This window comes from Mesorhizobium sp. CA5 (genome assembly GCF_020165105.1).
GTDB lineage: Bacteria > Pseudomonadota > Alphaproteobacteria > Rhizobiales > Rhizobiaceae > Mesorhizobium.
Map to the genome: position 1 here is coordinate 57,672 of NZ_JAIUHJ010000013.1, position 56,663 is coordinate 114,334.

The following is a 56,663-nucleotide window of genomic DNA, read 5'->3' on the forward strand; positions in this document are numbered from 1 at the left end:
GACCGATGCGGTCAACGGCTCGCAGCTCTTCGCGACCAACCAGCAGGTGACGCAGAACACCACCGATATCGCCGCCAACACCGCCGACATCACCACGCTCGGCAACACGATCAACAATTTTGCCGGCGACACCTCGACTGCATACACGGACGCCAATGGCGACGGCATCCGCTATGTGCGCACCAATGACACCACGCTGCCGGTCACCGACGCCTTCGCGCAAGGGGTTGGCTCCTCGGCGCTCGGCTATCAGGCGACCGCATCCGCCGCCAATTCCCTGGCCCTCGGCCGCGGCACCGCGGTCACCATCGCCGACGGCGTGGCGCTGGGCTCCGGCTCGGTTTCGGATCGCGCGGTCGCGCCCGCGTCGGGATCGATCCTCTCCGGCACCGGCCTCATTCCCTACAACACCGCGGATATGAGCCTGCTCGGCGCCGTCTCGGTGGGTACATCCACCGCTTATCGCCAGATCATCAACGTGGCCGACGGCACGCAGGACCAGGACGCGGTCACGCTTCGCCAGCTGAAGGGCGCGCTGAGCTCCTTCGCTGTGACGGGGACCATGTACTTCCACGCCAATTCGAGCGCCCCGGACTCGCTGGCTGTCGGCGCCGAGTCGGTCGCGATCGGCCCGCGCACCACCGTCAACGGGGACAACGGCATTGGCATGGGCAACGGCGCCATCGTCCAGCAGACGGCACCGGGCGGCATCGCGATCGGCCAGAACGCGACCTCCAATCAGGCCGACAGCATCGCCTTCGGCACCAACTCGACCGCGAACGGCGCCCAGTCCATGGCGCTCGGCGCCGGCGCCACGGCCAATGAGCCGGGCAGCGTCGCGCTCGGCGCCGGCTCGACGACCGCCGCGGCCGTCGCCACCACCGGCACGACAATCAACGGCGTCAATTACACCTTCGCCGGAACCGCTCCGACGAGCACGGTTAGCGTCGGCAGCGTCGGCAACGAGCGCACCGTCACCAACGTGGCGGCGGGGCGGATCAGTGCCTCCTCCACCGACGCCATCAACGGCAGCCAGCTCTACGCGACCAACCAGGCTGTCGAAGCAGTGCAGGGAAGTGTCGGCAATCTGAATGAGTTCGCCGTCCAGTATGACAAGAACCCGGACGGCACCAAGTCCAATTCGCTGACGCTCGTCGGCGGCGACGTGAATGCGCCTGTCGTCATCCACAATGTCGGCGCTGGCACCGCCGATACCGATGCAGTCAACGTGCTGCAGTTCAACAACGGGCTGGCGACAACGTTCGACAACTCCAAGGCCTATACCAACCAGGTGGCGGCAACCACGCTGCAGCAGGCCAATGCCTACACCGACTCCAAGCTCAGCCAACTCAACATGGATATGGGCGAGGCTCGGGGCGAGGCGCGGCAGGCCGCCGCGATCGGCCTTGCGGCCGCCTCGCTGCGCTACGACGACCGTCCGGGCAAGTTGAGCGTGGCGGCCGGCGGCGGCTACTGGCGCGGCGAAGGCGCCGTGGCTTTCGGCGCCGGTTACACCAGCGAGGACGGCCGGGCGAGAGCGAACGTTTCGGGCACGACGGCGGGCGGGCACTGGGGTGTCGGCGCGGGTGTCAGCTTTACCCTGAACTAGAGCGTGATCACGAAAAGTGCGTAGCGGTTCTGCGAATGATCATGCTCAGGCAAGCAGCCCGTCCACGGTCGGGCGAGCCGTCTCTGCCGTGGCACTTTGCATGGTTTGCCTGCTCCTGTCCGGCCCGCGCGCGGCCGGGCAGGAGGCGGCCCAGCCCGCCTATCGGATAAAGCCTTCCGACGTCGCGGTGCCCGCGGGCGTGAAGCTTGGCGACTATCAGCGCACCACTCGTCCGTTCGAGAACTGGACGCTGATTTGCGACGAGAACCTGCAGGCCAGGAAGAAGGTCTGCAACATCGGCCAGTCTTTCATCGATCAAAGCCAGGCGTTGGTCTTCAGCTGGTCGCTCGCGGCCGACGAGAAAGGCAAACCCTTCATGATATTGCGGACTCCAAGCGCGGCAGGTAAGGCCAGCAAGCTTTCGCTGAGACTTGCCGGCCGCAAACAGCCGGTCGACGTTCAACTGCAGGGTTGCGATGCGTCGGTTTGCGTCGGCTATGTGCCCGTCGGCCCGGTGCTTCGCGAGCAGATCGGCAAAGAGACCACGGTCCAGGTTTCCTATTCCCTGCCGTCGGGGGCGACCGTCAACCTTGATGCCCCGTTCAAGGGACTCAAGACCGCGCTGTCGGCCATCAACTAGAAAGACTTCGAGATGACACGCCAATCCATCGAGGACAGAATCCTGACGCACTCCCAGCCGGTCGCGCTGCCGGAGCCGCCGGCAAGTCCACCGCCACAGCGTTCGCCAGGCTGGCGCCTGGCGCGAAACACGGCGCTGCTCGGCGCGTTCGCGGTCTTGGTCGCGGCGGCGGTGGTCCTGTCGTTCCGTCTCTATCCCGCGCTTGGGACATTCGTCGCCGGCACGGCCTCCGCGCAGGCGCAGGCGCCCATGCAGGGCAAGCCGGCCGAAGCCGTGCCCGCGCCGGTCGACGCCTCGGCAAACAAGAATCCATTTCAGGCGCATGTCGCGCAGGCAGGTGTCCGCACCTGCGCCAATCTCTTTGCCGCGATGGGGCAGGCTCTGACTGCCGGGTCGACCTATGCGATCCAGACGCAATGGGACAAAACCTCACCCGACACCCATGCCGTGCAGGCCGTCGCCGGGATGAGCTACAACCTGCCGGACTACAAGACGCAGGCCGCGGGCGTCGTTTTTGCCTCGCCTGTAGGCCAGAGCTGCGAGGGTGGCTTCATGCGCGTGGCGCCATTCCCGCGCTCTTGCCAGGAAGTCGCCGGAACGCTCCCGAAGGGCAGCCTGCTGGCGGACAATCTTTCGAACACGATGCTTTTCAACCTGGCCGACAATGCCGGCCAGGCGCTGCTGGTCCCAACCGGCAACACTTGCATCGTCGTCTCGGTCGCGCGCATGGGCGGCTAGAGCCGGGCATGACAGTCGATTGCTGAATAGCTGCAACTGGAGCACGAAGATGCTGATCAATCCCCGCCTTTCGATCCCGCTGCTTGCGGCGCTCGCCGGGCTTACGATTGCGAGCAACGCGGCTGACCTGATCGCCCCGTCACCGCCGGCGCAGACCGGCGAGGAAAAGGGCATCTGGGGCGCGATCGCCTACTCGCCGGGCGACGGCCGTCACGGCTTTTTCTGGGGCGCCGACAAGCGGCAGGAAGCGGAAGACATTGCGCTCAAGCATTGCGAGAATGCAGATGGCAAGGGCTGCCGGGTGGTCGAAGTGTTCCGCAACCATCGCCATTGGGACGATGATGACGGCACCGGCTTTCCCTATGAGCACTGCGCGGCGCTTTCGGTAGGCAAGAGCCGTGGCGAGGCGACGCCGTTCTGGAGTGCAGCATCAGCCGCGACCCGCCGCGAAGCCGAGGAGAAGGCGACAGCCCAGTGCGGAGGCGAGAGCAAGGAGTGCAAGATCCGCGAGTGGGTCTGCACCTGACTTGCTGCGGAACTCAAGCAGCCGCGGCGGTTGGCCGATATCGCGCCGTTCACACTGGAATGAGCGGCGCGACCTCGCGGTCTGAAGGCCGGTCGCTGGATGAGAGGCCGGACACGATACCGGCGCGATCGGCGGCGTTGCGGTTCTGGCTCATCTTGCGCTTGCCTTCGACCTTTGTAATCGGCATGCGCAGGCCGACAATGCCCTTCAGCTGCGATTGGATGAAATCCGCCGGCGCGTCCGACACCGCCCAGGGCGCGGCGCGCTCGCCTTCATGCAGGTTGGTCAGGCGGGTCACGACCTCGAGCAGCCTGTCGGCATCCTCGAAGAATTCGATCGGCCCATGGGCGTGGACGGCGACATAGTTCCAGGTCGGGACGACCTTCCCGGTCTCCTGCTTGGTCTGGTACCAGGCCGGCGTCACATAGGCATCCGGGCCCATGAATATCGCCAGGCCGTTGCCCAGCGGCGGCACGCGCCACTGCGGGTTTGCCTTTGCGACGTGGCCGTAGATCACGCCGTGCTCACCCTCGTTCTCGTCGAGCAAAAGCGGCAGATGCGTCGCCAGCGGCCCATCGGCCGTGGCGGTCACCAGAATTGCCAGCCGCGCCGCGCGGGTCGTGGCCATCAGGCTCTCTTGATCGTCGTCGCGGAAGGCAGGTGGTGTGTACATGATGAAATTCCTTGCGTTGCACAGCAAGATGCCGGAAAGCTGGCTTGCTTGGAACATCCAGTTTTGAAGGTTTTTGGTGGTCCAGTTGGAGCAGGACGGCGTCGCGCGCCGCATCATCGCGGCCATCAAGACGCGGATCCACAGCGGCGCCTACAGGCCCGGTGATCGCTTGCCGTCGACGCGGGCCTTTGCCGCCGAATGGGGCGCGTCGCGGACCACGGTGACCGCCGCCTACAGCCAGCTCGATGCCGAGGGCTATCTGATCATCCGGCAAGGGGCGCGCGCTATCGTTGCTCCGGGGCTGGAGAAGGCGTCGGGAGAAGCGCCCGTCGCGGCCGCTTCGCCACGGCACCTGTCGGCATTCGCGCGACGGTTGCTGACCCTGCCTCTGACGGCGTTGGCGCAGCCGGCCAAGATTGCGGATTTCCGCTATGGCGACCTGTCCGGAGCGGACTTTCCCGTGCTGGCCTGGCGGCGGGCGTCGAACAAGGCAATCGTCAACCGCGCCGCGCGGCTGCGCTATGGCGACCCGCAGGGCTCTTCCGGTCTGCGTAATGCGCTTCAGGCTTATCTCTGGCGGGCTCGCGGCATCAATTGCACGCCGGACCAGATCGTCATCGTCAACGGCTCGCAGCAGGGGCTCGACCTCTGCGCGCGACTGCTGCTCGACCCCGGTGACCCCTTTGTGATCGAGAACCCGGGCTATCTGCTGGCACGCCACGCCTTCGTGGCGGCGGGAGGCATTGCCGTGCCCGTTCCTGTCGATGCCGATGGGCTACGGACGGAAAAGCTGCCGCCGGCCCGTCTCGCCTGTGTGACGCCCTCGCATCAGTTTCCGCTCGGCGGCGTGCTTTCGGCGACGCGGCGGCGTTCGCTGCTGGCCTGGGCCGCCGGCACGAGGGCCTATATTGTGGAAGACGATTATGACGGCGAATACCGTCACGACATCAGCCCCATTCCGCCGCTGCAGGCGCTGGACGCGGACACGGTCATCTATGTCGGCACGTTGTCCAAGACGCTCTCGCCGACCTTGAGGCTCGGCTATCTCGTCGTCCCCGTCAGCCTGCGCCGGGCGTTCGGCGAGGCCAAGCGTCTGACCGACCGGCATGCTCCGATGCTGGAACAGGACGTGTTGGCCGAGCTGCTGGCGAGCGGAGCCTATGAGCGCCACGTGCGCAGCATCCGCAGGAAGAACGCTGAGCGCAGACAGGTCCTGCTGAAGGCTTTGACTGACCATCTGGGGCCGCGGGTCACTGTCGCCGGAGCGGACACCGGCCTGCATGTCGTCGCCTGGATGAACGGCATCGATGCCGGACGCGAACCGGCGATCATCGCCGCGGCGCGCGCTGCCGGCATCGGCCTCTATCCCGTGTCGCCCCTTTATGATCCGAGCGAACCCAGGCCGGAAACGGCCGGCTTCATCCTGGGCTACGCCGGGCTCGAGGCGGAGGCATTGCGACGCGGCGTCGCGGTGCTGGCCGCCATTTTGGCCGAGCACCGCTGACCGATTGGGGTCTTAGAAAATCTCGTTGGTGAGCCGCTTCACCGGGCCGAGCAGGATCGAGCCCGTCGGCACGCCATTGTCGATCGGGATCGCCTTGCGCTCCGGCATGTCCTCTTCAGGCGCGCCGATATTGGCCGTCACGATGACCGGCGTCTTGGTCGGCACGCGGTCGTAGAGGTCGATGATGTCCTGGTTGATCAGACGCACGCAGCCCGACGACACCGACTTGCCGATCGACCACCATTCGGGCGAGCCGTGCAAGCGGTAGAGCGTGTCCTGATTGCCCTGGAAGAGATAGAGCGCGCGCGCCCCGAGCGGGTTCTTCAGGCCGCCTGGCATGCCGCCATTCTTGGCGCTGAATTGCGTCAGTTCCGGCTGGCGGGCCACCATCTCGTCCGGCGGCGTCCATTTCGGCCATTTCTGCTTCCACTGCACGACCGCGTCGCCCGACCATTCGAAGCCGGCGCGGCCGAGGCCGACGCCGTAGCGGATCGCCTGGCCGCCCTCGCGCACCAGATAGAGGAAGTGGCCGGTGGTATCGACGACGATGGTGCCCGGACGCTGTCCGGTCGGATCGGGGACGATCTGGCGCAAGAATCTGTGATCGATCTTGTTGACCGGGATGGCCGGCAGGTCGAAGCCATTGTCCGACATCGCGCCATACATCGTCTCGTAGTCGCCGAGCGGCGGCTCGACATAGGCGGCCGGCGGCGGCTGGATGGGAGCAGGGGCCGGACCGGTGGTGGTGCAGGCGGACACGGCGGCCGAGGCAGCGCCGAGGGCTGTGAAATTGAGGAAGCCACGGCGGCTGATGCGGAAGGAAGCGTCTGACATGGTTGCCTTTTCTAGGTCTTAATTCGCAAGAAAGCATGAACCCGCGGGCACGTCGCGGCGGCATTCATAACAGTCGGCGGCGATAGGCGGTTCCAATTCTGGCCTGAGGGTGGACAGAAAAAGGCGAAGCTGTGACCGCGCCACAGCTGTTGCCCTGCAGCAACAGCGGCGTCAGATCTCTGCCAGGAGACCTTCGAGCGAAGGCAAGATCAGCCCCGGCGGGAGGTCGCGATACTCGTCCGGCTGGTTGGTCCGGTTGATCCAGACCGTGCGAAAACCGAATCTCGCCGCGCCGGCGATGTCCCAACGGTTCGACGACTGGAACGAAACCGCGCCGGGGTAAAGCCGCCAGCCGGTGACCACCATGTCGTAGACCGAGGGGTCGGTCTTGAAGCGTTTGACCTCGTCGACCGAAAACACGTCGTCGAGGATCTGGTCGAGCGCCGCGGATTTGACCGCCGCGTCGAGCATTTCAGGCGAGCCGTTGGATAAAATAGCGAGCTTCGCGCCCGACGCCTTGAGCGCTTTCAGCACTGCCGGCACTTCCGGATAGCAGTCGAGCCGCCAATAGGCTTCGAGCAGCTTCGTCCGCAGCGCCGGATCGGCCGAGGGCACCTTGCGCAAAGCGAAATCCAGCGCCTGCTCGGTGAGTTGCCAGAAGTCGGCGTATGATCCCATCAGCGTCCGCACCCAGGAATATTCGAGCTGCTTGGCGCGCCAGATTTCGGAGAGAAGCTGGCCGTCCGGGCCGATCTCGCCGGCATGACGGCGCACGGCGGCATGCACGTCGAACAACGTGCCATAGGCGTCGAAGACATAGGCAGCATGATGCATGTCTCAAGTTTTGCGGCGCGCAGGCTTGCCGCGCAAGCATTGATTGCGGCCAAGTGCCTCTGGCCCCAACGATTTTTCCCGATGTCAATTGACGCCAACCGTCAAAGCATCGTCCTATGGCGGACTGAAATCACTCAATTGGACGGCGACCATGACACTGGCGGCGGCGGCGCAAACCGCGACTTGGACCTATGTGGACGGCGACTGGTACGAGGGCAATGTCGCCATTCTCGGGCCGCGCAGCCACGCCATGTGGCTCGGCACCAGCGTCTTCGACGGCGGCCGCTGGTTCGAGGGCGTCGCGCCCGATCTCGAGCTGCACTCCGCTCGCGTCAACGCTTCCGCGATCGCGCTTGGTCTGAAGCCTTCGATGACGACGGAAGAGATCGTCGGCCTGACTTGGGACGGCCTGAAGAAATTCGACGGCAAGACGGCGGTCTATATCAGGCCGATGTATTGGGCCGAGCATGGCGGCTATATGGGCGTGCCGGCCGACCCGGCCTCGACGCGCTTCTGCCTCTGCCTTTATGAATCGCCGATGATCCCGCCATCGGGCTTTTCGATCGGCGTCTCGCCGTTCCGGCGCCCAACAATCGAGACCATGCCCACCAACGCCAAGGCCGGCTGCCTCTATCCCAACAATGGCCGTGCCATTCTGGAGGCCAAGAACCGCGGCTTCGACAACGCTTTGGTGCTCGACATGCTGGGCAATGTCGCCGAGACCGGGACCTCCAACATCTTCCTGGTCAAGGATGGTCATGTGATGACTCCGGCCCCGAACGGCACGTTTCTGTCGGGCATCACCCGCTCGCGCACCATCAGCCTGCTCGGCGATTACGGTTTCAGGACCACCGAGAAGACGCTGTCGGTCCGCGATTTCCTCGAAGCCGACGAGATATTCTCGACCGGCAACCACTCGAAAGTGGTACCCGTCACGCGCATCGAAAACCGCGATCTGCAGCCCGGTCCGGTGGCCAGGAAGGCGCGCGAGCTCTATTGGGAATGGGCGCATTCGACGTCCGCCGCCTGACCCGCTGGAGCGTTTCACCGCTTCAGGGAAACGGCGACACGCTCCATCTTCCTGTTTTGCGCAATTCCGCACGGAAAACCGTTTCGCACTTTTCCTGGAATTGCTCTAAAAAGTCGCTCGGCGCTCCATTCCGGAGTTGCCCCGATCCATTCCAGACCTATCTTAGCCCGGTAGTATCACCGGACTTTTTTCCTCGAGGGAGTACCATCCATGGCTTTTGAGTTGCCCGCCTTGCCCTATGACTACGAGGCCTTGCAGCCTTACATGTCGAAGGAGACGCTGGAGTATCACCACGACAAGCACCACAAGGCCTATGTCGACAACGGCAACAAGCTGGCGGCCGAGGCCGGAATGGGCGACCTGTCGGTCGAAGAGGCCGTGAAGCAGTCCTTCGGCAAGAATGCCGGGCTCTTCAACAACGCCGCCCAGCACTACAACCACATCCATTTCTGGAAATGGATGAAGAAGGGTGGCGGCGGCAACAAGCTGCCGGGCGCGTTGCAGAAGGCCTTCGACAGCGACCTCGGCGGCTACGACAAGTTCAAGGCGGATTTCATCGCCGCCGGCACCACCCAGTTCGGCTCCGGCTGGGCCTGGGTCTCGGTCAAGAACGGCAAGCTGGAAATCTCCAAGACCCCGAACGGCGAGAACCCGCTGGTCCATGGCGGCTCGCCGATCCTCGGCGTCGACGTCTGGGAGCACTCCTATTACATCGACTACCGCAACGCCCGGCCGAAATACCTCGAAGCCTTTGTCGACAGCCTGATCAACTGGGACTACGTCCTGGAGCTCTACGAGAAGGCCAAAGCCTGAGTGATTTTGATGAGAAGCCCCGGTTCGCCGGGGCTTTTCTTTTTCAGGAGAAACCCGGCAAAATCGTCGCGGCGCCGGGGAATAACCCCACCATCACGCTCGTTAACGTCCAGAGCAGTTCCAGGAAACGTGTTGAACGGTTTTCCGTCCGGAATTGCGCCAGCGAACCCTCTTCATCCACGGAGCCAATTGAATGAGAAAGCTTGTCATCGCCATCTCTATGCTTGCCTTTGCCGGCTCGGCCTATGCCGACCCGATCCAGGGTCGCCAGGCCCTGATGAAGGAACGCGGCAAGCTCGCTGGGCAGATCTCGAAGGTGGTCAAGGGCGAGACGCCTTTCGATGCCGCCGCCGTGCTGGACGCGCTGAAGGCACTGCAAGCCAATGCCGAGAAGTTCGATGTCGACGCGCTGTTCCCTGCCGGCTCCGACAAGGGCGACACCACGGCCGCGCCGAAGATCTGGGAAGACATGGCGGGCTTCAAGGCGGCCGAGGACAAGTTCCTGGCCGATACCAAGGCCGCGGTCGCTTCCCCGCCGGCCGATGTCGACGCGCTGAAGGCGCAGCTCAACACGCTGGGCGGCGATTGCGGCACCTGCCATCAGACCTACCGGATCAAGAAGAGCTGATCGCTTGACGATGGCCTGGCTGAAGAAGCTTGTCGGCGCCGTCATCGTGCTTGGCGCCGCCGCGGCCGGCGCCAGCTGGGTTCTGTCGGCGCCGGTCAGGCTGGACGCCGGCACCGTCGCTGACCTTTCCCCTGGCGACGCCGCCAGGGGAAAGCGAATCTTCTACGCCGGGGGCTGCACCTCCTGCCACGCCAGACCTGGCGCCCAGGGCGACGCCCGCCTCGAGCTCGTCGGCGGTCTGGAACTCAAGACGCCGTTCGGCACCTTCGTCCCACCCAACATCTCGCAGGACCGGAAGGACGGCATCGGCGCCTGGAGCGAGGCGGACTTCGCCAATGCCATGCTGAAAGGCGTCTCTCCTTCCGGCGAGCATTTCTATCCGGCCTTTCCCTATGCCTCCTACGCGCGCATGAAGCCGGCCGACATCGCCGATCTCTACGCCTTCATGAAGACGCTGCCGGCGATTGCCGGCAGGGCGCCGGATCACAGGCTTTCCTTCCCCTTCACCATCCGTCGCGGCATTGGCCTCTGGAAGCTTGTCTATCTCAGCCCCGAACCGGTGATCGCGCTGCCAGAGGGCGCGCCGGACAAGGTTCTCGCCGGCCGCTACCTGGTCGAGGGTCCGGGCCATTGCGGCGAATGCCACACGCCGCGCGATTTCGCCGGCGGCGTCAAGAAGGCCGAGTGGCTGGCGGGCGCCGTGGCCGCCGAAGGCTCGGGCGTTGTGCCCAATATCACCCCGCAGGGCGGCACCAAGGACTGGTCCGAGGCCGACATCGCCAATTACCTCGAAACCGGCTTCACACCCGATTTCGATTCGGTCGGCGGCTCCATGGTCGACGTGCAGCGCAACATCGCGCAACTGACCGCCGACGACCGCGCGGCGATTGCCGCCTACCTCAAGGCCGTCCCGCCGCACCCCAACGGCTATCCGGCGCGCAAGCCGGCGAGTTAACCTGCGCACGCGGCGTCAAACCCGCGACCATACATGATGGCGTAAAGCGGTTTGGCATGCCAATCGGTGGCGAATTAGTTGACTTGAATACTCATGTATTATAGGCGCTTCGGGCCAATTCCCCGAGGACCGAAGCTTGCCCACGCCCTCCATCGACCTTGTGTCCGAATTCACCCATGACGAGCAGCGCGTGGCGCTTGTCCTCGCCGGCGGACGCATGCTGTCCTACAGGGAACTCGGCGGTCTCGCGCTAGACTTCGCGTCGCAGTTGGGACGAAGACAAAAGCGGCTCGTGGCGATTGCGGCGGAAGCTTCCGAGCACGCAGTCGCCGCCTATATCGGAGCCCTGCAGGCTGGGCACGCAGCGGCCATGCTGCCGCCGTGCGATAATAGGCTTTGGGACGATTTCCAGGCAGCCTTCCAGCCGGATTTCACCTACAGGCCAATTGACGGCCGCTGGCGTCTCGTTGAGGAAGCTCGATCATCTGGAGATGCGGAGCCGCTGCATCCCGATCTCGCGCTGCTGCTGATGACATCCGGCAGCTCGGGCGCTGCCAAGGCGGTCAGGCTTTCCTACGGCAATCTCGAATCCAATGCGCGCTCGATCGCGGCCTATCTCGAGCTCTCTTCCTTCGACCGGGCCGCTCTCGTGCTGCCTCTCCACTATTCCTATGGGCTGTCGGTCCTCAATTCGCATCTGGTTGCGGGCTCTAGCGTCCTCTTCACCGGCATGTCGGTCATGGACAGCGACTTCGTCAGCACGATAGGCCACGGCGGCTGCACGAATCTGTCTGGTGTCCCGTATTCTTACGAGCTTCTGGAACGGGTGCGTTTCCGCGACGCTGAGCTCAAGGCGTTGCGCATGATGACGGTGGCGGGCGGAGCGCTTGGCCCGGATCTCATCCGCCTTTATCGGAACCACATGGTCGCCAGGGGCGGCCGCTTCTTCGTCATGTATGGCCAGACCGAGGCGACGGCACGCATGGCTTTCGTGCCGCCGGAGAGCCTTTCCGACAAGGAGGATCGGATCGGCGTGGCGATTCCGGGCGGCAGCCTCGGTATCGTCGACGCTGCAGGCGAGCCGATCAGCCAACCAGGCATTCCCGGAGAGCTCGTCTATCGCGGTCCGAACGTAATGATGGGTTACGGCACGCGGCGCCTCGACCTCGCGCGCGGCGCAGAGCTCGAGACCCTGAACACTGGCGACATTGCCGTACGGGACCAACATGGTTTCTTCCGCATCGTCGGGCGCAGAAGCCGCTTCGCCAAGATCGCAGGCCTCAGGATCGGCTTCGATACGATGGAGCAGGCGCTGGAGCGCGCCGGCATTGCCGCCGCGGTGGTTGGCGACGATCGGGGATTGCAGGCCTACGTGATAGGCGCCGACCCGACCGGGAGAGCACGGCGCATTCTTGCCGAGATCAGCCACCTGCCAGCCAATCTGGTTTGGGTTGCGACGCGCGAGGACTTTCCCAGACTTGCCTCTGGCAAGATCGACTATGCCTGCCTCCAGCAGGAGATGTTGGAAGGGCGAACGGAAATCCGCTGTGAGCGGGGCGGTCTGCTCGGTGCCTACGCCCGCGTATTCTATCCCCTGGCCGTCGGCCGCAATGACAGCTTCGTCTCTCTTGGCGGGGACTCCCTTCGATTCCTGCAATTGGCTCTGGAACTCGAGCGTCTCGGCATGAACCTGCCGGACGGATGGGAACGCTTGAGCATTGCCGAGCTGGCAAACCGCGAGGCGGCGGGACTTCCCGAACACCGGCACGCAAGCGAGATGCCGACCGATTTAGTGCTGAGGGTTATCGGGATCCTGCTGGTGGTCGTGCATCACGAAACGCTGTGGCCCATCCCCGGCGGCTCCGGCGTCATGATGCTGCTGGCCGGCTACAGCCTTGCTCGTTTCCAGTCGGCCCATTTCCTTGCCGGTCGAATTGGGCACGCGCTCAAACCTGCGATCGACGTCCTAATCCCGTATTTTCTCATTGTCGCCGCTTACGCTGCAGCCTGGCGGACGATCCCCTGGGCTTCGATGACGCTTACTGGGAATTTCGGCTATGCCGAACCGGAGCGTCACGAGATGATTCCGTACCTTTACTGGTTCATCGAGGCCTATTCGCAGACGCTCCTGCTCTTCGCTCTAATCTTTGCCATTCCTGCAGTCCGCAAGCTTGCCCGGGCTCACCCCTTCGTTTTCTCGCTCGGCCTTTTGGGGGTTGCCGCTGTCGCGCGCTTTTCGTCCCCATCGCTCGTCGACCTAGGCAACCGCCAGATATTCACGATCTATTGGGTTTTCCATTTGGCCGTATTCGGTTGGTGTGCCTGTTTCGCCGACACTCCGGCGAGAAAGCTGACTCTGACCGCGCTTGCCGCCGCTGTGCTGGGTTATTTGGCCTTCTGGGAGTCGGTCTGGTTCGGGACGACGGTCAAATATCTGATGATCTTCGCGGCGCTTTTGGTCCTTCTTTACCTGCCGCGCGTTCGCCTGCCGGCCGGGATAGGGCGGCTGGTTGCGCAGGTCGCCGTCGCAGCGTTTCCGATCTACCTTTTCCACCGTTTCGTCCCGGAAATATTGATGGCGCCCGCCGCGGGCAAGCTGCCGGTCCCGATCTTCCAGCTGCTCGCGATCGTCGGTGGCATTGCCTTAGGCATCGTTTCCGGCAAGGCCTTGGCAGGCATCCGAAACCTGCGTGGCAGATTGATCCTGGGACGCCAGCCGGAATTGCTCTCCGCCTGATCCACGCTCGTGCCGCTCTAAATCAAAGTGATGGAGCATGACGTCGTCCGAAAACCGCTCCACACTTTTCGGCATCATGCTCTACGGGTGGCGGTCGCCCAGGAAGTCGAAGCCGTTCTCGAAAAAGTGGTTGTAGTCGCAGGTCAGTTCCTCGCCGGGCGCGATGTCGCGCAACGCATAGGCCTCTTCCGGAGAGGAGATATCGCAGTTCGGGTCGTCCGCGTGGTTCATATAGCGGGCGTCGTCCGCCTCGAAGACGATGAAGTTGGGATCGCGCCGGTCCGGATAGGAATAGCGGTCGAGATAGGACTTCACCGGGCCGGATTCGCCCTCATAGGTCTCCACGGGAATGCGTCGATCGAACCTTGGATCGAGCTTCCAGATCAATGTGCCCCGCGCAATGCGGTGTTTGGCGAAGACGCCGATGCCCTGGATGGGCGATTTGTCGAGATAGACGTCGACGAGCAGCATAGCGAGCCTTGCGAATGTATCTGGACGCGGCCCCGAAATGGCCACAACCGAAAACGACGGCGCATTGCCTAGCGCGCGAGCCGTGCGATTGCGAGTAGAAAATCAGGCCTTGCCTGTCACTTTCAAGGCAAAGGCGTAAATATAGGCGATCTCCTCTAGCCGCGAGAAGCGACCCGAAGCGCCGGCATGGCCGGAATCCATGTTAATCTTGAACAGGACCGGGTTGCCGCCTGCCTTGCGTTCGCGAAGCCGCGCCACCCATTTCGCCGGCTCCCAATAGGTGACGCGCGGATCGGTCAGGCCCGCCAGCGCCAGGATCGGCGGATAGTCGAGCGCCGCCACATTGTCATAGGGCGAATAGGCCGCGATCGTCTGGTAGTCGGCGGCGGACGCGATCGGATTACCCCATTCCGGCCATTCCGGCGGCGTCAGCGGCAGGCTGGCGTCGAGCATGGTGGTGAGCACATCGACGAACGGCACCTCGGCGACGATGCCGCCGAAGCTTTCCGGGGCCAGGTTGGCGATCGCCCCCATCAGCATGCCGCCGGCGGAGCCCCCCTGCGCCACAATGCGGTCGTGGTCAGTGTAGCGCTCGGCAACGAGATGGCGGGCGCAGGCGATGAAATCGGTGAAGGTGTTCATCTTCCTTGCCCGCTTGCCGTCCTCGTACCAACCGTAGCCCTTGTCCTTGCCGCCGCGCACATGCGCGATGGCATAGACAAAGCCGCGGTCGACCAGCGACAGGCAATTGGTATTGAAGGCGGAAGGAACGGTGATGCCATAGGAGCCGTAGCCGTAAAGCAGGCAGGGCGCCGAGCCGTCGAGGGGCGTGTCGCGATGATATAGCAGCGAGATCGGCACCAGCTCGCCATCGGCGGCGGGCGCCATCAGCCGGCGCGTGACATAGTGCGCAGGATCGTGGCCGGAGGGCACTTCCTGCGTCTTCAAAAGCACGCGTTCGCGGCTGCGCATGTCGTAGTCGAACACCTGCGCCGGCGTCGTCATCGACGAATAGGTGAAGCGCATCACTTCGGTTTCGTATTCGTAGGAGCCGGAGAGACCGAGCGAAAAAGCTTCCTCGTCGAAAGAGATGAAATGCTCCTCGCCGCTGGCGCGCTCGCGCACGACGATGCGCGGCAGGCCTTCCTTGCGCTCGAGCCGGACCATGTGATGCTTGAAGCCGAGCACCGACAGGATCAGCCGGCCGGGCTCGTGCGGCACCAGTTCCTGCCAGTTGGCGCGCCCGGGATTGTCGACCGGCGCGGTCATGATCTTGAAGTCCTTGGCGCCGTCGGCATTGGTGAGGACGAAGAAGACGTCGCCGCCTTCTTCCAGATCGTATTGCAGGCCGGTCTCGCGCACCGCCACAAGCTTCGGCTCTGCGGTTGGATCATTGGCGGGCAGCAGGCGGTATTCCGACGTTTCATGATCGTTGATGCCGATCATGATCCAGTCGTTGGCGCGCGTGCCGCCGACATCCATGAAGAAGCCCGGATCGGTCTCCTCATAGATCAACCGGTCGTTTTCAGACCTGTCGCCCAGCGCGTGGAAGAACACTTTCGACGGACGATGGTTGTCGTCGAGACGAGTATAGAAGAAGCCGCCGTCGCCGGCGTCCCAGACCCCGCCGCCGCCCGTATCCGGGATCTGGTCGGCAAGTTCTTTGCCGCTCGCAAGATCGCGCACGCGCAGCGTGAAGAACTCCGAACCCTTGTCGTCGAAGGCCCACAGCAGCTTTCCGTGGTCGCCCGAATGGTCGACGCCGCCAAGCCGGAAATAGGGCTTGCCCTCGGCTTCCGCGTCGCCGTCGAGCAGGATCTCCTCAGTGCCGCCGTCGCGCGGCGTGCGGAAATAGCGCGGCTGCTCGCCGCCCTGCCGGAACGACGATCCGTAGGCATAGCGGCCGTCCTTCATGGGCACCGTCGAGTCATCCTCCTTGATGCGCCCCTTCATCTCGGCAAACAGCCTGGCGCGCAGGTCCGCGGTGCCGGCCATGAGCGCGGCCTGATAGGCGTTCTCGGCATTGAGATGGGCGCGGATGCGGCCGTCGAGCAGGGAAGGGTCGCGGAACACGGCCTGCCAGTTGTCGGCCCGCATCCAGGCATAGTCGTCGCTGCGGGTGATGCCGTGATGCGTGTCCGAAACCGGGTGTTTCTCAGGGGTCGGCGGGCTGGCGGCCGGGAAGGCGGAAGTCAAGGCGGAAGCTCTGGTCATTACGTCTCGCTGCGGAATTTGCTTGAATGACGAATGAACACGCCGCTCAGCGGCGGTTCAACGGGCGCGGTTCAAGGTGGTACAGAAGCTAAGTCGAAGGGGGAAAGATGAAATCCTGTGTTTCTACCGCAATGTCAGTTGCCGTCGTAGCGGCAGGTCTGGCTTTTTCCAGCCAGTCTCATGCAACCGTCTTTGCCGCCTGGCAAGTGGCGGGCGTGCCGTTCGGTGATACGCTCAATGCTCGAAAATATCCGTCCAATACATCGCAGAAACAGGCCGCCTATCCGAACGGCACCGTGCTGCAGATGACCGGCCGCTGCACCGGAGGTGTAAACCTGCTCGATATCGGCCGGCAGCCACAATGGAAGCAGCGCCAGGCGATCCGCTATCGCTGGTGCGAGATCTGGCACGATCCGGCGCAGAATGGTCATTTCGTCACCGGCTGGGTCTACGGCAAATACATCGCGCCTTACTGATGAATCCCGTCGCGTCGCCTTGTCGGGTCCAGCCGCCAAGGCGGTATCCTTGCGCTTCGCTGTGCCGCAGGATTCGTTGTGCAGGTGAAAGGGCACCCAAGCATTAGTCAAGCATTGAACGTGGTGTCGAGTGGCGATCGGATGTCTAACATGCGGATGACGCAACGTCATGCCATGCTGGTCTGACCAGAAAAATCTCGCGAAGTTACACGGCGCACGAATTTTTGAAGCTGAATCGGCAATAGTTGATGAATATCGACCAATATAAGTCAATATGCGAATTGACTTACTTTCAATGCGGCGTCATTAAGATAACCGACGCGAATCTCAGAGCCTTTCCTGAACGAAATCCGCGCGATGCCCGATCCACAAAAAAGGGCGCAGTTTTAGAAACAACTCTCGTTGGGGCCTTAGCACTATGGAAATCGTCGAAACACCTTCGAAAAACGGTGACGCGCTGATCGAGCTGACCGCCGATGTCGTCGCCGCCTATGTCAGCAACAATCCGGTGCCTGTTGGGGAACTGCCGAACCTTATCGCCGACGTCCATGCCGCGTTGGGCCGCGTCGGGGGCTCGTCGGAGCAGCCGTCGGCTGAGAAGCAGAAGCCGGCCGTCAATCCGAAGCGCTCGGTCCATGACGACTACATCGTCTGTCTCGAGGACGGCAAGAAGTTCAAGTCGCTGAAGCGGCATCTGATGACCCACTACAATCTCACGCCGGAAGAGTATCGTGAGAAGTGGGGCCTGGACGCCAACTATCCGATGGTCGCCCCCAATTACGCTGCCGCCCGCTCGCAGCTCGCCAAGAAGATGGGTCTGGGCCGCAAGCGCAAGGGCCGTTGATAGGTCCCAGCTCGTCAAGCAGTTCGACGGCGCCCTTACGGCGCCGTTTTGCTTTCCTGACGGGAGCGATATCGGCCGGATCAGGCCGTCTGCTTCAGCGCCGCTTCCGCATCGCGCTTGATGCGCTTGACCATCGAACGCAGGCCGTTGGCGCGCTGCGGCGACAGATGCTCGTCAAGGCCGAGCTCCTTCAGGGTCGCTTCGGCGTCCGTGTTCTGGATTTCGCTTGCCCGCCGGCCAGAAAACAGCGCCAGCATGATGGCGACGAGGCCGCGCACGATATGGGCGTCCGAATCGCCCTGGAAGCCGATCACCGGATCGGCGCCCGCTCCCTGCTTGGTGGTGAGCCACACCTGGCTCACACAGCCAGGCACCTTGTTCGCAGCCGTGCGCTCCTCCTCAGGGAAAGGCGGCAGGCTCTCGCCGAGCTCGATTACATAGCGATAACGGTCCTCCCACTCGTCGAGCAGGGAAAAGTCGTCGCGGATGGTCTGAATCGAGGTGGCCATTGCCCGCATATAGTGGCCCGACACGGCCGCGTCACGGAAAAAGAAAGACGCCGCGGGCGTCGAGAGGTCGGACGGGGCCCGCGGCGTTAGAGCAATTCTGGGGAACGTGCGTAGGCGGTTTTGCGCCAGGAATTGCACTAAAATTAAAGTGCCGAGCGAACGGCCGGAAAGAATTCAGTTCTTGGCCGTCAACATCACCGGAATGTTGACCTTGGTCGGCAACACGATGTCCTCGGCGACGCTGCCGGTGGTCGTGACGGAGCCATCCGCGACCTTCGTTTCGGGCGCGCCTGCCGGCCCGGACTGCTTGTCGTCGATCATGGCCGCGGCGATCTTGGCCGTTTCCTTGGCGCGAACGGTGATGGTGTACATGGCCGATTTGCCGGTCTCGCAGACATCGGGCTTGCGCTCGCAGAGCCCTGCAATGTCGCCGACCGCCTCGCGCGCCGCAAACAGCGCCTGGATCGGTCCGACGCTCTGCTGGCCGTTCTCGCCCGGGCCGACGCCGAGCGGCAGCGCCAGCAGCACCAGCGAAAACCAGAAAGCCATCCTGATCAGAAAGCCCATCTTACTTGCCTCTCATCGGGGATGGAATGATGCATCCATCCGTGACGGATCACGCATCCATCGGCATGACCTCTTTTATGGGCACGATAGTGGCACGGTCACGCAAAGGACGGCTTGCATCGAAGCCGCGAATTTTCCTCAAATTTTAGGCAAATTCGAAAGGATCGGTTTTGATATGGGCTTGTGTCGAATCTCATCGACTTCGTTAACTTTATGATAACCATGTATCACATTGTTATTAAACGATTTTACTCCAGGCAGAACTTAGTCGGTTCAAGTTCCGGCCCGTTTTGGCACAGGCCTTGCGGCTAACCCGCCGTTTACCATGGCGCCAACTCGGCATGCTTTGCCGGGCTGGCATCACAATATTTGCCTTGGCGCGGTCGCCGGCTTCGCCAGCCTTATCCATTCCTTAAACGCTGGATGCGAGTTTCAAGCCAATTGATGAGTCACCTGCCAGGCAGGCGTTTTTCACGACCGGGTACGCGTGCGTTGAGTTCTATTTCAGCCAGATACGTTCAATTGCCTGGCGCGGTTTCCGCCGGCTGCGAGCGCATGGTTCACCCGACCGTGACGGGTGAGGCGGAACGCCTGCGCCAGCGCCGCTTCATCGGCGTCATGCTCGCCGCGCCCTTCCTTGCCGCGGGCGCCGCGGTCACGCTGGTCACTTCAAGTCTCGGCGCTGCCGTCACGATAGCCGCGATCTTTGCCGCTTTCGGCCTGTGCTGGTTCGCGGCGCTTCTGGTGGCGGCCACCGGCCATATGGCGCTTGCCGGCCGCATGGCGGTCGCGTTGGGTGGGCTTGCCCTAGCCGGCGCTATCGCTGCGGCGGGCGGATTGGCCTCGCCGGCGGCACTCCTTGCTGTCGCATTGCCGGTCGAAAGCTGGTGGGTCTCAGGGTCGCGGCGCGCCGCACTGACGGGCGCGCTGGCGGCGCTTGCCGCTATCGTGCTGCAGCCCTTTGCCGGGCAGTTGCTGCCGTTCGGCGAGATCGCCGCCTGGCATTGGCTGCTGCCGCTCGCCTGGGCGCTGACGCTGTTGCCGCGGGCCGCCGCCTTCGCCAGCCCGGCCGGCTTAGGGTCGGCGGAGCCTGCCGGCGATCGTCTCGAGGACGTCATCGACGCCGTCGTGCTCCGCCTCGGGCGCCAGGGCGAAGTGGTCGACGCGTCCGCCAAGACGCGTTCGATCCTGAAATTGGCGCCCGAGCTTCTGCTCGGCACCGGCCTGTTCGACCGCATCCATCTTTCCGACCGCGTCGCTTATCTCACCGCTCTGGCCGACATGCGCGAGGGCGCGCCGAAGCGCCAGCTTGATCTGCGCATCCGCTTGCCGCGCGAGGGTTCTGGCGCGGTCGACAATTTCCGCCCGTTCAGCCTCGAGCTGCTGCGCGGCGCAGTCGACCGCGACATCTTCACCCTGGTTCTGCGCGAAAATGACGATGTCGCAGCACTTCGCGAGGAGCTTGCGCAGGCGAGGGAAGCCGCTGCGGCTGCCGAAGTGGCCAAGGGCCGCTTCCTGGCCGTGGTCAGCCACGAGCTGCGCACGCCGCTCAATGCGATCCTCGGCTTTTCCGACATGCTCCTGCATGAGATGTTCGGGCCCTTCAAGGATCCGCGTCAGAAGGAATATGTCGGCCTGGTCAGGGAGTCCGGCCAGCATCTGCTGTCCGTCGTCACCTCGATCCTCGATGTTTCGCGCATCGAGGCGGGCGCCTATGCGACCGAGCTGGAGCCGTTCCGCTTTGTCGAGGCCGTCGACATGTGCCGCTCGATGATGCGACCGCTGGCCGATGCCAAGAGCATAGTTCTTGCCACGCAGATTGCCCCGGATGCGGGCGAGATCAATGCCGACCGCCGGGCGGTCCAGCAGATTCTGATTAATCTCGCCTCGAACGCGGTGAAGTTCACGCCCGATGGCGGCAGCGTGGTGATCGGCGCCAAGCGCGTCGGCTCGCACCTGCATTTCTGGGTGAGCGACACCGGTATCGGCATCGCCGAGGAGGACATGGCCAATCTTGGCAAGCCGTTCATGCAGATCCAGAACGACTACACGCGTCGTTTCGAGGGAACCGGACTCGGCCTGTCGCTGGTCAAGGGCCTGGTGGCGCTGCACGAAGGTACGATGTCGATCGAGAGCGCGCCGGGTGAGGGCACCACGGTGACGATCGGCCTGCCGGTGAACGGGCCGAAGCGGCGATCCGGTGCGCCATCCGGCGTGCTGGCCATGCCGGCGGCCAAGCCGAAGGGGGACGCAAATGGGGAGAGGAATGGCTCGCTCCGCAAAACGGCCTAAGGTGGTCGAACCCGAGCGCGGCGTTCTTGCCGAGGGCGCGGTTGCCGTCGGTCAACTGATCGCCAGCAACCCGGTTCTGGTCGGCGGCTCGACCGCTTTCCTGGTGACGCTGTTCTACGTCTCGGCCAACGCGCTCTGGTATCAGCCCTTTCCGCATACCGGCGCGTTCTTCGCCACCCGAAGCATCGAGAACTTCCCGCATACGGTCTCCGACGAGCCGGAGACCACCATCAACATCGTGCGCCAGGCGCCGGCCCAGCCCGCGGCCAAGCCGGATCCGGTCGTCCAGCAGGTGCAGGGCATTCTGAAGGACCTCAACTTCTACGACGGCACGGTCGACGGCCTCAGCGGACCGGCCACGCGCAAGGCCATCCAGACCTATCAGCTGAAAGTGGGGCTGCCGGGGTCGGGCGAGATTGACGGCGCGCTGCTCGACCAGCTTGGCGCCCGCCAGACGACGGCGGCCATTCCCCACCCGATGCCGCGGCCGGCCGATGGCGCAGTCGCCGCGTCTGCCAAACCGCAGGTGATCCAGGTCTCCGCTCCGGCCGATGGCGCCACGCAGCCGCCCGACGCCCGCATCGTCAAGATCCAGGCCGGCCTCAAGGCGTTCGGCAATGGCGACATGCAGCTCGACGGCAAGGTCGGTGCCCGCACCAAGGCCGCGATCAAGGAATTCCAGGCCTTGTTCGGGCTGCCCGAGACCGGCGAGCCGGACGAGGCCGTTTATGTTAAAATGCGCGAGATCGGCCTGACGAACTGAGCGGCAGCGATCGTTTCGGTTCTTTGATCCTTGCTGTAAGAAACCGCGCATGACATCCGGAACCTTCCCATGCGCGTGACCACCGATCTCTGGGTCTCGGCCCTTATGCGCCGCGTGTTCGGCGCCGGCGGCTTCGCCGCTGTTGTCAAGCGCGGCGCGACCGAGGCCGGCGCCGTCTTCGTGTTGTCGCGCGGGCGTCTGGGGGAGGTGACCTTCTACGGGCCGGCGCCGCAGACCAGCTACGATTCGGCCAAGCCCGATGAGCGCTTTTTCGCCGTGCTCGGCACGAGCGACGACAGCTCGGCCTTCGATGCGCGGCTGGAGCGGGAGAAAAAATTCGATCCCGACATCTGGGTGGTCGAGATCGAGGGCGGGACCGTTCCCGTCGAAGAGCTTCTTTCGGTGAAGGCCAACTAGGGCGTTTTACCGTCTACGGGAATCACCATGAGAGCACGAGCGCCGGCCGCGGGCCAACGAAGCGCAGAAGGTTCATCACGCCGCTTCCCCGTTCTGGACGGGAAACCGGGCGGCGAAGACTTCTTTGGCCGCAAACAACCCGTTGAGCGCCGCGGGAAAGCCGGCATAAACCGTCATCTGGATGATGGTTTCGACGATTTCGTCCTTGGTCAGCCCGACATTGAGCCCCGCCTCGATGTGGACTTTCAGTTGCGGGGTCGCGGTTCCCATCGCTGTCAGCGCCGCGATGGTCGCGATCTCACGGGCGCGCAGATCGAGACCGGGGCGGCTGTAGATGTCGCCAAACGAGAACTCGAACACGTAGTTCGCGAAGTCGGGGGCAATGTCGGCCAGGGCGGCAATGACTTTGTGGCCGGCTTCGCCGTCGATTTCAGCGAGCGCCCGCTTGCCGCGTTCCAGCCGGCTTTCGCCGATGTTCGGGGATTGATGCGTCATAGTCCTTCATCCTCTGTTTCACGCCGGCATATCCGGCGATCTTGGTGTCGAGGACGAGAAGGCAGGCTTGCAGTTTGGCCACATGCGCACGGACACGCTCACGGTGCTGCTTGAGCAGCGCGCCGCGCTCCGCTTCCGTGTCGGCGCCGCGCTCCCGCAAGGCCGCGTAACGCAGCATTTCCCGAATAGGCATCCCGGTCGTTTTGAGCCGGTCGAGAAATTCTATCCAGGTCAGGATTGATGCGTCGTAGTCACGTTGGCCCGATTGGTCCCTGTCGGCATGGGGAAGCAGCCCGATCCGCTCATAGTAACGGATTGTGTAGGCAGACAGTCCCGAACGCTTCGCCAGCTCGCCAATCTTCATCAATGCCATTCTTTCGTCACGACGCCCAGAAAGCTACGAGTTAGAGCGCACTCTAAGTCAAGAGGCGTTGTTACTTTGTCGTGTCGCGGAAATGCCCGGTCTCGCGACGAACATCGGCTCGTTGATTTTAAGATAAAAAACAAACGCTTAAAGCGCGTCGCCACCGGGTTCCTTCAGCGCGAGGCGCTTTAAACCGATCAGGATGCCTTGACGCTGGCACTCGCCGCGTCGCTGTTCGAGGCTGCGCGGCTCTCGATGTCAACCGCATCGGAAGCACTGCCGCGGATCGCCCGCGAAAGCGTCTCGGCCTTCCAGGCACGTACCTTGTCCAGCGCCGTCTCGCGGTGCAGCAGCCGATAGCTGTCGAGGAACAGGCGGATCGCCTGCGGATGCGGGAACTCGCCGGGATAGACCGCGACGGCGATCAGGAAGGCCCTGTCTTCGCTGAGGTCGAGGGCACGCAGCGCCGCAAGCAACGCGACATAGCCCGATTGCCCGGTCACCGAGCGGGCCGTCGCGAAGTCGATCTCCAGCACATCGGCCAGCGCGGTCTGGAAGAATGCCAGGTTCCCCGTCAGCGCCGTCTCGCGCAATTTCACATAGGCCGGCTGGCCAAGGAAGGTGTTGACGTCCGCAGCGTCGCCGGTCGGGCGCATCATCGCCCGTAGGCGGCGCCGCGCGTGCTCCGCGGCTTCGCCTGGCGCGGGACGGTCGGTATCCGCCTTGGCCGCCGGCTCGGGTTTCGGCGCAAGCCTGGTGACCGTCTCGGGCGGCCGTGCCTTGACCAGCGTCGGCCTTTCCAGCACGCGGATCAGGTCGGCGATCGTCGGGTTGAGCTCCTTGCGGCGCGCAATGGCGCGCGCATGCGGTAGGCCGTGCCGGCCGATCAGCGCGATGAGGTCGATATCGCTCAGCGCGTTGGAGCGGGTGAGCAGGGGGGCTGCGATCTCGACCGGCTCTTCAGCCAGCCGCCTGACCAGCGCGGTCGGCGCGTAGTCGCATTCGGAAAGGGCGGCAGCGACGTAGCGGCGCGACTCGACCGAGACTTCGTCGAACAGCGGCAGCGTCAGGTCTTCGAGCTGGGCGATCTCTCGGCGCGAGGGACGCGTCAGCGAGCAGAAGGCCGACACGGCGGCGCGGAACAGCCTTTCGGCCTTTCCCGCTTCGGTCCGGATAGCGATTTGCCTGAAATCGGAAGATGACACGGAGGATACGCCCGATACTCGACACAATCCCGAACCGCGCAATCCGGCCGGGCCGGTTTCGCACCTTCAGGAAAACAAACGTCAAATTAGCCGCGATCCGTTAGCGCTCCGTTAACCCTCTAAGCCCCTTAATCAACTTTGGAGGCGTTGCGTTGTGCTCCGGTCAAACCGAGAGGAATGCGCGAACCATGGGCATGGTCCTGTCTTTTGTGCCGCGAGCGGCACCAGTAAATCGAGCAAGTCACGACACCACGACGGCGGCGGCGGTCATCATTTTCCCCGGCGTCCGTTACGAGTTGCATCCGCAGGCCGGTGAGGCACGGCCCGGCGACAGCAGCTCCGACAGGCCGGGCTCTCCGCCTCCTGCCAAGCCGCATCACTGATCGGGCGCCTTTCTCAGTAGTCCTGCAATTCGCAGGCGCCCTGATCGAGGAAGCGTGACACGATCGGCTTCCAGCTCCCGTCCGGCACAAAGGCGCGGACGACGAAAATGCCTTCCTCGATCGGCGCCTCGACGAAGATCGCGCCCTGCAGATCCTCCGGAAGGTCGCGCCGCACGTCGATCATCTGCGCCGGCGTCAACACCACCGCGTCGAGCTTCTCGCCATTGGCGTTGTGGTCGTTGAAGGAATAGATGTTGTGGCCGTTGCGGTCGTAGACCGAGGCCGACCAGAACGGCACGTCGCCCGGCGCCCTGATCCTGACCAGCCCGTCGGCAAGGTTGAAGCGGCAGGCGGCCGCATAAAACAATGGATCCACCGACTTCACCACCGGCGCGCCGCCGGCCTCAGCGTCTAGCCGCGTCATCTTGTAGAAGTCGGATGCCATCGCCAGGCGCGACCAGGCATCGCGTTCGGAAAATTCCGGCACCAGGAACAGCACAACGATGTGCACGATGCCGGCGCCGAGCAGGCCGAGGATCAGGGCATGCAGCAGTCTACGCATTGCAGCCCGCCTTCAGGATGCGCGGCAGTGTCACGTCCGAGAGGCCGGTGCTCGAGGCGATCGGCGTGTCGTAGAAGGTCAGCACGAAATACATCTTGCCGGAGCCGCCGGTCAGCAGCCAGTTTCCGGGCGCCGGGCGGCTGCCGACGGAGATGACGACGGAATTGTCGGGCTGGCGCAGCACTTCGTAGGATTGCAGCGCCGACTGCCTCGGCTTGCCTGTGTCGATCACGCCAAGCGACTGGTCGGCGGCATAGAGCGTCCAGAAGCGGGCGGTCGGATAACCGCCTTCGATCGTATAGGTGCATTCGCGTTTCAGCGGCTCGCCGGCATCGTCGCGCTCGGCAACGAAGGCAAGTCCCTCGGCCTGGCCGAGCGCCAGCACGCCCTCGCGTGCCACGCGCGCCTTGGAATAAGGGTCGGCGGCCAGTGTCCCGACTTCCGGGAAAGCGGTCCATTGGCCGATGCGGATCGCGCCCACGCCGTCCTGCGCGTTGAGCGCATACCAGACGCTGTAGCCGCCAAGCCCGATGGCTATGGCAAGCGAAAGCAGCGTCAGGATGGCGTTCTTGAGCATGAGAGCCGCAAACAGAGGAGGTTGCCCGGGATATCGCGGCGCGGGGTGCCGTGGCAAGCCGGCTTCACGCGACGGCCGCCCTAAAGCGCCGAAAGCGTCTCCGGCATGGTGGGCGCAACGAGCGCCGGCGCGGCCTGGAACGCCCTGGTCATGTCCCGTAACGTTTGGCTGGTGCGGCTGGAAAGCACCGGCGGGCGCTCGGCCTCGGCTTGCGCCGCCGCTGCGTCGGCTTCCTTCTTGGCCGCTTCCTCGGCCTTGGCCGCGACCTCCGGATCGACCCAAGGATTGTCGAGACCGGGGATCGGCTTCAGATCGATGTTCTGATGCGCGTAGACCATCAGCCGCTGCCAGACCATCGCCGGCAGCGAGCCGCCTGTCATCTTGTTGGTCGCCGTGAAGTCGTCATTGCCGAGCCAGACGGCGGCTGTGTAATTGCCGGTGAAGCCGACGAACCAGGCGTCGCGGTAGGATTGCGTCGTCCCGGTTTTGCCGGCAACGACGATGTTCGGAAGCTGGGCGCGTCTCGCGGTGCCGATAACCGGCACCGCCGCCAGCATGGTGTTCATGTATTTCAGCGCCTTTTCCGACAGCACGCGGTGCGGTGGCGGCGCGTCCTTGGCCCAGTCATAGACCACGTCGCCGGTGCGGGTGACGAGCTGGGTGATGCCGTGGCGCGAGCCGACGAAACCGTTCTGCGCAAAGACGCTGTAGCCCGTCGCCTGGTCCATCACCGTCATGCCGGATGTGCCGAGCACCATGGTCTTGTGCGCTTCCAGTGGCGATTCCACGCCCATCGATTCGGCCATCGCCTTGATCGGGCCGATGCCGAGGTAATCCTTGGCGAGCCGCACCGGCACCGTGTTGATCGACTTGGCGATCGCCGTGAGCAGCGTCACGTTGCCGGCCGATCCGCCGCTGTAATTGTGCGGCGACCAGCTGCCCCAGCTGATCGCGCCGCCGGAAACCACCGAGTCCGGCGTGAACCCGTGCTCCATCGCTGTGGCGTAGACATAAGGTTTGAAGGATGAACCGGTCTGGCGCAGAGCCTTGGTGGCGCGGTTGAACTGGCTGGTGCCATAATCCCGTCCGCCGACGATGGCGCGCACCGCGCCGTTGGTCTCGATCACCACCACCGCGCCTTCGGTGACATTGTATTCCTTGCCGAACTGGCGAAGATGGAACTCGACCGACTCCTCGGCCGCCTTCTGGATGTTGGCGTCGAAAGTGGTGTGGGCGACCAGCGAGTGCTGGCCGGGCTTGGCGATCTTCTTGACCTCGTCGAAGGCCCAGTCGAGGAAATAATCCGGGCTCTTCTGCTCGCCGCGATCGACGACGTCGGCCGGATGCAGGCGCGCCTGCAGCACCTGGCCCTCGGTCATGAAACCGGCATCGACCAGGTTTGACAGCACCACATTGGCGCGGGCACGGGCCGCCGGCAGGTTGATGTGCGGGGCGTATTTGGTCGGCGCCTTGAACAGGCCGGCCAGCATCGCCGCTTCGGCGAGGCTCAGATCCTTGACGCTCTTGCCGAAATAGAAATCCGCCGCCGCCTCGATGCCGAACGTGCCGCCGCCCATATAGGCGCGGTCGAGATAGAGCTGCAGGATCTCTTTCTTGGACAGGTTTGCTTCCAGCCATAGCGACAGGAAGGCTTCCTTGATCTTGCGCTCCAATGTGCGCTCGTTGGAGAGAAACAGGTTCTTGGCGAGCTGCTGCGTGATGCTGGAGCCGCCCTGGACCACGGAGTTGGCGCGCACATTCTCGAAGATCGCGCGCGACAGGCCGAGGACATCGATGCCGTAATGGTCGAAGAAACGCCGGTCCTCGGTCGCCAGCACCGCCTTGATGACGATGTCGGGCATCTCGTCGACCGGCACGGAATCGCGCTGGATGATACCGCGCTGGCCGATCTCGTTGCCGTAGCGATCCAGGAAGGTCACGGCGAAGTCGCCCTGGCTGCGCCAGTCGCCGGTGGTGATGTCGAAGGCGGGCATGGCGAGCGCGAGCAGCACCACGAAGCCGCCGGCGCCCATGGTGAACCCTTCGCTCAGCACCTCGATGACCGTGCGGCGCCAGCCATGCACCCGGAAACGGCGGGAAAAGATGGTCGCCGCTTCCCAGAATTCGCGGGCCTTGAAGCCGATCTCGTAGAGCGAGCTATCGAACCAAGCGTCGACGCCGAGCAGCGCCGAAGCGATGCGGCCTCTTCTCCTCTTGCGTGGTTTCGAAGGACTTGCCATTCCGACTTCCGCCCCAACGCCCTTTCGCCCGAAAACAGCATGCGGGCAGTTTCAGGGTGGCACCCTGTCAAACTATTCGACCATTTTATCACCGCTCACAAGGGCAGCGAAGCCACAGCACCAGCTTTGTTGATCGGAGGTGTGCTGGCCGTCAACGGCCGATCGAAATCACCGCGCTGCGATGAATCGCATACGATGCACTGCATCCGCCTCGGTCGGTTCCTGGCCGATGAAAGAGCGCAGATAGGCGGCGAGATGGCTGACGCGCGCCTTGCCGCATCGAGGCGTCTGTCACGCGAGGTTGGCCCATTCTTACCGCGCAAATTCATAGACTCGCACGATTATGCTCCGGGGTGCTCTCGACCCGTTCATCTGAACGGCCGGCGCCACGGGAGGCAGCTGTGGTGCTTGGGAACCGCACGTCCAGCATATGTTCGACAGCATTCCATCTAGCCTCTTGGTATCGACGAAGGGCGAAGACGCTGACGGCGAATACCAACATGCCAATTCCGGTTGCCGGAATGATACCCAGGATTGCGACGGCTTTCGCCAGCACGCCGGCGAAGACACCTGCGATGACACTCGCGACGACGCTCACCATCCCCGCTGTGCTCATGAATGACTGCCAATGCGAGGAATGAAGGGCTTTGCTGACGAGCAATGCCTCGTCGTCGTCGTGACGGGAGTGGATCAAGTATTTCTCCACGCCTGGAGCCGTCTCCACGAAATAGTGCCGGATGCGAGCCATGCCACGTGCGAGGACCATGTCCTCGATTGCGACTTGGACCGCCCGAACGAAGGTGACGATGCCGATGAAATACAGGCAGGGAAGCAGGATCAGACTGAAAAAAACGAATGGCTGCCCCATGCGCGTTACTTGAGCGACGAATGCCAGCGCGACGGTCGTGCTGGAAACGGCGGTCAGGAAAAGGTCTGCCCGCGAATTGGCTTCCTGGATGGTGGCCGACCGCGCCGTCTGCAACACGAAATGTTCGGTCGTGAGGCATTGCAGGGTTTGATCGCTGGTTTTGTCCTGGCCCGTCGTCATTGGATGCCGTCAACTCGCTGCCTTGAAATGACGCGGCTTTGTGATGGACCTTGAACTGAAACAATCTTTAATTGTTCCAAAATGCATCCGATTCTTCGGAAGGTCGCGAGACGTGGGTGTCCAACGGTCGTCGGCTTGAACGAACAGATAGGAACCTCAGCGCCGGCAGGGTGCATTGCTACAGGGTCGCCAAGAGCGTCGCCCTGGCGTTGCCCGATGACGGTTTAGCCGGGGAGGGGACCGAGCTTTCCGTACACATTGTCGGGGTCGAACGGCCGGCGCGCGTCATCGCGGCCTCGCCCCTACGACGCCGAAGGCAAGGCGATGCGGCAATGAGGAGGAACCGCCATGATTGAGGAAGCCGCACGCGATCTCAGGCGCGAGCGCCGCCGGGGACGCACCGGGGAGGCCGGCAGCGAGTCGAGCCGCCATCCGAACTACCGGTCACTGAAGAACCCGTTCCTGCCGCAGCCGATCTTTTCCGACGATCAGGTCGCGGCCATCCACGCTACCGCGCTGCGCGTGCTGGAGGAGCTAGGCATCAAGGTGCTGCTGCCCGAGGCGCGGACGATCTACGGCAAGGCCGGTGCATTTGTCGACGAAGACAGCCAGATGGTCAGGATCGGTCGCGACATGGTCGAAGCCGCGCTCGCCTCGGCGCCGCGCACGATTCCGGCACTCGGCGGCGACCGCTCCCGCGACCTGACGCTCGAGCTCGGCTCGATGACCTTCCTTGCTGGCTCCGGAGCCCCTAATGTCACCGATCTCGAGCGCGGCCGCCGGCCGGGAACGCTCACCGCCTTCGAGCAATTCATCAAGCTGGTCCAGCATTTCGACGTGCTGCATATGCTCGGGCCTTGCGTCGAGCCGCAGGAACTCGACAACCGCTTCCGCCACTATGCCGTCAACCGGGCGCAGCTGACGCTGTCGGACAAGTTCCCCTTCGTCTTCGCGCGTGGCACCCCGCAGGTCGAGGACGGCTTCGAGATGATCCGCCTGGCGCGCGGCCTCTCGCAGGACGAGTTCCGCGCCGGTGCCTATTGCTACACCGTCATCAACACCAACTCGCCGCGCCAGCTGGATATCCCGATGGCGCAAGGCATCATCGACTTCGCCAAGGCCGGTCAGGTCCTGGTCATCACGCCTTTCTGCCTGGCGGGCGCTATGGCGCCGATCACGGTCGCCGGCGCGCTGACCTTGCAGCATGCCGAGGCGCTCGCCGGATTGACGCTGGCCCAGATCGTGCGGCCTGGCGCGCCGGTGGTCTATGGCTCCTTCTCGTCCAATGTCGACATGAAGTCCGGCGCTCCGGCCTTCGGCACGCCGGAGCACGTCAAGGCGACGCTTGGGGCGGGGCAGCTGGCTCGCCACATCGGCCTGCCCTGGCGCTCCGGCGGCGGCAGCGCCGCCAATGTCTCCGACGCGCAGGCCGCGCACGAGACCCAGTTCGCGCTGTGGGGCTCGGTGCTGGCCGGCGCCACCGTCTGCATCCACGCCGCCGGCTGGCTGGAAGGCGGTCTCAGCGTCTCGCTGGAAAAGCTGATCACCGACGTCGAGGCGCTGCAGACGGTCGCCGAGCTTTGCGCCACGACGCCGGGCGACGAGGATGCAATTGGCTTCGAAGCGATTGCCGAAGTGCAGCCCGGAGGTCATTTCTTCTCGGCCACCCACACCATGACGCGCTACCGCAGCGCCTTCTACGAGCCGCTGGTGGCCGACTGGTCGAACTTCGGCAATTGGACGCAAGCTGGCGGCAAGACAGCCACGGAGCGCGCGACCGGCATCTGGAAGCGGATTGTCGCCGACTTCCAGCCGCCGGCCACCGCTGCCGCCGCCGCGGGAGTGCTCGACGAGTTCATTGCCAGGCGCACCGAAGAAGGCGGCGCGGCTCCGGTCTCATGATTTGACTAAAACATAATAAATTCTAGACCTTCGCCCTTCACGCTATACTCAAATCGATTTGCGATCTGGCATCGGATCGCGAGCGCGGCTACGCTGCCGGAATTGGCTGCGGCGCGGAGACATGTTGGCGATGGACTGTAGATGACGGCGCCTGGCGATTTGATGCAGGCCTTGTTCCTGAGGCTGAAGACCGATGAGTCGCTGTCGGCGCTGCTTGGCGGCGCGGGCCTGCTCGAGCAGGCGAGCGACAAGGCCGCCTTTCCGCACGTCACATACGGCCGCACCAGCGCCTTCGACCTCGAGACCGGCGTCGACAACGACAATGACCAGCTGGTCACCTTGCACGTCTGGTCGAAAGCCCAGGGCGAAGCCGAGACACGCCTCATCATGGACAGCATCAAGGCGAGCCTCGATGGCGCGGCGCTGTCCATTGGCCCGCGCGGCCAGACGCGCCTGTCCCTGGAATTCGCCGAGGCGCGCTATGACGAGGATCTTGCAGTCTATCATGGATTGCTGCGCTTCCGCGCGCTGACCCAGGAAAGTGCATAGGGTGTGTTGAGATTCAGATCAGGCCGGGTCGGAGTCGAAGACGGGCGCGAAGCGACCAAACTGGATGGCTTCCGAGAACCGGTGCGGAGCGTACTTAAAATACGTGAGCACCGGAAGCGCAGAAAGCCGGCATTTGCAGGCCAGCCTCACCTGAACATCGATACACCCTAAAGCTGCGCCTGGATCGCGGCCTTGTCGATGACCGACCAGACCTCCCTTATGCGGCTGTCGTGGAATTCGTAGAACACGTTCTCGGCGAAAGAAACCCGCCTGCCGTGGACCGGCAGGCCGAACAGCACGCCTTTGGGATGGCAGTCGAAATGCAGGCGCGCCGCCACGCGCGGCGGCTCCGAGATAAGAAACTCGATGTTGAAGCGCAGGTCGGGAATGGCCTCGAAATCGTCTTCCAGCATGCGCCGATACCCCGACAGCCCGATCGTCTCGCCACTATACTGAACCTCCTCGCCGACGAACCGGCCGAGATTGCCCCAGTCCTGCTCGTTAAGGCAGGCGATGTAGCCCCGGTAGAGATGGGCAATATCCGCACGCGTCATCGCATCCTCCCATGGCCGTCCCGCGTTTCTACACTAGGTAGCGCGGGGCGCGGAATCGGCAGGCCGAAAAGCGTAGCGGACCGACTTATTTTCCGGCTATGAATTTGCACCCGGGCTTGAGGGAGCGTTGGCGTCCATAGGGGGCATGGCGGGCATGGATTTTCGATCGTTCACCGTTCATTTCACGTTCAGCCCATATGCGTTAGAACCGTGATCATGAAAAAGTTTGGCCCTCATCTCCGCAAAGCAGTGCTGGCGCTTGCCGCAGCCGGCCTCTTTGCGTCGCAGGCGATTGCCCTGCCGGTCACCGAGCCGTCGGTCGATCGGCCGGTGGTGCTCGCCGCCAGCGATTGCTACGCCATCGGCCAGCAGGTCGCCGCGCAGAATGGCGGCACGCTGGCCAAGGCCTCGCAGGCGACGCGGGGCGGCCAGCAGGTCTGCGTGATTGTCGTTCTGGTTCCCGGCAAGGAAGGCCAGCGTCCGCGCCGCTCGGAAATCGTCGTTCCGATGGGCTGACCCTGTCGTTTCCCAGGCTGGCGGAATCGGCCTATAGGTCTACCCAACAACAGGCTTCAATCCCATGCGCGTGCTCGTCGTCGAGGATGACAAGGATCTCAACCGGCAACTGGCCGACGCGCTGGTCGATGCCGGCTATGTGGTCGACCGCGCTTATGACGGCGAGGAGGGGCACTTCCTCGGCGACACTGAGCCTTACGATGCCGTCGTCCTCGATATTGGCCTGCCGCAGATGGACGGCATCAGCGTCGTCGAGCGCTGGCGCCGCGGCGGCCGCAAGATGCCGGTGCTGATCCTGACCGCGCGCGACCGCTGGAGCGACAAGGTGGCCGGCATCGACGCCGGCGCCGACGATTATGTGACCAAACCCTTCCACATCGAGGAGGTGCTGGCGCGGGTGCGGGCGCTGATCCGCCGCGCGGCCGGCCATGCCTCGTCTGAACTCACCTGCGGGCCGTTGCGCCTGGACACCAAGGCGTCCAAGGCCGACGTCAACGGCGTGCCGCTCAAGCTCACCTCGCACGAGTTCCGGCTGCTCGCCTATCTGATGCACCATATGGGTGAGGTGGTGTCGCGCACCGAGCTGGTCGAGCATCTCTACGATCAGGATTTCGATCGCGATTCCAACACGATAGAAGTGTTTGTCGGCCGGCTTCGCAAGAAGATGGGCATCGACATGATCGAAACCGTGCGGGGCATGGGCTATCGCATGCGTGAGCCGGAGGCGTGACGCGGAACCGCTGAAGCCAACCATGGAAATGCGGCTTTCGAAGCTGCGGCTCTGGCCGCGCTCGCTGACCTTCCGCGTCATCGCCTTTTCCACCATCTGGGCGATCCTGACTCTGGTTGTCATCTTCACCCTCATCACCACGCTTTACCGCCAGGCCAGCGAGCGCGGCTTCGACAGCCTGCTTTCGGCGCATTTGTTCAACCTGATCGGCTCCGTCGGCATTTCCGACAACGGCGCGCTGACCGGCTCGCCTGACCTCGGCGACCTGCGCTTTTCCGAGCCGAATTCCGGCTGGTACTGGTCGGTGGAGCCTGCCTCCGAAGGCGTGCATGGCGAAATCCATTCCTCCTCGATGACGACCTCGCTCCTGTCGCCGAGCGTCGCGGAGGTCCCGTTCAATGCGAACTTCCAGCGCAGCTACTCGATGGAGGGCATCAAGGGCGAGCGGCTCGAAGTGTTCGAGAGCGAGTTCGTGCTCGACGCCAAGAACCGCGCCGCGCGTTTCCGCGTCATGGGCAACCACAGCGAGCTCGAGCAGGAGATTGCGAGCTTCCAGCGTCGCCTGCTCACCTATCTCTCGCTGTTCGGCGTCGGCATGATCGCCATCAATGCCATCGCCATCCTGCTGGGTCTCCAGCCTTTGCGCCGGGTCCGCAATGCGCTCGCCATGGTGCGCGAGGGCACCGCGCAGCGGCTCGACGGCAGCTTCCCGGCCGAGATCGAGCCGCTGGCCAGCGAGACCAATGCGCTGATCGAGAACAACAGGCGCATCGTCGAGCGCTCGCGCACCCAGGTCGGCAACCTTGCCCATTCGCTGAAGACGCCTTTAGCCGTGCTGATCAATGAGGGCCGCGCGCTCGGCGGCGCCAAGGGCCAGTTGATCGCCGAGCAGGCCGCCTCCATGCAGAAGCAGGTCGACCACTATCTGCAGCGCGCGCGTGTCGCCGCGCAACGCGACAGCGTCGTTTTCCGCACGCCGGTTTCGCCGCTGGTCGAGCGCATGGTGCGCGTGTTGCGGAAACTCAATCCGCAAACCAGGCTGACGCTGTCGCTGCCGCCGGCGGAGATCGTCTTTGCCGGCGAGCGCGAGGATCTGGAGGAATTGCTCGGCAACCTGCTCGACAATGCGATGAAATGGGCAAAGAGCGCTGTTGCCGTTTCGGTCGCGCTTGCACCGGGAATGAGCAACATGTTCGAAATCGTTATAGAGGATGATGGCCCGGGCATTCCCGAGGACAGCGCGCGGGAAGTTTTGAAACGTGGCAAGAGACTCGACGAGACGAAGCCGGGAACAGGGCTCGGGCTGGCCATTGTCGCCGACCTCGTCAACGAGTATGGAGGCTCGCTGGCGCTGGAACGGTCCGGCATGGGCGGCTTGAGGGCGGTGGTGGGATTGCGGAGCCTTCAATGATGTTTTTTATCGATTTGCGAGCAGCGGCCGACGGCCAAATTTCCGACAAATATCAACACTATGGCGATGAAAACGTCCTGATGGCGCGCCCCCAGTCCATCCAGTTCCATCCCGCTGAAGAGAACCGGTTGTCGGCATGAAGATTCGCGTCGCGCTCGTTTCCGCCCTGCTCGCCGTTTCCGGCTGCACGACCCTGGGCAAGGGTGGTCCGACCTCTCCCGTCACGCCTGTTTCCACGCCGCCGGCCGGCGGCAAGGTGTCGACCGGCATCGTTTCGGCCATGAATGGCGGGCTTATCGGCGGGTCGATCGGTTCGGGCCTCAGCGATGCCGAAAAGCGCAAGGGCCTGGAAGCGGAATACAAGGCGCTGGAATACAACACCAGCGGCCAGAAGGTGACGTGGAAGAGCGACAACTCCTCGCATTATGGCGAGGTCGTCGCCGCCCAGCCTTATAGGGTCGGCTCGCAGGATTGCCGCCAGTACACCCATACCGTCTATACGAGCGGCGCGGGTGTCACCGCACGCGGCACCGCCTGCCGCAATGCCGACGGCAGCTGGACGCCGCTGACCTAGAAAGAAACCCGGCCGGCCCCGTTATTCGGTCGGATTGACCTCGATCAAGGTCGGACGGCGCGTTTGCCGTCAAAGCGTCGCAGTACGTCCGTGTTGGCAGGGCAGGGCTCTGCCTTTATTGGAAGGACCATGCTGTTCTGGGTCATAGCCGCAATCCTCACGCTGGGCGCCAGCCTGGCCGTGCTGTTGCCGCTTACCGGCGGCATGAAAGGCGCGTCGCCGGCCGGCGATCACGATCTCGAAGTCTATCGCGACCAGCTGTCCGAGCTCGACCGCGACATGGCGCGCGGCCTGATCCAGCCCGGGGAGGCCGACGAGGCGCGTGCCGAGATCGGCCGCCGCATCCTGCGTCTGGGCGCGGTCGTGCAGCCGGACGCGGCAATACTCAAGCCTGCGCGCAGCGCCAAGTGGGTCGCCAGCATAGCCGTGCTTGCGGTTCCCCTGCTGAGCTGGGGGCTCTACGGAATGCTCGGCTCTCCCGATCTACCTTCGCAGCCGCTGGCCGAACGTCTAGCCAAGAACCCGGCCGATGCCTCGGTCGACGAGCTGGTCGCCCGCGCCGAAGCCCATCTCGCCGCCAATCCGTCGGACGGCAAGGGCTGGGACGTGCTGGCTCCGATCTATCTTCGACTGCAGCGCTTTCCCGACGCCGTGACCGCCTATCGCAACGCCATCCGCCTCGATGGCGACAGCGCCGTGCGCCAGTCGGGTCTCGGCGAAGCGATCGCCAGCGCTGCCGGCGGCATTGTTTCGGCCGACGCTCAAAAAGCCTTCGAGGCGGCCCTGAAGCTCGATCCGGCCAACGCCAAGGCGAATTTCTATCTGGCGGTGGGCCTGGCACAGGAAGGCAAGAAGGCCGATGCCGTTGCCGCCTGGAAAAAGATGCTCGGCCAGCTCGCGCCGGATTCGCCCTGGCGCAGCGCCGTCCGGCAGGCGCTTGCCGAGGCCGGGGAGCCTGCTGTCGCCGATGCCGCATCGGCCAACGGCCCCGACGCGCAACAGGCGGAAGCCGCGCAACAGATGTCGCCGCAGGACCGGCAGGCGATGATCGAGACCATGGTCGCCGGTCTCGACGACAAATTGAAGCAGAATCCCCGCGACGAGGAAGGATGGATGCGGCTCATCCGTTCCTATGTCGTGCTTGGCAAGGCCGACCAGGCGCGCGACGCGCTCGGCCGCGCTGTCGCCGCCTTTGGTGCCGACAGTGAACAGGCCAAGAAATTCACCGCCTTCGCCGCCTCGCTCGGCGTGACGGCGACGGAGTAAGGCAATGACGCGCAAGCAGAAGCGGATGTCGGTGATCCTGGCAGGGCTGGCTTTCCTCGGCGCCGCTGCCGGGCTCACCTTCTATGCGCTGGGACAGAAGGCCTCCTATTTCTACATGCCGGCCGACCTCGCCACGGCAAGCGTGCCGCCCGGACAGCGGATCCGGCTCGGCGGTCTCGTCGAGAAGGGCACCATCATGCGCGGGCAAGGCGCCACCGTCGCCTTCTCGGTCACCGACAAGCAGAAATCGGTCAAGGTCACCTATACCGGCATCTTGCCCGATCTGTTCCGCGAGGAGCAGGGCGTCATCACCGAGGGCGCTTTCGGCCCGGACGGCGTCTTCGTCGCCGACAGCGTGCTGGCCAAGCACGACGAGCGCTACATGCCCAAGGAAGTCGCCGACGGCCTGAAGGCCAAGGGTGTTTGGCAGGAAAGCACGAACTGATGAGCAGGTTGCGCAAAAGTGCCATGCGGTTTTGCGATCAGAACCTGCGAGAGAACAGGTAACCATGGTCGAGACCGGACATTTCGCGCTTGTGCTCGCCTTCGCGCTGTCGCTGGTGCAGATGCTGGTGCCGCTGGTCGGCGCCCGCACCGGCAACCAGCGGCTGATGGCGGTCGGCGGTCCGGTCACGGTCACCGGTTTCGCGCTGACCGCGCTGTCTTTCGCCGCCCTTGCAAGCGCCTATGCCGGCTCGGACTTCTCGGTGGCGAGCGTCTGGGAGAACTCCCACTCCCTGCAGCCGATGATCTACAAGATCACCGGCACCTGGGGGAACCATGAAGGCTCGATGCTGCTTTGGGTGCTGATCTTGACCTTCTTCGGCGCGCTCGTCGCCGTCTTCGGCAACAATCTGCCGTCAACGCTCAAGGCCAATGTGCTGGCCGTGCAAGGCATGATCGGCGCCGCGTTCTTCCTGTTCATCCTGGCGACGTCCAATCCGTTCATCCGCCTCAACCCGGCGCCGATCGAGGGCCGCGACCTCAATCCGATCCTGCAGGACCTCGGCCTCGCCATCCACCCGCCGATGCTTTACCTCGGTTATGTCGGCTTCTCGATCTGCTTCTCCTTCTCGGTCGCGGCGCTGATCGAGGGGCGCATCGACGCCTCCTGGGCACGCTGGGTGCGGCCCTGGACGCTGGTCGCCTGGATGTTTTTGACCGGCGGCATCGCCATGGGTTCCTACTGGGCCTATTACGAGCTCGGCTGGGGCGGCTTCTGGTTCTGGGACCCGGTCGAGAACGCTTCCTTCATGCCCTGGCTCGCCGGCACCGCTCTGCTCCATTCGGCCATCGTCATGGAAAAGCGTTCGGCGCTGAAGATCTGGACACTGCTCTTGGCCATCCTGACCTTCTCGCTGTCGCTGCTCGGCACTTTCCTGGTGCGTTCCGGCGTGCTCACCTCGGTGCACGCCTTTGCCACCGACCCGGCGCGCGGCGTCTTCATCCTGTGCATCCTGACCTTGTTCATCGGCGGCTCGCTGGCGCTGTTTGCGCTGCGCGCCACGCGGCTGACGGCGGGCGGCCTGTTCCATCCGATCTCGCGCGAGGGCGCGCTGGTGCTGAACAATCTCTTTCTCACCACCGCCACGGCAACGGTGTTGGTCGGCACGCTTTACCCGCTGGCGCTGGAGGCGTTGACCGGCGGCAAGATCTCGGTCGGCGCGCCGTTCTTCGACCTGACCTTCGGACCGCTGATGCTGCCGCTATTGGCGATCGTGCCGTTCGGCCCCTTGCTCGCCTGGAAGCGTGGCGACGTCATCGCCGCCTCGCAGCGGCTGATGGCGGCCTTCGCTTTGGCGATCGCCGCGATGCTGGTCACCGGCCTGTTCATCGACGGCGCCTCGGTCTTCGCAGTGCTTGGCGTCGGTCTTGCCGTCTGGCTGGTCGTCGGCGCGTTGACCGATCTTGCCGTCAAATCCGGTTTCGGCGCCGTGCCGCCGGCAATCATGCTGCGGCGCTTCGCCGGCCTGCCGCGCTCCGTCTTTGGCACGGCGCTTGCCCATCTCGGCCTCGGGCTGACGTTGCTCGGCATCATCGGCACGCTCTGCTTCGGCACGGAGAAAATCCTCAGCATGCATCCCGGCGAGACGGTGGAACTCTCCGGCCATACGCTGCGCTTCGAAGGGCTCTCCCCACGGAAAGGTCCGAACTTCACCGAGGATCGCGGCCGCTTCCTGCTGATGGGCGCCGACGGCAACGCCGATGGCATGATTACCTCCGCAAAACGCTTCTATCCGGTGCGCCAGACGGTGACGACGGAGTCCGGCATCAGGACGATCGGCTTGAGCCAGCTTTATCTGTCGCTCGGCGACGAGAACAATGACGGCTCCGTCGTCGTGCGCCTCTGGTGGAAGCCGCTGGTCACGCTGATCTGGGGCGGCGGGCTGGTGATGATGGCGGGCGCGGCCATGTCGCTGCTCGACCGTCGCCTGCGCATCGGCGCGCCGGCAAAGCGGCGCAAGCCTGCGATAGCGGCAGCGGCCTCGCCATGAAGGCAAGATTTTCGCTCGCCTCGCTGGTCCTGCTGCTGGCGCTGTTCTTCGCCGGCGCAGCTCAGGCGGTGAAGCCTGACGAGGTGCTGCAGGATCCCGCATTGGAGGTGAGGGCGCGGGCGCTGTCCGAAGGCCTGCGCTGCATGGTCTGCCAGAACCAGTCGATCGACGAATCCGACGCCGATCTTGCCCGCGACCTGCGCATCCTCGTGCGCCAGCGCCTCGTCGCCGGCGACACCGACCAGCAGGTGATGGACTATATCGTCTCGCGCTATGGCGAGTTCGTGCTCTTGAAGCCGCGCTTCAGCCTGCGCAACGCGCTTTTGTGGGGCACGCCGGTGTTTCTGCTTCTGGCCGGCGGCCTGTTCATCGTGCTCAGCGCCCGCTCGCGCCGAACTGTGCCGGACAGCACCCTGAACGTCGAGGAACAGGCGGCGCTGGATAAGATGCTAAGCGACTAACATGAATTGCGGACCTCGGAGATTGGCCGAGACTCCTGTGTCGTCGTCATCCACGGGCGAAGCAAGGAGCGAAGCGACGCGCGCAGACCCGAGGATCCATTCCGTGACTTCGAAGCGTCGCGGCCGTACAGAATTTCTGCTCTGCTGCAACCCTCGCGCGAGGTAACGGCATGGATTCCAGGGTCTCCGCGACGGAGCTTCGCTCCTGCTTCGCCCTGGAATGACGAAGTCTCGGGTGCTTCCGCAAGCCTTCCAAGCGCGGCATGCCTGTGGTCATCGTCGCCAATCCCCCAACATTACAAAACTTTCATGTACCGGAAATGGCGCCGTAATGTGCGGCTCTCTAATCCTCTTGCCCGAGGATGCTTCGCCTGAGCGCATCCACGTCGACAGAGGATAGGAAACCCCATGAATAATGCCCCCAATTCATTTGCCTCCACCCGAAAGCGCCTGATGGCGGCTGCAGCGTCCCTGGCCGTTATCGGTGCGGTCGGCGCGGGCGCGCTTGCCACCGGCACCGCCCCCGTGCTGGCCGATGCCGTGCGCGTCGAAGCCCCGCAGGTGCCGAGCTTCGCCGATGTCGTTGAGCATGTCTCGCCGGCGGTCGTCAGCGTCAAGGTCAAGGCCAAGATCCAGCCGACGGCCGACGATGGTTCCGACGACCAGGACGGTTTCGACAACCTGCCGGACAATCCGCAGCTGCGCCGCTTCTTCAAGGAATTCCGTGGCTTCGGTGACCAGGGTGGCCAGTTCGGCATGCGCCGCTTCGACCACCGCGACCATGGCAATGGCCAGCCGCGTCCGATCGCTCAGGGCTCGGGCTTCTTCATCTCCGAGGATGGCTATCTCGTCACCAACAACCACGTCGTCTCGGAAGGCTCGGATTTCAGCGTCGTCACCAATGATGGCAAGGAGCTCGACGCCAAGCTGATCGGCACCGATCCGCGCACCGATCTCGCCGTGCTCAAGGTCGATGGCGGCGGCAACAAGTTCACTTATGTCGACTTCGCCGACGATTCCAAGGTCCGCATCGGCGACTGGGTGGTCGCCGTCGGCAATCCGTTCGGCCTGGGCGGCACTGTCACCGCGGGCATCGTCTCGGCCCGCGGCCGCGACATCGGCGCCGGCCCTTATGACGACTTCATCCAGATCGACGCTTCGGTCAACCGCGGCAATTCGGGCGGTCCGACCTTCAACCTCAACGGCCAGGTGATCGGCATCAACACCGCCATCTTCTCGCCGTCGGGCGGCAGCGTCGGCATTGCCTTTGACATCCCGGCCTCGACCGCCAAGCAGGTGGTCCAGGACCTGATGAAGAGCGGCTCGGTCCAGCGCGGCTGGCTCGGCGTCGAGATCCAGCCGGTCACCTCCGATATCGCCGAGTCGCTCGGCCTGAAGTCGGACAAGGGCGCGCTGGTCTCGAGCGCCCAGGATGGCGGGCCGGGCAAGAAGGCGGGTATCGTCGCGGGCGACGTGATCACCAAGGTCGACGGCAAGGATGTCGCCTCGCCGAAGGAGCTCGCCCGGATGATCGGTGCATTCGCGCCGGGCAAACCGGTCGATGTCACCGTCTGGCGCAACGGCAAGGACGAGACGGTCAAAGTCGATCTCGGCACGCTGCCGGCAAGCGACAAGCAGGCCTCGAACGACGACAGCAACAAGCAGTCGGCGCCGGCGGCCAAGGCCGACACGCTTGCCGATCTCGGCTTGACCGTCACCAAGGCGGAAAAAGGCAAGGGCCTCGTGGTCACCGACGTCGATCCCGACAGCGATGCGGCCGACCGCGGCATCCAGCCCGGCGATGTCATCACCTCGATCAATTCGAACGACGTGAACACCACCGACGACGTGTCCAAGGCGATGACGGATGCCGCCAAGGCCGGCCGCAAGGCCGTGCTGATGCAGATCACCCGCGACGACTCGAATCGCTTCGTGGCGCTGCCGGTCGGCAAGGGCTGACATCGACTTTCAGCTTCCCCATGGCGGTATCAACACCCCCGAGCCGCCGTGGGGAAACATGGGGCCGTGCACGTAAGTCAGTCACCGTGTTTCGCTCCTGACGGCAGCGGGTTTCCCATCACCCGCTGCCGTTTTAACTTGAAGGCAAGACGATATGACTGCCCCTCAACCTTCCAATGAAATCGCGTATAACGGCTCCATGAAGATTCTCGTCATGGAAGACGATCGCGAGGCGGCGGACTACTTGCAGAAAGCCTTCGCCGAGGCGGGCCACACCGCCCATGTCGCCGGCGACGGCGAGACCGGCTTCGCGCTCGCCGATGCCGGCGACTATGACGTGATGGTGGTCGACCGCCTGATGCCGCGCCGTGACGGCCTGTCGGTGATCGCCGCGCTTCGCTCGCGCGGCAACACCACGCCGGTGCTGATCCTTTCGGCGCTGGGCGAGGTCGATGACCGGGTCACGGGTTTACGCGCCGGTGGCGACGATTACCTCACCAAACCCTACGCCTTTTCCGAATTGCTCGCCCGCGTCGAGGTGCTGAACCGCCGCGCCAGCGCGCGCGAGGCCGAGACGGTCTACCGCGTCGGCGATCTCGAGCTCGACCGGCTGTCGCATTCGGTCAAGCGCGCCGGCCGCGAGATCACGCTGCAGCCGCGCGAGTTCCGCCTGCTCGAATATCTGATGCGCCATGCCGGCCAGGTGGTGACGCGCACCATGCTTCTGGAAAATGTCTGGGACTATCATTTCGATCCGCAGACCAACGTCATCGATGTCCACGTCTCGCGCCTACGCGGCAAGATCGAAAAAGGCTTCGACAAGCCGATCCTGCACACGATCCGCGGCGCCGGCTACATGCTGAAAGGCGGCTAGAACCCGTTATGGCATTGTCCCTGCCGGCCATCATGAAGACGACGGCGGCCCGGCTTTCGGCGCTTTATCTTCTGCTTTTCGCGCTCTGCGCGGTGCTGCTCGTCCTCTACATGACGTCGCTGTCGGCGCGCATGCTGACCGCGCAGACGCAGGAGACCATCAACGACGAGGTGCTGGGCCTGGCCCGCGCCTATCAGCGCGGCGGCCTGCCGGTACTGGTGCGCGTCGTCGAGGCCCGCTCGCGCCAGCCCGGCGCCAATCTCTATCTGATCGCCGACGCCAACGGGCAGATCTTGACCGGCAATGTGCAGAGCCTGGAGCCCGGGGTCATCGAGACCGAGGGCTGGACGACGGACCCGTTTTCCTACCAGCGCTTCGGCGAGGGCGAGCTCGATCGGCTGCGCAGCGGCGGTTCGGACCAGGCCACGCCTCCGGCCAACGAGGGCAACACTCCACAATCGACAGGTGAGAAGGGTCACAACGCCATCGCGCTGGTGCTGAGGCTGCCTAACCAGATGATCATGCTGGTCGGCCGCGACCTCGGCGAGCCCGAGCGCTTCCGCGCCGTCATCAGCCGCGCGTTGACCCTGGCGCTTGGCATGATGGGTTTGGGCGGCATCCTGATCTGGTTCTTCGTCGGGCGCGCCGCGCTAAAGCGCATCGACAGCGTCTCGGACGCCAGCCGCCGCATCATGGGCGGCGATTTGTCCGGACGGCTGCCGGTCACCGGCGCCGGCGACGAATTCGACCGCCTGTCCGAAAACCTCAATTCGATGCTGGCCAGGATCGCCATGTTGAACGAGGGGCTGAAGCAGGTCTCCGACAACATCGCCCATGATCTGAAGACGCCGCTGACCAGGCTGCGCAACCGCGCCGAGGCGACGCTCGCCGGCAGGCACAAGACGGAGGAGTACCGCCAGGCGCTTGAAGGCACGATCGCGGAGTCCGACCAGCTCATCAAGACGTTCAACGCCATCCTGATGATCTCGCGCCTGGAGGCCGGCTACTCCTCGGAACAGACCGGTCCCGTCGATCTCGCTGCCACGGTGAGCGATGTCGTCGAGCTTTACGAGCCGGTGGCGGAGGAGGCGGGGGTTGCCCTGGAAACGACCGTGTCCGAGGCCTTCACCATCAACGGCAATCGCGAGCTGATCGGCCAGGCGTTGTCCAACATCGTCGACAACGCCATCAAATACTCGACCGACGCTGCCGAGGCGCCGAAAGTACGGGTGGTGCTGGAGCGCGCCGGCAACGAGATCAAGCTTGCCGTCACCGACAATGGCCACGGCATTCCAGACGACGCCGATCGCGCCCGCGCCACCGAGCGCTTCGTGCGCCTGGAAAAGAGCCGCTCGCAACCGGGCTCGGGCCTCGGCCTCAGCCTCGCCAAGGCAATCATGACTTTCCACAACGGCAGGCTTGATCTTTTACCCGCCAATCCCGGATTGTCCGTGGTCATGAGTTTCCCGTTCCGGGAGACGCATTGACAGCGCGGACAAATGGCGAAGAAGAAAATCGAATCCGAGTTCCAGCTTAGCACGACGCTGGCGCTCCGCCCCCTTGATGCGGAGCATGCCCGGCGTAAATTGTCGGAAATCGCCGATGCTGCCGAGGAGGAGGGGCTTTCGCGCCTCGCCGCGTTCCTGGCGGGCGAGGGGCCACTGCAGGAGCTGCTGGCGGCCGTCTTCGACCTCTCGCCCTTCCTGCGCGATGTCGCGCGCCGCCGGCCATCCGTTCTCGACACGCTGTTCGACCGGACGATCGAAGCGCGGCTCGGCGCCGTCGGCGAAGCGATAGGCGGCGCGGCCAGGGTGGATGACGCCTCGGAATCGAGCCTGATGATGGCGTTGCGACAATGGAAGACCGAAGCGCATTTCCTGATCGCGCTGGCCGACCTTTCGGGCGAGGCAGAGACCGCGGTGACGGTGCGCCGTCTCAGCGATCTCGCAGATGCCTGCACAAAAGCCGCTGTCGATTTCCTGCTGCTCGACGCGCAACGGCAAGGCAAGCTCAAGCTGCCGGATCGGGCCGAACCGGCGAAGGATTCGGGCTGGATCCTGCTCGGCATGGGCAAGCTCGGCGCGCATGAGCTGAATTTTTCCTCCGACATCGATCTCGTCGTCTTCTTCGATCCGGAGGCGCCGGCCGTCATCGATCCGCTCGGCGCCACCGAGCTGTTCTCACGCCTCACCCGCCGGCTCGTGCGCATCCTGCAGGACCGCACCGAGCACGGCTATGTGTTTCGCACCGATCTGAGGCTCCGCCCTGATCCCGGCTCGACGCCGCTGGCGATCCCCGTCGAGGCCGCACTTCGCTATTACGAGGCGCGCGGCCAGAACTGGGAGCGGGCGGCCATGATCAAGGCGCGGCCGGTTGCCGGCGACCTTGCCGCGGGCGCGGCCTTCCTCAAGGAATTGCAGCCCTATGTCTGGCGCAAATACATGGACTATGCGGCGATCGCCGACGTCCATTCGATCAAGCGCCAGATCCATGCCCACAAGGGCCATGGCGAGATCGCGGTCAAGGGCCATAACGTCAAGCTCGGCCGCGGCGGCATCCGCGAGATCGAGTTCTTCGTTCAGACCCAGCAACTCATCGCCGGCGGCCGCTTCCCGGAGCTGCGCGGCCGCGAAACCGTGCCGATGCTCGCAGCGCTCGCCGCGCGCGGCTGGATCACCGCCGACGCACGCGACGCGCTCACGCGACAATACTGGTTCCTGCGCCGCGTCGAGCATGCCATCCAGATGGTGGCGGACGAGCAGACGCATATCCTGCCGGAAGAAGACGAGGAGCTGAAGCGCATCGCGCTGATGCTGGGTTTTGCCGGCGAGGCGGATTTCACCCAGGCCTTCCGCGCCTCGCTGCAGCAGGTGGAGCGCCATTATGCGGCGTTGTTCGAAACCGCACCCGAGCTTTCGGCCGGCGTCGGCAATCTGGTCTTCACCGGCGATGTCGACGATCCCGACACGCTGCAGACGCTCGATCGCCTGGGCTTCCAGCGGCCGAGTGACATCTGCCGTGTCATCCGCGGCTGGCATTTCGGCCGCTACCGCGTCACCCAGTCGGCTGAGGCGCGCGAGCGGCTGACCGAATTGACGCCGGCGCTGCTCAAAGCCTTCGGCCAGACGCGGCGCGCCGACGAGGCGCTGATGCGCTTCGACGAGTTCCTCGCCGGCCTGCCCGCCGGTATCCAGCTTTTCTCGCTGCTGCAGTCGAACCCGGCGCTGCTCAAGCTGATGGCGACCATCATGGGCGCCGCGCCTCGGCTGGCGGCGATCATCACGCGTCGTCCGCATGTCTTCGACGGACTGCTCGATCCGGCATTGCTCACCGAACTGCCGGATCGCGCCTATCTCTCGGCCCGGCTTGCCGCCTTTATCGAAGGCGACCGCGCCTATGAGGATGTGCTCGACCGGCTGCGCATCTTCGCTTCCGAGCAGAAATTCCTGATCGGCGTTCGCCTGCTTGCCGGCTCTATCGATCCGGCGCGGGCGGGGCGCGCCTTCTCGGATCTCGCCGATCTCACCATCGAAGCGGCGCTCGACGCCGTGATCGCCGAATTCGCGCTGCGCCACGGCAGCATCGCGGGCGGCAAGGTGGCGCTGCTCGGCATGGGCAAGCTGGGCAGCCGCGAGCTCACGGCGGGTTCGGATGTCGATCTCATCCTGCTCTATGACCACGACACCGACGCCGAGGACTCCGACGGCGAGAAGCCGCTGGCGCCTTCGCATTACTATACCCGCATGACGCAGCGCCTGATCGCGGCCGTCTCGGCGCCGACGGCTGAAGGCGTGCTCTACGAGCTGGATCTGCGCCTGCGTCCATCAGGCAACAAGGGGCCGGTCGCCACGCATATCGACGCGTTCAAGAAATATCAGCGCCAGGACGCCTGGACCTGGGAACACTTGGCGCTGGCACGGGCCCGCGCCATCGGCGGCGACGCCGAACTCTGCGCCGAGCTCGAGACGGAAGTGGCGGTGGTGCTGGCGCAGCCGCGCGATGCGGCCAAGGTCAAAGCCGAGGCCTCGGACATGCGTGCGCTGATCGAGAAGGAGAAGGCGCCGCGCGATCTCTGGGACATCAAGCTGATCCCGGGCGGGCTCATCGACCTGGAATTCATCGCGCAGGTCGCGGTCATTACCGGCGCGATCGAGCCTGGCCGCCGGGTCACGGCGACTGCCGACATTCTGGCCCGGCTTTCTCCGGACTTCGCCGCAGCCGATATGCGTGAAGAGCTTGGCGAGGCCTATCGGCTCTATCTGGCGCTGACCCAGATGATCAGGCTTTGCCTAACCGGCGAATTCCAGCGCGACGATGTTCCGCCGGGGCTTTCGGATCTGTTGCTGGCGGTCACCGACCTGCCGGATTTCGCTGTGCTGGAGGCACATCTCAAGGAGATGTCGCGGAAGGTCAGGAGAGATTTCGACCGTCTGCTTCGTGCGGGAGCGTCGCCATCAACCGCATCGTTGCCATGAGATTCCCCAGGTGGCACATTAGCCACAGTTAATATTAATCGGCGATCCGGTCTTGCGCCAGTGGCAGAGGTGTCCCGTAATGGGTCAATAGGTCTGGCACCGCAATTGCACTGTCAGCAATGCCGGGGTCAACCATCACCCCGACGATGGGGGGCCCCGCCGCTTCGCAAATGGAGCGGCGGGTTCTTAACGGCTGATTTGAAAGCCGCCTAAATCGCCATGCATTGGGGCGCTGGGCAATTATGGATCTTCCGAAATTTTTGGTAGGCATGTTCACGACGTCATTCGTCGTGGCGATCTGGGCTTACAACGAAACTGGTTCTGTCTGGGCGGTGCTTGGATGGGCAATCCTGGCCATGATCATTCTGCAGGTCGGATATATCGGTCTGGTCATCAGCTTGATCTATAGACGGGCGTCGAAAGGCGCCGATGCAAGTCCGGCATCTGCAGCAGCAAATGATTTAAACCTTACCGGTCCAGTTTAGCGACCCGACAGTCCGTTGGGTTTGACTGACTGCCGCCCTGACCGGCCCCGGGGTAAGCCGGAAGTGAGATGTCCAGCAGGACGGAGGGGCGCTGTCCGCCGGAGCCTTTGGAAATTCCGCATTCCGAACTAGAGCAATTCCAGGAAAAGTGTGTGCGGTTTCGTAAAAACAAAGAGCTAGAGCGGTTCGCCGTTTCCATGAAACGGTGAAACGCTCTAAGCCGCCGCCTTCACCGCGGACGGCGCCTTCTTCAGCGGAATGCGTACGGACACGATAGTGCCGACACCCTCGGTCGAACGGATCTTCAGCGCGCCGCCCTGCAATTCGGCCAGCGAGCGCGAGATGGCGAGCCCGAGGCCTGAGCCGGTGTGGTTCTTGGAAAACTGGTTCTGCACCTGCTCGAACGGCCGGCCGAGCTTGCTCAGCGCCTGCTTGGGAATGCCGCAGCCATTGTCCTCGATGGTGAGCAGCAGGGCGCCCGACGTGTTGCGCGCCCTGACCGTGATCTTGCCGCCCTGTCCGGTGAACTTCACCGCGTTGGAGAGCAGGTTGATGGCGATCTGCTTGATCGCGCGGCGGTCGGCATAGAGCCGCATCGTATCGGCGATGCGCGTCTCGACATTGATCGACTTCTCCGCTGCCTGCAGCGAGATCACCCGCACCGTTTCCTTGATCAGCGGGCAGAGGTCGATCTCCTCGTGGTCGAGCGAGAACTGGCCCGCTTCGATCTTCGACATATCGAGGATGTCGTTGATGACGCCGAGCAGGTATTTGCCGCTGCCGTTGATGTCGGTCGCGTATTCCTCATAGCGCTCCGAGCCGAGCGGTCCGAACAGGCCCTGCTGCATCAATTCGGAGAAGCCGATGATGGCGTTGAGCGGCGTGCGCAATTCATGCGACATGTTGGCGAGGAATTCCGACTTGGCGCGACTGGCCGCCTCGGCGCGCTCGGTTTCCTTCATGTATTTGCGGTTGAGCTCGACCAGTTCGCTGGCGCGTTCCTCCTCGGCGCGCCGCGCGAGGCTGAGATCGTGGATCGTCGCCATCAGCCGGCGCTCGCTGTCGACCAGCTTTTCCTGATGCAGCTTTATCTGGGTGATGTCGGAGCCGACCGAGACGACGCCGCCGTCGCGGGTCCTGAGCTCGTTGACCTGCAGCCAGCGGCCGTCGGCAAGCTGGCGCTCGAGTGTGATGCCGCCATGCGGCCCGTTGGCATTGGCTAACCTGCGCTCCGAGGCGAAGGCCAGCATGCGCTGCTCCAGCATATCGCGGGTCGCGCCTGGCATCACGTCGCGATCAGACAGCCCGTTGTCCTTCTGGAACTTCGAATTGCACATGATCAGCCGTTCGGCGGCATCCCACAGCACGAAGGATTCGTTGATGTTCTCGATCGCTGTCCTGAGCCGCATGTCGGCCGCTTCCGAACGCAGTGCCAGGTGCCGCTGCTCGGTGACGTCGACGGCGATGCCGATCAGCTGGATCTCCGGCGCCTCCGGGTCGATCACCTGGGCGCGGGCTCGCATCCATACCCATTGTCCGTCGGCGTGGCGCATGCGAAAGACCTGGTCGATATGGTCGATCTCGCGTTCGACGATGCGGTTGGCGAGCTCGAACAGGTCGCCGTCTTCCGGGTGGACGATCTCGTCGACCTCGCCGAAGGAGAGCATCGTGTCGCAGGGCTCATAGCCCAGCATGTCGTACATCGAGCGCGACCAGTACATCTTGCCGCGCACCATATCCCAGTCCCACAACCCACAGCGGCCGCGCACCAGCGCCATGTCGATGCGCTGATGCGCTTCGAGATAAATGCGGTCCGCCGCCTGGGCGCGCGCCGCCTGGCCGAAATAGGCGTAGAGGATGACGATCAGCACGCCCGCCGTCAGCACGAACAGCGTGACGTTGAGCGACATAGACTTGCGCCAGCTGTCGAACACCGCTTCCTGCGGCACCAGCACTGCGGCCGCGTGTTTGCGGTCGCCGCTGAGGCTGACGGCGGCAAACCAGTCCTGTCCTGCGATTCCGACGTCCATCACGCCGGCGCGGTCGCCGAACATGAACAGCGGCTGGCCGCCCAGGACCAAGCTGTCCAGCGTGCGGCCCTGCCAGCCCGTCGACAACGGCGAAACGGCGACGACCTTGAAGTTGGCGTCGGTGACGGCGAGCACATGGGCGCGGCTCATGGCGCCCTGGCGGCTGATGTTCTCCAGCAGGCTTGTGGCATTGACGCCGGCCGCGCTGGGGTCCGCGGTGATCGCCTGCGCCATCTGGCCGGCGGCGAGCGCCAGCACTGCCTTGGCGTCGCGCTCGATCTCGTCATGCTCGTTCATCAGCGACAGGAAGCGCAATGCCGCGATGACGATGAGGAAAACGACGATCAGCGCCGGGATCGACCGGCGCAGCAGCGGCTCGGCGGCCAGGAGCCGCTGATAGGTGGGTTCGGCGATCAGGCGCGCATTGCCGGCAAGTCCGTCGCTCCTTGCCTTGCGACGCGCAAAAGCCTTCCCTCCGGGCGCGCCCCACGCGTCCGCCTTGGCCATAAATGGCACTCCCCGATTTGCCGCATACTTGGATGATCCGGCTACGCCGCACGCCCCGAATCGCCATTAAAGAATCAAAGCCGATTCGCCTTGTCCAGAGGCGCGGGCGAAAAAGATTAAAAGTTGATTGAAATTCGTCCTTTTCCCTTCTCCCCCTGCGGGAGAAGGTGGATCGGCGCGATAGCGCCGAGACGGATGAGGGGTATTCCAGCGGAGCGAGGCGTAGGTGTTCCCTGGAGCCCCCCTCATCCGTCGCGTTCGGCGACACCTTCCCCCACAACAAGGGGAGAAGGCAAAAGGCGCTACGCCAGCGTCCGCTCGACGATATCGCGCAGATCCGCCGACAGGTTCTCGACCTTCGCGATGTCGAGCAGCGCCTGCCTGGCCTTGGCCTGACGTCCAGGCTCGAGCGAGCGCCAGGAGCGTAGCGCCGTGGCCAGCCGCGCCGCCACTTGCGGGTTGCGCTTCTCCACTTCCAGCACCGTCTCGGCGAAGAAACGGTAACCTTCGCCGTCGGGGCGGTGGAAGCCGGTCTGGTTGGCGCTGGAGAAGGTGCCGATCAGAGAACGCACCCGGTTCGGGTTGGCGATCGAGAAAGCCGGATGCTGCGTGAGCTCGCGCACTTTCTCGACGGTCCTTGCTCCGGGCACGCCAGCCTGGATCTGGAACCATTTGTCGAGCACCAGCGCGTCGCCGCGATAGCGGACCTCGAAAGCGGCCAGCGCTTCTTCGGCCTCGGCCGTGCCTGAATGGCGATGCGCCAGCACGGCGAGCGCCGCGGCGCGGTCGGTCATATTGGTGGCGGCGGTGAAGTGTCGCGCGGCGAGGCCCGCGCCGCCCGGCAGCAGCGAAAGATAGTCGAGCAGGGTGTTGCGCAGGGCCCGGCGTCCGGCGCTCGCCGCGTCCGGACTGAAAGGCCCGTTGTCGGCAAGCCGGTCATGGAGCGTCGCGAAGGTCTCGCGGTTTGCCTCGGCGATCGCCCGCGCCAGCGCTTCGCGCGCGGCGAAGATGGCGTCTGGATCGATGCCCTTGCCGATGTCGCGGGCGATGTCGGCTTCGCCGGGCAGCGACAGCGCCAGTGCCCGGTAGGCCGGCTCCAGCGCCTCGTCGCCAGCGATCCTGCCGGCAAGCTCGGCGAGCCGTGCCGCGAAGGCCGGCTCCCTGCCGCCGAGGATCTGGCGGAAGGCGACGATCAGCGCGTCGGTCAGCAGCGTGTTGAACGCCTGCCAGCGCGCGAAGGCATCACTGTCATACGCCGCGAGGAAGAACTGGTCGTCGGCCTTCTGCTGCACGGAAAGCGTGATCGGCGCCGAGAAGCCGCGGTTGAGCGACACCGAAGGCCGTTGCGAAATACCCGAGAAGCGCACCGTGTGCCGGCGCTTGCGGATATGGATGACACCATCGTCCACCGTTGCGCCCTCGACGGCCGTCCAGGTGACGGGCTTGCCGTTGGCGCCGACCAGGCCGAAGGCCAAGGGGATATGCATCAGCCGCTTGCGGCTTTCCGACGGCGTCGGCGGCACCGACTGCTCGATCTCCAGGGTGAACTCCTTCGCCGCCGCATTGTGCGTGGAACTCACCGTCAGGTTCGGGGTGCCGGCCTGGTGGTACCAGAGCGCGAATTGCGCAAGGTCTCTGCCGGAGACGTCCTCGAACACTTTGAGGAAATCCTCGATGGTCGCCGCCTCGCCGTCATGCCGCTCGAAATAGAGGTCCATGCCGGCACGGAAGGTCTCTGCGCCGAGGATGGTGCGGATCATGCGCACCACTTCCGAGCCCTTCTCGTAGACGGTCGCCGTGTAGAAGTTGTTGATCTCGCGGTAGCGGCGCGGCCTGACCGGATGCGCCAGCGGCCCCTGGTCTTCCGGGAACTGGTGCGCGCGCAGCGTGCGCACCTCGGCGATGCGCTTCACCGCCCGCGAGCGTTGGTCGGCGGAGAACTCGTGGTCGCGGTAGACCGTCAGCCCTTCCTTCAGGCAGAGCTGGAACCAGTCGCGGCAAGTGATTCTGTTGCCGGTCCAATTGTGGAAATACTCATGCGCGATGATCGCCTCGATATTGGCGAAGTCGGCATCAGTCGCAGTCTCCTCGTCGGCCAGCACATATTTGTCGTTGAAGACGTTGAGGCCCTTGTTCTCCATGGCGCCCATGTTGAAGTCGGATACGGCGACGATATTGAAGACGTCGAGGTCGTATTCGCGGCCGAAGGCTTCCTCGTCCCATTTCATCGAGCGTTTCAGCGCGTCCATCGCGTAGCCGGCAAGCCGTTCCTTGCCGGGTTCGACATAGATGCCGAGCTCGACCTCGCGGCCGGACATGGTGGTGAAGCTGCCAGCCACCTTGCCAAGCGCGCCCGCCACCAGTGCAAAAAGGTAGGAGGGTTTGGGGAAGGGGTCGTGCCAGACCGCATAATGGCGTCCGTCGGCGAGCGCGCCGCGTTCGACGGGATTGCCGTTTGAAAGCAAAAGCGGCGCCTCGTTGTGCGGCGCTTCGATGCGCACAGTGTAGACCGACAGGATATCGGGACGGTCGAGAAAATAGGTGATGCGGCGAAAGCCTTCGGCCTCGCATTGCGTGCAATAGACGTTGCTGGAGCGGTACAAGCCCATAAGCGCCTCGTTGCGCGAAGGTGCGATCTCCGTCTCCAGGCGGAGCTCGAAACGTTGCGCCGCCGGCGGCTTCAGAATCGTCAGCCGGTCCGGCGTCGCCTCATAGTCGCCGGCTGCGAGCGCGTGCCCATCGATGGCGACGCCGAGCAGCGTCAGCCCGTCGCCGTCAAGCACCAGCGGCGCCGAGGCGGTGACGCCCTCGCGTCGCTCGATGGTGAGCAGCGCGGTCACATGGGTCGCGTCCGGCGACAGGCGGAAGTCCAGGCTGGTTGCGGGGATGAGATAGTCGCTGGGGCGATAGTCTTCGAGCCTGAAGACATGGCCGGTATCGGTGCGCATTCCTTGAGCTTTTCCTGTCGAGGCGGCCAGCCGGCCTGGCTGGTCCAAGAATTTTGAGGCTGCGCGCTCTTTACACGAAACGGCCACTCGACAAAACTGCGGCATAGGTTGTGTTTCGCAATTCCGGACGGAAAACCGTTACACACTTTTCCTGGAATTGCTCTTGGCCTATTTCGCGGCTTCGTTTCCCGACCATCCTTATGAGGCAAGATGACCGTCGATCATGCCGTCGGCCACAACACGCTGCGCGGCATCACGCTGAAGATCGTCTCGGTGACGGTCTTCGTTGGCATGCAGACCTGCATCAAGGCGGCCGGCGACGTGCCCGCCGGGCAGATCGTCTTCTTCCGCTCCTTCTTCGCCATCTTCCCGATCGTCGCTTTCCTGGCCTTCAAGGGTGAGCTCGCCACCGCGTTCACGACCAGGCGGCCGTTCAACCATGTCGCGCGTGGCATCGTCGGCGTCGGCGCCATGGGGCTCGGTTTCTTCGCGCTGACCAGGCTGCCGCTGCCGGAGGCCATCACGCTAAACTACGCCCAGCCGCTGCTGGTCGTGGTGTTCTCCTCTGTCTTCCTGGGCGAGACGATCCGCGTCTACCGCTGGAGCGCGGTTGCGGTCGGTCTTGCCGGCGTGCTGATCATCTCCTGGCCCGAGCTGACGCTGCTCAATTCCGGTGAAGGCCTCGACGACCAGGAGCTGCTGGGCGTCATGGCCGCGCTGATCGCCGCCGCCATTTCGGCGGTCGCCATGCTTCTGGTGCGCAATCTCGTGCAGACGGAGAAGACGGCGACGATCGTGCTGTGGTTCTCCTCGACGGCTTCGGTGTTGTCGCTCCTCACGCTGCCCTTCGGCTGGCAGCCGTTGACGCCGATGCAGGCTGCGCTGCTCGTCGTCGCGGGCTTCTGCGGCGGGCTCGGCCAGATCCTGATGACGGCGGCCTACCGCCACGCCGAAGCCTCGGTTGTGGCGCCGTTCGAATATACCTCGATGATCCTCGGCGTCGTCGTCGGCTATTTCGTCTTCGGCGACGTCACCTCGCTCAACACGCTAATCGGCGGCGTGATCGTGGTCGCCGCCGGCATCTTCATCATATGGCGCGAGCGGCAGCTCGGCCTGGAGCGCACGCGCACCAGGACGGTCACGCCGCCGCAGGGGTGAACTGTTTCAAAGAGTAGCTTCAAAGGCCGAGTTCCTTCACACCCCCCTCTGGCCTGCCGGCCATCTCCCCCGCAAGGGGGGAGATGCTGTCGCGGCTGTTTTCGCGAACCCACCCACCGGTGCGGGGTGGGCGAGGCGCGGGAGCTGCCAATCTCCCCCCTTGCGGGGGAGATGTCCGGCAGGACAGAGGGGGGTGCTGTCCCTCGGCCTTTTTAATTTTGAGCTATTGAGAGCTCCGCTCCTTCGCCAGCCGCACCAGCACCGCCCGGGTCTGCTCATCCGCAGGGAAGAAGGATTCGATCGCCAGCTCCGACAGCGTGACGTCGAGCGGCGTGCCGAAGACGGTGATCGTGCTGATGAAGGACAGCACCTGATCGCCATGCGCGAGCCGTAGCGGATGGACGATGCCACTCGGCTCGACCGGTGCGGGCCGGCTGCTCCTCAGGCCCGACGGATAGGCGCGCAACTCTCGCTCCAGCTCAATCAGCACTGGGTCGCCGGTGGCGTCGTTCTGGTGCTTGAGCCGCTCCAGAAGATGCGCGCGCCACTCCGCCAGATTGACGATGCGCGGTGCCACGCCGTCCGGGTGCAGGCTGAGCCTCAGCACGTTGACCGGCGGCGTGAGCAGGGACGGCTCGGAAATATCGGCAAGGAACGGGGCAATCGCGCCATTGGCGGAAACGAGGTTCCAGTGCCGGTCCACCGCCAGTGCCGGAAAGGGCTCGTGGCCTTTGAGGACCGTCTCGACGGCGGCAAGCGCCGGCGCCAGCGTCGCATCGGTCAGCGGCTTTTCGCTGAAGCTCGGCGCGAAGCCGGCGGCAAGCAACAGTTGATTGCGTTGGCGCAGTGGAATCGACAGCTGCTCGGCCAAATGCAGAACCATGTCGCGCGACGGCTGGGCCCGGCCGCTTTCGACGAAGGAGAGATGCCGCTGCGAGATATCGGCCTCCATGGCGAGGTCGAGCTGGCTCATGCGCCGCCGCGTGCGCCATTCGCGGATCAGGCTGCCGGCGGAAGGTTCGGATGTGGTCATGGGAGAGGAGTAGGGCGGCGAGGGACGCAGTTCAATTACCTTTGAGGTCATAGCTCCGCCTTCTCCCCTTGTGGGAGAAGGTGGATCGGCGCGCAGCGCCGAGACGGATGAGGGGTGTTCCAGCGGACTGAGACGCTGGCATTCCCTGGAGCACCCCTCATCCGCCCTTCGGGCACCTTCTCCCACAGGGGAGAAGGAAAAAGTGCTCACGCCAACCCCTTCAACTTCGCCTTGACCTCGAGAAAATCCCGCCACGCCAGCTTCTTGTGCGCCGGCGTCCTGAGCAGATAAGCCGGGTGCAGCGTCGGCATCGCCGGGATGGCAACCCCGGAAGCGGTCGTGTGCACCCGCCAGTTGCCGCGCAGGCGCAGGATGCCCTCGGTCGTGTTGAGCAGCGTCTTGGCCGACGGACCGCCGAGATTGATCAGCACCTTGGGATTGACCAATTCGATCTGCCTTTCGATGAAGGGCCGGCAGATTTCGGTCTCGTGCGGCGTCGGCGTACGGTTGCCCGGCGGCCGCCACGGAATGACGTTGGCGATATAGGCCGAACCGCGGTCGAGGCCGATCGCGGCCAGCATGCGGTCGAGCAGCCGGCCGGAGCGGCCGACAAAGGGCAGGCCTTCAAGATCCTCGTCTCTGCCCGGCGCTTCGCCGACCAGCATCAGGTCGGCGTTCGGATTGCCGTCGGCGAAGACCAGGTTCTTGGCCGTGAATTTGAGATTGCAGCCGTCGAAGGCAGCCATGTGCTGGCGCAGTTCCTCGAGCGTCGAGGCGCTTGCGGCCAGTTGCCGGGCAAGCAGCGCCTGCGCCTCGTCGGGGACGGTGGCAGCCGGCACGCGCGCCGGAGCGTCCGGAATGTTGCGCGCGTCGAGGCCGGATGATGGCGTTGCCGGCACGGGCGCCTGGGGCCGCTCCGGGACCTGCCCGGATGCCGGGCGGCTCTCGGGTCTTGCGTCGCGAGGCGGCGCGGCTGGCGTCCGCTCGGCAGGCCTGCGTTCGGCCGACTTCGCCGCCGCTTCGGCAAACCGGTTGACCGGCGCGTCTTCAAGCGCGTCGTCGACGCCGGCGCTGGCATAGAAGGCGAGCAGTTCGGCGATCTCGGCAGGTGTGCTGGGGGAGGCGGCAGTCATGGTGCCACCATTGTCCGCGCGGCGCCGATTTGCAAGGTTAAGCCACGTTCGCCTGTATTGGAGCATGTCGAGATTCAGGTCAAGCCGAGTCGAAAATGGTGGTTTCCGAGAACCGGAGCGGAGCGTACTTTTCGTACGTGAGCACCGGAAGCGCAGGAAACCGCCATTTGCAGGCCGGCATCACCTGAATATCGATATGCTTTCACCCAGTGGGTATGCGGGGATCCTGCACGATGTAAAACGTCCAGCGCGGCGTATAATCGGTGACCAGGAAATCGAAGGTCGCCGTCTTCAGCGGGTCGATCTTGCCGTTGCGGAACAGCAGCCGGTCATAGGGTTCGAACCGGCGGTCGAAATCGGCGAAATTGCTCGACCAGATGTTGTCGGGCGTCTTGTTGCGCTGGTCGAAGGACAGGCCGTCGCCGAACACGCTCGGCTGGTCGAGGATTTCCTGCAGCTCGAACTGGAATTCCACCCAGGGCAGCGCGCTGTTGTTGAGCACGTCGATGCGCATATACATCACGCCGTTGGCGACCTGGCCGGCCTTGCCGAAGGGCTCGATCGGCTTGGTCGCACGGATCGTCAGCGTTACCGGCGTCGCCGTGTTCAATTCCTCCCTGATGACCAGCGGGTCTTCCTTGGTGCCGACGCCAGA

52 protein-coding genes (2 of these 52 cut by a window edge) are annotated in these 56,663 nt (G+C 64.2%); 32 read left to right on the top strand and 20 right to left on the bottom strand.

Going from position 1 to position 56,663, the window contains the following annotated elements:
* The 4 genes from LB529_RS18055 to LB529_RS18070 form a co-directional block, all read left to right on the top strand.
* Positions 1-1,609, top strand: partial view of a YadA-like family protein gene (locus LB529_RS18055; RefSeq protein WP_224711859.1) — the 3' end only. It extends 2,777 nt beyond the left edge of the window; 1,609 of the gene's 4,386 nt are visible here — the last part of the coding sequence; the start codon falls outside the window, past its left edge; the stop codon is at positions 1,607-1,609.
* Between the two features lie 100 nt (positions 1,610-1,709).
* Positions 1,710-2,249 (top strand): invasion associated locus B family protein, encoded by a 540-nt coding sequence (locus LB529_RS18060; protein ID WP_224711860.1) that lies wholly within the window; start codon positions 1,710-1,712, stop codon positions 2,247-2,249.
* A 12-nt stretch (positions 2,250-2,261) separates the two neighbouring features.
* A complete protein-coding gene (locus tag LB529_RS18065) occupies positions 2,262-2,987 on the top strand; it encodes a hypothetical protein (protein WP_224711861.1) in 726 nt (241 codons plus the stop codon).
* Positions 2,988-3,036: 49 nt separating this feature from the next.
* Positions 3,037-3,513 (top strand): DUF4189 domain-containing protein, encoded by a 477-nt coding sequence (locus LB529_RS18070; protein ID WP_095766862.1) that lies wholly within the window; start codon positions 3,037-3,039, stop codon positions 3,511-3,513.
* Between the two features lie 49 nt (positions 3,514-3,562).
* On the opposite strand, the gene LB529_RS18075 is transcribed toward LB529_RS18070, so the two are convergent.
* On the bottom strand, positions 3,563-4,186 hold the full coding sequence (locus LB529_RS18075) for an FMN-binding negative transcriptional regulator (protein ID WP_224529912.1): 624 nt from the start codon (positions 4,184-4,186) through the stop codon (positions 3,563-3,565).
* A 76-nt stretch (positions 4,187-4,262) separates the two neighbouring features.
* Between LB529_RS18075 and LB529_RS18080 the strand changes: the two genes are divergently transcribed.
* Positions 4,263-5,690, top strand: coding sequence for a PLP-dependent aminotransferase family protein (locus LB529_RS18080; protein ID WP_224711862.1), 1,428 nt, complete (start codon positions 4,263-4,265; stop codon positions 5,688-5,690).
* A 12-nt stretch (positions 5,691-5,702) separates the two neighbouring features.
* Here the strand turns inward: LB529_RS18080 and LB529_RS18085 are convergent, their stop codons facing one another.
* A complete protein-coding gene (locus LB529_RS18085; protein WP_224711863.1) occupies positions 5,703-6,524 on the bottom strand; it encodes a L,D-transpeptidase in 822 nt (273 codons plus the stop codon).
* A gap of 171 nt (positions 6,525-6,695) precedes the next feature.
* Positions 6,696-7,358, bottom strand: a complete 663-nt coding sequence (locus LB529_RS18090; RefSeq protein ID WP_224711864.1) for a haloacid dehalogenase type II — start codon at positions 7,356-7,358, stop codon at positions 6,696-6,698.
* Between the two features lie 151 nt (positions 7,359-7,509).
* Here LB529_RS18090 and LB529_RS18095 point away from each other — a divergent pair, with 151 nt between their 5' ends.
* From LB529_RS18095 to LB529_RS18115, 5 genes are all read left to right on the top strand, one after another.
* The gene (locus LB529_RS18095; RefSeq protein ID WP_224711865.1) at positions 7,510-8,388 is read left to right on the top strand and encodes a branched-chain amino acid aminotransferase; all 879 of its coding nucleotides are present in this window, start codon (positions 7,510-7,512) and stop codon (positions 8,386-8,388) included.
* 210 nt (positions 8,389-8,598) lie between these two features.
* Positions 8,599-9,201, top strand: coding sequence for a superoxide dismutase (locus LB529_RS18100; protein WP_095766866.1), 603 nt, complete (start codon positions 8,599-8,601; stop codon positions 9,199-9,201).
* A 193-nt stretch (positions 9,202-9,394) separates the two neighbouring features.
* Positions 9,395-9,829 carry a c-type cytochrome gene (locus tag LB529_RS18105; RefSeq protein WP_224711866.1) on the top strand — a complete coding sequence of 145 codons (435 nt, stop codon included), beginning with the start codon at positions 9,395-9,397 and terminating at the stop codon, positions 9,827-9,829.
* 10 nt (positions 9,830-9,839) lie between these two features.
* Positions 9,840-10,784, top strand: coding sequence for a cytochrome c (locus tag LB529_RS18110; protein ID WP_224711925.1), 945 nt, complete (start codon positions 9,840-9,842; stop codon positions 10,782-10,784).
* Between the two features lie 190 nt (positions 10,785-10,974).
* Positions 10,975-13,521 (top strand): AMP-binding protein, encoded by a 2,547-nt coding sequence (locus tag LB529_RS18115; protein ID WP_224711867.1) that lies wholly within the window; start codon positions 10,975-10,977, stop codon positions 13,519-13,521.
* An 81-nt stretch (positions 13,522-13,602) separates the two neighbouring features.
* Here LB529_RS18115 and LB529_RS18120 read toward each other — a convergent pair whose 3' ends face one another.
* A complete protein-coding gene (locus LB529_RS18120; RefSeq protein WP_095766869.1) occupies positions 13,603-13,992 on the bottom strand; it encodes an SET domain-containing protein in 390 nt (129 codons plus the stop codon).
* Between the two features lie 102 nt (positions 13,993-14,094).
* Positions 14,095-16,206, bottom strand: a complete 2,112-nt coding sequence (locus LB529_RS18125; protein ID WP_224711868.1) for a S9 family peptidase — start codon at positions 16,204-16,206, stop codon at positions 14,095-14,097.
* A gap of 131 nt (positions 16,207-16,337) precedes the next feature.
* On the opposite strand from LB529_RS18125, the gene LB529_RS18130 reads away from it, so the two are divergent.
* Entirely contained in the window at positions 16,338-16,682 is a 345-nt protein-coding gene (locus LB529_RS18130) for an SH3 domain-containing protein (RefSeq protein WP_224606435.1), read from the top strand.
* Between the two features lie 418 nt (positions 16,683-17,100).
* On the top strand, positions 17,101-17,526 hold the full coding sequence (locus LB529_RS18135) for a MucR family transcriptional regulator (protein WP_040991330.1): 426 nt from the start codon (positions 17,101-17,103) through the stop codon (positions 17,524-17,526).
* 80 nt (positions 17,527-17,606) lie between these two features.
* On the opposite strand, the gene LB529_RS18140 is transcribed toward LB529_RS18135, so the two are convergent.
* Together LB529_RS18140 and LB529_RS18145 are read right to left on the bottom strand one after the other, a co-directional pair.
* Positions 17,607-18,035, bottom strand: a complete 429-nt coding sequence (locus tag LB529_RS18140) for a SufE family protein (RefSeq protein WP_095767172.1) — start codon at positions 18,033-18,035, stop codon at positions 17,607-17,609.
* Between the two features lie 174 nt (positions 18,036-18,209).
* On the bottom strand, positions 18,210-18,602 hold the full coding sequence (locus tag LB529_RS18145) for a DUF5330 domain-containing protein (protein ID WP_224711869.1): 393 nt from the start codon (positions 18,600-18,602) through the stop codon (positions 18,210-18,212).
* 555 nt (positions 18,603-19,157) lie between these two features.
* Between LB529_RS18145 and LB529_RS18150 the strand changes: the two genes are divergently transcribed.
* From LB529_RS18150 to LB529_RS18160, 3 genes are all read left to right on the top strand, one after another.
* Complete coding sequence (locus LB529_RS18150; RefSeq protein ID WP_224711870.1) at positions 19,158-20,894, top strand: PAS domain-containing sensor histidine kinase; 1,737 nt, start codon at positions 19,158-19,160, stop codon at positions 20,892-20,894.
* Positions 20,869-21,657 carry a peptidoglycan-binding protein gene (locus tag LB529_RS18155; RefSeq protein WP_224606428.1) on the top strand — a complete coding sequence of 263 codons (789 nt, stop codon included), beginning with the start codon at positions 20,869-20,871 and terminating at the stop codon, positions 21,655-21,657. The genes LB529_RS18150 and LB529_RS18155 overlap by 26 nt, the downstream gene beginning before the upstream one ends.
* A gap of 69 nt (positions 21,658-21,726) precedes the next feature.
* Complete coding sequence (locus tag LB529_RS18160; RefSeq protein WP_224711871.1) at positions 21,727-22,074, top strand: DUF1491 family protein; 348 nt, start codon at positions 21,727-21,729, stop codon at positions 22,072-22,074.
* A 75-nt stretch (positions 22,075-22,149) separates the two neighbouring features.
* On the opposite strand, the gene LB529_RS18165 is transcribed toward LB529_RS18160, so the two are convergent.
* The 7 genes from LB529_RS18165 to LB529_RS18195 all read right to left on the bottom strand — a co-directional run bounded on the left by LB529_RS18165 (position 22,150) and on the right by LB529_RS18195 (position 28,948).
* A complete protein-coding gene (locus LB529_RS18165) occupies positions 22,150-22,569 on the bottom strand; it encodes a carboxymuconolactone decarboxylase family protein (RefSeq protein ID WP_140636153.1) in 420 nt (139 codons plus the stop codon).
* Positions 22,505-22,933, bottom strand: coding sequence for a MerR family transcriptional regulator (locus LB529_RS18170; protein ID WP_095767174.1), 429 nt, complete (start codon positions 22,931-22,933; stop codon positions 22,505-22,507). The genes LB529_RS18165 and LB529_RS18170 overlap by 65 nt, the downstream gene beginning before the upstream one ends.
* A gap of 197 nt (positions 22,934-23,130) precedes the next feature.
* Positions 23,131-24,138: a DUF2336 domain-containing protein gene (locus LB529_RS18175; protein ID WP_224607653.1), complete on the bottom strand. Its 1,008-nt coding sequence runs from the start codon at positions 24,136-24,138 to the stop codon at positions 23,131-23,133.
* A gap of 396 nt (positions 24,139-24,534) precedes the next feature.
* Positions 24,535-25,083, bottom strand: a complete 549-nt coding sequence (locus LB529_RS18180; RefSeq protein ID WP_140845761.1) for a DUF1254 domain-containing protein — start codon at positions 25,081-25,083, stop codon at positions 24,535-24,537.
* Positions 25,076-25,660, bottom strand: a complete 585-nt coding sequence (locus tag LB529_RS18185; protein WP_224545666.1) for a DUF1214 domain-containing protein — start codon at positions 25,658-25,660, stop codon at positions 25,076-25,078. The genes LB529_RS18180 and LB529_RS18185 overlap by 8 nt, the downstream gene beginning before the upstream one ends.
* Before the next feature lie 80 nt (positions 25,661-25,740).
* On the bottom strand, positions 25,741-27,900 hold the full coding sequence (locus tag LB529_RS18190; protein WP_224628771.1) for a transglycosylase domain-containing protein: 2,160 nt from the start codon (positions 27,898-27,900) through the stop codon (positions 25,741-25,743).
* Between the two features lie 325 nt (positions 27,901-28,225).
* Positions 28,226-28,948 (bottom strand): hypothetical protein, encoded by a 723-nt coding sequence (locus tag LB529_RS18195; RefSeq protein ID WP_224529875.1) that lies wholly within the window; start codon positions 28,946-28,948, stop codon positions 28,226-28,228.
* A gap of 348 nt (positions 28,949-29,296) precedes the next feature.
* On the opposite strand from LB529_RS18195, the gene LB529_RS18200 reads away from it, so the two are divergent.
* Positions 29,297-30,850, top strand: coding sequence for a trimethylamine methyltransferase family protein (locus LB529_RS18200; protein ID WP_224711872.1), 1,554 nt, complete (start codon positions 29,297-29,299; stop codon positions 30,848-30,850).
* Between the two features lie 141 nt (positions 30,851-30,991).
* A complete protein-coding gene (locus tag LB529_RS18205; RefSeq protein WP_224544169.1) occupies positions 30,992-31,399 on the top strand; it encodes a DUF3168 domain-containing protein in 408 nt (135 codons plus the stop codon).
* Between the two features lie 167 nt (positions 31,400-31,566).
* On the opposite strand, the gene LB529_RS18210 is transcribed toward LB529_RS18205, so the two are convergent.
* The gene (locus LB529_RS18210) at positions 31,567-31,953 is read right to left on the bottom strand and encodes an ester cyclase (protein WP_224711873.1); all 387 of its coding nucleotides are present in this window, start codon (positions 31,951-31,953) and stop codon (positions 31,567-31,569) included.
* Between the two features lie 216 nt (positions 31,954-32,169).
* Here LB529_RS18210 and LB529_RS18215 point away from each other — a divergent pair, with 216 nt between their 5' ends.
* The 14 genes from LB529_RS18215 (at position 32,170) to LB529_RS18280 (ending at position 47,199) form a co-directional block, all read left to right on the top strand.
* Positions 32,170-32,469 (top strand): hypothetical protein, encoded by a 300-nt coding sequence (locus tag LB529_RS18215; protein WP_095766886.1) that lies wholly within the window; start codon positions 32,170-32,172, stop codon positions 32,467-32,469.
* Positions 32,470-32,533: 64 nt separating this feature from the next.
* Complete coding sequence (locus LB529_RS18220) at positions 32,534-33,199, top strand: response regulator transcription factor (RefSeq protein WP_041002188.1); 666 nt, start codon at positions 32,534-32,536, stop codon at positions 33,197-33,199.
* Positions 33,200-33,221: 22 nt separating this feature from the next.
* Complete coding sequence (locus LB529_RS18225; RefSeq protein ID WP_224711874.1) at positions 33,222-34,610, top strand: ATP-binding protein; 1,389 nt, start codon at positions 33,222-33,224, stop codon at positions 34,608-34,610.
* The gene (locus LB529_RS18230; protein ID WP_176476990.1) at positions 34,607-34,750 is read left to right on the top strand and encodes a hypothetical protein; all 144 of its coding nucleotides are present in this window, start codon (positions 34,607-34,609) and stop codon (positions 34,748-34,750) included. The genes LB529_RS18225 and LB529_RS18230 overlap by 4 nt, the downstream gene beginning before the upstream one ends.
* On the top strand, positions 34,747-35,184 hold the full coding sequence (locus tag LB529_RS18235) for a hypothetical protein (RefSeq protein ID WP_224544167.1): 438 nt from the start codon (positions 34,747-34,749) through the stop codon (positions 35,182-35,184). The genes LB529_RS18230 and LB529_RS18235 overlap by 4 nt, the downstream gene beginning before the upstream one ends.
* A 129-nt stretch (positions 35,185-35,313) precedes the next feature.
* Complete coding sequence (ccmI, locus tag LB529_RS18240) at positions 35,314-36,450, top strand: c-type cytochrome biogenesis protein CcmI (RefSeq protein WP_224544166.1); 1,137 nt, start codon at positions 35,314-35,316, stop codon at positions 36,448-36,450.
* A 4-nt stretch (positions 36,451-36,454) separates the two neighbouring features.
* On the top strand, positions 36,455-36,895 hold the full coding sequence (gene ccmE, locus LB529_RS18245) for a cytochrome c maturation protein CcmE (RefSeq protein ID WP_140845772.1): 441 nt from the start codon (positions 36,455-36,457) through the stop codon (positions 36,893-36,895).
* 64 nt (positions 36,896-36,959) lie between these two features.
* Positions 36,960-38,945, top strand: a complete 1,986-nt coding sequence (locus LB529_RS18250) for a heme lyase CcmF/NrfE family subunit (RefSeq protein ID WP_224711875.1) — start codon at positions 36,960-36,962, stop codon at positions 38,943-38,945.
* Entirely contained in the window at positions 38,942-39,406 is a 465-nt protein-coding gene (locus LB529_RS18255) for a cytochrome c-type biogenesis protein (RefSeq protein ID WP_224711876.1), read from the top strand. The genes LB529_RS18250 and LB529_RS18255 overlap by 4 nt, the downstream gene beginning before the upstream one ends.
* A gap of 408 nt (positions 39,407-39,814) precedes the next feature.
* Positions 39,815-41,365 carry a Do family serine endopeptidase gene (locus LB529_RS18260; protein ID WP_095766893.1) on the top strand — a complete coding sequence of 517 codons (1,551 nt, stop codon included), beginning with the start codon at positions 39,815-39,817 and terminating at the stop codon, positions 41,363-41,365.
* A gap of 199 nt (positions 41,366-41,564) precedes the next feature.
* Positions 41,565-42,239, top strand: a complete 675-nt coding sequence (locus LB529_RS18265) for a response regulator transcription factor (protein ID WP_140848027.1) — start codon at positions 41,565-41,567, stop codon at positions 42,237-42,239.
* Positions 42,240-42,247: 8 nt separating this feature from the next.
* Positions 42,248-43,726 carry a sensor histidine kinase gene (locus LB529_RS18270; RefSeq protein WP_224711877.1) on the top strand — a complete coding sequence of 493 codons (1,479 nt, stop codon included), beginning with the start codon at positions 42,248-42,250 and terminating at the stop codon, positions 43,724-43,726.
* A gap of 12 nt (positions 43,727-43,738) precedes the next feature.
* Entirely contained in the window at positions 43,739-46,714 is a 2,976-nt protein-coding gene (locus tag LB529_RS18275) for a bifunctional [glutamine synthetase] adenylyltransferase/[glutamine synthetase]-adenylyl-L-tyrosine phosphorylase (RefSeq protein WP_224711878.1), read from the top strand.
* Positions 46,715-46,956: 242 nt separating this feature from the next.
* A complete protein-coding gene (locus LB529_RS18280; protein ID WP_224711879.1) occupies positions 46,957-47,199 on the top strand; it encodes a hypothetical protein in 243 nt (80 codons plus the stop codon).
* Positions 47,200-47,414: 215 nt separating this feature from the next.
* On the opposite strand, the gene LB529_RS18285 is transcribed toward LB529_RS18280, so the two are convergent.
* Together LB529_RS18285 and pepN are read right to left on the bottom strand one after the other, a co-directional pair.
* Positions 47,415-49,736, bottom strand: a complete 2,322-nt coding sequence (locus LB529_RS18285) for a PAS domain-containing sensor histidine kinase (protein ID WP_224711880.1) — start codon at positions 49,734-49,736, stop codon at positions 47,415-47,417.
* 302 nt (positions 49,737-50,038) lie between these two features.
* Positions 50,039-52,684 carry an aminopeptidase N gene (pepN, locus tag LB529_RS18290; RefSeq protein ID WP_224711881.1) on the bottom strand — a complete coding sequence of 882 codons (2,646 nt, stop codon included), beginning with the start codon at positions 52,682-52,684 and terminating at the stop codon, positions 50,039-50,041.
* Positions 52,685-52,894: 210 nt separating this feature from the next.
* On the opposite strand from pepN, the gene LB529_RS18295 reads away from it, so the two are divergent.
* The gene (locus LB529_RS18295) at positions 52,895-53,842 is read left to right on the top strand and encodes a DMT family transporter (RefSeq protein WP_224711882.1); all 948 of its coding nucleotides are present in this window, start codon (positions 52,895-52,897) and stop codon (positions 53,840-53,842) included.
* A gap of 223 nt (positions 53,843-54,065) precedes the next feature.
* Here the strand turns inward: LB529_RS18295 and LB529_RS18300 are convergent, their stop codons facing one another.
* The 3 genes from LB529_RS18300 to LB529_RS18310 all read right to left on the bottom strand — a co-directional run.
* Positions 54,066-54,875 (bottom strand): helix-turn-helix domain-containing protein, encoded by an 810-nt coding sequence (locus LB529_RS18300; protein ID WP_224711926.1) that lies wholly within the window; start codon positions 54,873-54,875, stop codon positions 54,066-54,068.
* A gap of 206 nt (positions 54,876-55,081) precedes the next feature.
* A complete protein-coding gene (locus tag LB529_RS18305) occupies positions 55,082-56,008 on the bottom strand; it encodes a uracil-DNA glycosylase family protein (protein WP_224711883.1) in 927 nt (308 codons plus the stop codon).
* A gap of 202 nt (positions 56,009-56,210) precedes the next feature.
* Positions 56,211-56,663 carry the 3' portion of a hypothetical protein gene (locus LB529_RS18310; protein ID WP_224711884.1) on the bottom strand. 186 nt of this gene lie beyond the right edge of the window, so the window shows 453 of its 639 coding nt (coding positions 187-639); the start codon falls outside the window, past its right edge — the gene reads right to left on this strand; it ends in the stop codon at positions 56,211-56,213.

Bases quoted from the DNA above. Each gene is read 5' to 3' on its own strand.
- LB529_RS18185 (WP_224545666.1), bottom strand. From the start codon at position 25,660: ATGCTCAAGAACGCCATCCTGACGCTGCTTTCGCTTGCCATAGCCATC.
- LB529_RS18180 (WP_140845761.1), bottom strand. From the start codon at position 25,083: ATGCGTAGACTGCTGCATGCCCTGATCCTCGGCCTGCTCGGCGCCGGC.
- LB529_RS18305 (WP_224711883.1), bottom strand. From the start codon at position 56,008: ATGACTGCCGCCTCCCCCAGCACACCTGCCGAGATCGCCGAACTGCTC.
- LB529_RS18105 (WP_224711866.1), top strand. From the start codon at position 9,395: ATGAGAAAGCTTGTCATCGCCATCTCTATGCTTGCCTTTGCCGGCTCG.
- LB529_RS18125 (WP_224711868.1), bottom strand. From the start codon at position 16,206: ATGACCAGAGCTTCCGCCTTGACTTCCGCCTTCCCGGCCGCCAGCCCG.
- LB529_RS18210 (WP_224711873.1), bottom strand. From the start codon at position 31,953: ATGACGCGTGCGGATATTGCCCATCTCTACCGGGGCTACATCGCCTGC.
- LB529_RS18090 (WP_224711864.1), bottom strand. From the start codon at position 7,358: ATGCATCATGCTGCCTATGTCTTCGACGCCTATGGCACGTTGTTCGAC.
- LB529_RS18150 (WP_224711870.1), top strand. From the start codon at position 19,158: ATGGTTCACCCGACCGTGACGGGTGAGGCGGAACGCCTGCGCCAGCGC.
- LB529_RS18300 (WP_224711926.1), bottom strand. From the start codon at position 54,875: ATGACCACATCCGAACCTTCCGCCGGCAGCCTGATCCGCGAATGGCGC.
- LB529_RS18235 (WP_224544167.1), top strand. From the start codon at position 34,747: ATGAAGATTCGCGTCGCGCTCGTTTCCGCCCTGCTCGCCGTTTCCGGC.
- LB529_RS18100 (WP_095766866.1), top strand. From the start codon at position 8,599: ATGGCTTTTGAGTTGCCCGCCTTGCCCTATGACTACGAGGCCTTGCAG.
- LB529_RS18225 (WP_224711874.1), top strand. From the start codon at position 33,222: ATGGAAATGCGGCTTTCGAAGCTGCGGCTCTGGCCGCGCTCGCTGACC.
- LB529_RS18195 (WP_224529875.1), bottom strand. From the start codon at position 28,948: ATGACGACGGGCCAGGACAAAACCAGCGATCAAACCCTGCAATGCCTC.
- LB529_RS18280 (WP_224711879.1), top strand. From the start codon at position 46,957: ATGGATCTTCCGAAATTTTTGGTAGGCATGTTCACGACGTCATTCGTC.
- LB529_RS18255 (WP_224711876.1), top strand. From the start codon at position 38,942: ATGAAGGCAAGATTTTCGCTCGCCTCGCTGGTCCTGCTGCTGGCGCTG.
- LB529_RS18190 (WP_224628771.1), bottom strand. From the start codon at position 27,900: ATGGCAAGTCCTTCGAAACCACGCAAGAGGAGAAGAGGCCGCATCGCT.
- LB529_RS18230 (WP_176476990.1), top strand. From the start codon at position 34,607: ATGATGTTTTTTATCGATTTGCGAGCAGCGGCCGACGGCCAAATTTCC.
- LB529_RS18215 (WP_095766886.1), top strand. From the start codon at position 32,170: ATGAAAAAGTTTGGCCCTCATCTCCGCAAAGCAGTGCTGGCGCTTGCC.
- LB529_RS18260 (WP_095766893.1), top strand. From the start codon at position 39,815: ATGAATAATGCCCCCAATTCATTTGCCTCCACCCGAAAGCGCCTGATG.
- LB529_RS18170 (WP_095767174.1), bottom strand. From the start codon at position 22,933: ATGAAGATTGGCGAGCTGGCGAAGCGTTCGGGACTGTCTGCCTACACA.
- LB529_RS18140 (WP_095767172.1), bottom strand. From the start codon at position 18,035: ATGGCCACCTCGATTCAGACCATCCGCGACGACTTTTCCCTGCTCGAC.
- LB529_RS18085 (WP_224711863.1), bottom strand. From the start codon at position 6,524: ATGTCAGACGCTTCCTTCCGCATCAGCCGCCGTGGCTTCCTCAATTTC.
- LB529_RS18265 (WP_140848027.1), top strand. From the start codon at position 41,565: ATGAAGATTCTCGTCATGGAAGACGATCGCGAGGCGGCGGACTACTTG.
- LB529_RS18285 (WP_224711880.1), bottom strand. From the start codon at position 49,736: ATGGCCAAGGCGGACGCGTGGGGCGCGCCCGGAGGGAAGGCTTTTGCG.
- LB529_RS18250 (WP_224711875.1), top strand. From the start codon at position 36,960: ATGGTCGAGACCGGACATTTCGCGCTTGTGCTCGCCTTCGCGCTGTCG.
- LB529_RS18165 (WP_140636153.1), bottom strand. From the start codon at position 22,569: ATGACGCATCAATCCCCGAACATCGGCGAAAGCCGGCTGGAACGCGGC.
- pepN (WP_224711881.1), bottom strand. From the start codon at position 52,684: ATGCGCACCGATACCGGCCATGTCTTCAGGCTCGAAGACTATCGCCCC.
- LB529_RS18095 (WP_224711865.1), top strand. From the start codon at position 7,510: ATGACACTGGCGGCGGCGGCGCAAACCGCGACTTGGACCTATGTGGAC.
- ccmE (WP_140845772.1), top strand. From the start codon at position 36,455: ATGACGCGCAAGCAGAAGCGGATGTCGGTGATCCTGGCAGGGCTGGCT.
- LB529_RS18065 (WP_224711861.1), top strand. From the start codon at position 2,262: ATGACACGCCAATCCATCGAGGACAGAATCCTGACGCACTCCCAGCCG.
- LB529_RS18145 (WP_224711869.1), bottom strand. From the start codon at position 18,602: ATGGGCTTTCTGATCAGGATGGCTTTCTGGTTTTCGCTGGTGCTGCTG.
- LB529_RS18075 (WP_224529912.1), bottom strand. From the start codon at position 4,186: ATGTACACACCACCTGCCTTCCGCGACGACGATCAAGAGAGCCTGATG.
- LB529_RS18135 (WP_040991330.1), top strand. From the start codon at position 17,101: ATGGAAATCGTCGAAACACCTTCGAAAAACGGTGACGCGCTGATCGAG.
- LB529_RS18070 (WP_095766862.1), top strand. From the start codon at position 3,037: ATGCTGATCAATCCCCGCCTTTCGATCCCGCTGCTTGCGGCGCTCGCC.
- LB529_RS18270 (WP_224711877.1), top strand. From the start codon at position 42,248: ATGGCATTGTCCCTGCCGGCCATCATGAAGACGACGGCGGCCCGGCTT.
- LB529_RS18205 (WP_224544169.1), top strand. From the start codon at position 30,992: ATGACGGCGCCTGGCGATTTGATGCAGGCCTTGTTCCTGAGGCTGAAG.
- LB529_RS18220 (WP_041002188.1), top strand. From the start codon at position 32,534: ATGCGCGTGCTCGTCGTCGAGGATGACAAGGATCTCAACCGGCAACTG.
- LB529_RS18155 (WP_224606428.1), top strand. From the start codon at position 20,869: ATGGCTCGCTCCGCAAAACGGCCTAAGGTGGTCGAACCCGAGCGCGGC.
- LB529_RS18120 (WP_095766869.1), bottom strand. From the start codon at position 13,992: ATGCTGCTCGTCGACGTCTATCTCGACAAATCGCCCATCCAGGGCATC.
- LB529_RS18275 (WP_224711878.1), top strand. From the start codon at position 43,739: ATGGCGAAGAAGAAAATCGAATCCGAGTTCCAGCTTAGCACGACGCTG.
- LB529_RS18200 (WP_224711872.1), top strand. From the start codon at position 29,297: ATGATTGAGGAAGCCGCACGCGATCTCAGGCGCGAGCGCCGCCGGGGA.
- ccmI (WP_224544166.1), top strand. From the start codon at position 35,314: ATGCTGTTCTGGGTCATAGCCGCAATCCTCACGCTGGGCGCCAGCCTG.
- LB529_RS18060 (WP_224711860.1), top strand. From the start codon at position 1,710: ATGGTTTGCCTGCTCCTGTCCGGCCCGCGCGCGGCCGGGCAGGAGGCG.
- LB529_RS18295 (WP_224711882.1), top strand. From the start codon at position 52,895: ATGACCGTCGATCATGCCGTCGGCCACAACACGCTGCGCGGCATCACG.
- LB529_RS18160 (WP_224711871.1), top strand. From the start codon at position 21,727: ATGCGCGTGACCACCGATCTCTGGGTCTCGGCCCTTATGCGCCGCGTG.
- LB529_RS18130 (WP_224606435.1), top strand. From the start codon at position 16,338: ATGTCAGTTGCCGTCGTAGCGGCAGGTCTGGCTTTTTCCAGCCAGTCT.
- LB529_RS18110 (WP_224711925.1), top strand. From the start codon at position 9,840: ATGGCCTGGCTGAAGAAGCTTGTCGGCGCCGTCATCGTGCTTGGCGCC.